The 57,671-nt window shown below is 69.5% G+C and carries 42 protein-coding genes and 2 tRNA genes (1 of these 44 running past the window's edge); 27 read left to right on the top strand and 17 right to left on the bottom strand.

The window, feature by feature from the left end; genetic code table 11:
• From WAE60_RS16870 to WAE60_RS16840, 7 genes are all read left to right on the top strand, one after another.
• Positions 1-1,415: the 3' portion of a chemotaxis protein CheW gene (locus WAE60_RS16870; RefSeq protein WP_337687612.1), read on the top strand. Its footprint begins 28 nt before the window's first position; 1,415 of the gene's 1,443 nt are visible here — the last part of the coding sequence; its start codon lies beyond the left edge, outside the window; it ends in the stop codon at positions 1,413-1,415.
• Positions 1,412-2,497: a chemotaxis response regulator protein-glutamate methylesterase gene (locus tag WAE60_RS16865; RefSeq protein WP_029913059.1), complete on the top strand. Its 1,086-nt coding sequence runs from the start codon at positions 1,412-1,414 to the stop codon at positions 2,495-2,497. The genes WAE60_RS16870 and WAE60_RS16865 overlap by 4 nt, the downstream gene beginning before the upstream one ends.
• Complete coding sequence (locus tag WAE60_RS16860; protein ID WP_029913062.1) at positions 2,494-3,351, top strand: protein-glutamate O-methyltransferase CheR; 858 nt, start codon at positions 2,494-2,496, stop codon at positions 3,349-3,351. The genes WAE60_RS16865 and WAE60_RS16860 overlap by 4 nt, the downstream gene beginning before the upstream one ends.
• Positions 3,348-5,267 (top strand): chemotaxis protein CheA, encoded by a 1,920-nt coding sequence (locus WAE60_RS16855; RefSeq protein WP_337687611.1) that lies wholly within the window; start codon positions 3,348-3,350, stop codon positions 5,265-5,267. The genes WAE60_RS16860 and WAE60_RS16855 overlap by 4 nt, the downstream gene beginning before the upstream one ends.
• 303 nt (positions 5,268-5,570) lie before the next feature.
• Positions 5,571-5,954, top strand: coding sequence for a response regulator (locus WAE60_RS16850; protein ID WP_029913068.1), 384 nt, complete (start codon positions 5,571-5,573; stop codon positions 5,952-5,954).
• Entirely contained in the window at positions 5,951-6,586 is a 636-nt protein-coding gene (locus WAE60_RS16845; protein ID WP_337687610.1) for a chemotaxis protein CheX, read from the top strand. The genes WAE60_RS16850 and WAE60_RS16845 overlap by 4 nt, the downstream gene beginning before the upstream one ends.
• 43 nt (positions 6,587-6,629) lie before the next feature.
• The gene (locus tag WAE60_RS16840) at positions 6,630-9,395 is read left to right on the top strand and encodes a PAS domain-containing protein (protein ID WP_337687609.1); all 2,766 of its coding nucleotides are present in this window, start codon (positions 6,630-6,632) and stop codon (positions 9,393-9,395) included.
• Positions 9,396-9,570: 175 nt separating this feature from the next.
• On the opposite strand, the gene WAE60_RS16835 is transcribed toward WAE60_RS16840, so the two are convergent.
• The 3 genes from WAE60_RS16835 to WAE60_RS16825 all read right to left on the bottom strand — a co-directional run bounded on the left by WAE60_RS16835 (position 9,571) and on the right by WAE60_RS16825 (position 13,200).
• Positions 9,571-9,645 (bottom strand) — tRNA-Asn (locus tag WAE60_RS16835).
• Positions 9,646-9,863: 218 nt separating this feature from the next.
• Entirely contained in the window at positions 9,864-12,119 is a 2,256-nt protein-coding gene (locus WAE60_RS16830; RefSeq protein WP_337687608.1) for a beta-glucosidase, read from the bottom strand.
• A gap of 58 nt (positions 12,120-12,177) precedes the next feature.
• A complete protein-coding gene (locus WAE60_RS16825; protein WP_029913087.1) occupies positions 12,178-13,200 on the bottom strand; it encodes a LacI family DNA-binding transcriptional regulator in 1,023 nt (340 codons plus the stop codon).
• Positions 13,201-13,882: 682 nt separating this feature from the next.
• Here WAE60_RS16825 and WAE60_RS16820 point away from each other — a divergent pair.
• The 3 genes from WAE60_RS16820 to WAE60_RS16810 all read left to right on the top strand — a co-directional run bounded on the left by WAE60_RS16820 (position 13,883) and on the right by WAE60_RS16810 (position 20,249).
• Positions 13,883-16,945: a TonB-dependent receptor gene (locus WAE60_RS16820; protein WP_337687654.1), complete on the top strand. Its 3,063-nt coding sequence runs from the start codon at positions 13,883-13,885 to the stop codon at positions 16,943-16,945.
• Positions 16,946-17,170: 225 nt separating this feature from the next.
• The gene (locus WAE60_RS16815; protein WP_337687607.1) at positions 17,171-18,724 is read left to right on the top strand and encodes a tryptophan halogenase family protein; all 1,554 of its coding nucleotides are present in this window, start codon (positions 17,171-17,173) and stop codon (positions 18,722-18,724) included.
• Positions 18,725-18,734: 10 nt separating this feature from the next.
• Positions 18,735-20,249, top strand: a complete 1,515-nt coding sequence (locus WAE60_RS16810) for a tryptophan halogenase family protein (protein WP_029913096.1) — start codon at positions 18,735-18,737, stop codon at positions 20,247-20,249.
• A 6-nt stretch (positions 20,250-20,255) separates the two neighbouring features.
• Here WAE60_RS16810 and WAE60_RS16805 read toward each other — a convergent pair whose 3' ends face one another.
• Entirely contained in the window at positions 20,256-20,612 is a 357-nt protein-coding gene (locus tag WAE60_RS16805; protein ID WP_337687606.1) for a hypothetical protein, read from the bottom strand.
• A 251-nt stretch (positions 20,613-20,863) separates the two neighbouring features.
• Here WAE60_RS16805 and WAE60_RS16800 point away from each other — a divergent pair, with 251 nt between their 5' ends.
• The 6 genes from WAE60_RS16800 to WAE60_RS16775 all read left to right on the top strand — a co-directional run bounded on the left by WAE60_RS16800 (position 20,864) and on the right by WAE60_RS16775 (position 28,673).
• Entirely contained in the window at positions 20,864-22,243 is a 1,380-nt protein-coding gene (locus WAE60_RS16800) for a DUF6880 family protein (RefSeq protein ID WP_337687605.1), read from the top strand.
• A 102-nt stretch (positions 22,244-22,345) separates the two neighbouring features.
• Positions 22,346-22,918, top strand: coding sequence for a protein-L-isoaspartate O-methyltransferase (locus WAE60_RS16795; RefSeq protein ID WP_029913103.1), 573 nt, complete (start codon positions 22,346-22,348; stop codon positions 22,916-22,918).
• Between the two features lie 170 nt (positions 22,919-23,088).
• Positions 23,089-24,594 carry a TolC family outer membrane protein gene (locus tag WAE60_RS16790; protein ID WP_337687604.1) on the top strand — a complete coding sequence of 502 codons (1,506 nt, stop codon included), beginning with the start codon at positions 23,089-23,091 and terminating at the stop codon, positions 24,592-24,594.
• Between the two features lie 117 nt (positions 24,595-24,711).
• Entirely contained in the window at positions 24,712-25,251 is a 540-nt protein-coding gene (locus WAE60_RS16785; RefSeq protein ID WP_029913109.1) for a DUF2497 domain-containing protein, read from the top strand.
• Between the two features lie 150 nt (positions 25,252-25,401).
• Positions 25,402-28,125 carry a valine--tRNA ligase gene (locus WAE60_RS16780; protein ID WP_337687603.1) on the top strand — a complete coding sequence of 908 codons (2,724 nt, stop codon included), beginning with the start codon at positions 25,402-25,404 and terminating at the stop codon, positions 28,123-28,125.
• A gap of 128 nt (positions 28,126-28,253) precedes the next feature.
• Positions 28,254-28,673 (top strand): hypothetical protein, encoded by a 420-nt coding sequence (locus WAE60_RS16775; protein WP_156035772.1) that lies wholly within the window; start codon positions 28,254-28,256, stop codon positions 28,671-28,673.
• Between the two features lie 45 nt (positions 28,674-28,718).
• Here WAE60_RS16775 and WAE60_RS16770 read toward each other — a convergent pair whose 3' ends face one another.
• The 3 genes from WAE60_RS16770 to WAE60_RS16760 all read right to left on the bottom strand — a co-directional run bounded on the left by WAE60_RS16770 (position 28,719) and on the right by WAE60_RS16760 (position 31,159).
• Positions 28,719-29,063 carry a hypothetical protein gene (locus WAE60_RS16770; protein ID WP_337687602.1) on the bottom strand — a complete coding sequence of 115 codons (345 nt, stop codon included), beginning with the start codon at positions 29,061-29,063 and terminating at the stop codon, positions 28,719-28,721.
• 88 nt (positions 29,064-29,151) lie between these two features.
• Positions 29,152-29,814 carry a hypothetical protein gene (locus WAE60_RS16765; RefSeq protein ID WP_337687601.1) on the bottom strand — a complete coding sequence of 221 codons (663 nt, stop codon included), beginning with the start codon at positions 29,812-29,814 and terminating at the stop codon, positions 29,152-29,154.
• Positions 29,815-29,926: 112 nt separating this feature from the next.
• Complete coding sequence (locus tag WAE60_RS16760) at positions 29,927-31,159, bottom strand: serine hydrolase domain-containing protein (RefSeq protein ID WP_337687600.1); 1,233 nt, start codon at positions 31,157-31,159, stop codon at positions 29,927-29,929.
• A 194-nt stretch (positions 31,160-31,353) separates the two neighbouring features.
• Here WAE60_RS16760 and WAE60_RS16755 point away from each other — a divergent pair, with 194 nt between their 5' ends.
• The gene (locus tag WAE60_RS16755) at positions 31,354-33,126 is read left to right on the top strand and encodes a class I adenylate-forming enzyme family protein (RefSeq protein ID WP_337687599.1); all 1,773 of its coding nucleotides are present in this window, start codon (positions 31,354-31,356) and stop codon (positions 33,124-33,126) included.
• Positions 33,127-33,152: 26 nt separating this feature from the next.
• Complete coding sequence (locus WAE60_RS16750; RefSeq protein ID WP_337687598.1) at positions 33,153-33,515, top strand: DUF1801 domain-containing protein; 363 nt, start codon at positions 33,153-33,155, stop codon at positions 33,513-33,515.
• A 7-nt stretch (positions 33,516-33,522) separates the two neighbouring features.
• Here WAE60_RS16750 and WAE60_RS16745 read toward each other — a convergent pair whose 3' ends face one another.
• Entirely contained in the window at positions 33,523-35,019 is a 1,497-nt protein-coding gene (locus WAE60_RS16745) for an amidase family protein (RefSeq protein ID WP_337687597.1), read from the bottom strand.
• 110 nt (positions 35,020-35,129) lie between these two features.
• Here WAE60_RS16745 and WAE60_RS16740 point away from each other — a divergent pair, with 110 nt between their 5' ends.
• Positions 35,130-35,861, top strand: coding sequence for a TlyA family RNA methyltransferase (locus WAE60_RS16740; RefSeq protein WP_029913139.1), 732 nt, complete (start codon positions 35,130-35,132; stop codon positions 35,859-35,861).
• A gap of 119 nt (positions 35,862-35,980) precedes the next feature.
• Here WAE60_RS16740 and WAE60_RS16735 read toward each other — a convergent pair whose 3' ends face one another.
• On the bottom strand, positions 35,981-36,613 hold the full coding sequence (locus WAE60_RS16735) for a hypothetical protein (RefSeq protein WP_029913144.1): 633 nt from the start codon (positions 36,611-36,613) through the stop codon (positions 35,981-35,983).
• Between the two features lie 258 nt (positions 36,614-36,871).
• Between WAE60_RS16735 and WAE60_RS16730 the strand changes: the two genes are divergently transcribed.
• The 3 genes from WAE60_RS16730 to WAE60_RS16720 all read left to right on the top strand — a co-directional run bounded on the left by WAE60_RS16730 (position 36,872) and on the right by WAE60_RS16720 (position 39,393).
• Positions 36,872-38,098 carry a class I SAM-dependent RNA methyltransferase gene (locus tag WAE60_RS16730; protein WP_337687596.1) on the top strand — a complete coding sequence of 409 codons (1,227 nt, stop codon included), beginning with the start codon at positions 36,872-36,874 and terminating at the stop codon, positions 38,096-38,098.
• 42 nt (positions 38,099-38,140) lie between these two features.
• On the top strand, positions 38,141-39,232 hold the full coding sequence (locus WAE60_RS16725; RefSeq protein ID WP_029913152.1) for a class I SAM-dependent methyltransferase: 1,092 nt from the start codon (positions 38,141-38,143) through the stop codon (positions 39,230-39,232).
• An 87-nt stretch (positions 39,233-39,319) separates the two neighbouring features.
• Positions 39,320-39,393 (top strand) — tRNA-Cys (locus WAE60_RS16720).
• 16 nt (positions 39,394-39,409) lie between these two features.
• On the opposite strand, the gene WAE60_RS16715 is transcribed toward WAE60_RS16720, so the two are convergent.
• The 5 genes from WAE60_RS16715 to WAE60_RS16695 form a co-directional block, all read right to left on the bottom strand.
• Positions 39,410-40,285 carry a hypothetical protein gene (locus tag WAE60_RS16715; RefSeq protein WP_337687595.1) on the bottom strand — a complete coding sequence of 292 codons (876 nt, stop codon included), beginning with the start codon at positions 40,283-40,285 and terminating at the stop codon, positions 39,410-39,412.
• Positions 40,286-40,669: 384 nt separating this feature from the next.
• Complete coding sequence (locus WAE60_RS16710; protein ID WP_337687594.1) at positions 40,670-42,223, bottom strand: tryptophan halogenase family protein; 1,554 nt, start codon at positions 42,221-42,223, stop codon at positions 40,670-40,672.
• Positions 42,224-42,307: 84 nt separating this feature from the next.
• On the bottom strand, positions 42,308-45,586 hold the full coding sequence (locus tag WAE60_RS16705) for a TonB-dependent receptor (protein ID WP_337687593.1): 3,279 nt from the start codon (positions 45,584-45,586) through the stop codon (positions 42,308-42,310).
• Positions 45,587-45,886: 300 nt separating this feature from the next.
• A complete protein-coding gene (locus WAE60_RS16700) occupies positions 45,887-46,864 on the bottom strand; it encodes a S1C family serine protease (protein WP_029913164.1) in 978 nt (325 codons plus the stop codon).
• 88 nt (positions 46,865-46,952) lie between these two features.
• On the bottom strand, positions 46,953-47,492 hold the full coding sequence (locus tag WAE60_RS16695; protein ID WP_337687592.1) for an AraC family transcriptional regulator: 540 nt from the start codon (positions 47,490-47,492) through the stop codon (positions 46,953-46,955).
• A gap of 337 nt (positions 47,493-47,829) precedes the next feature.
• On the opposite strand from WAE60_RS16695, the gene WAE60_RS16690 reads away from it, so the two are divergent.
• Entirely contained in the window at positions 47,830-48,936 is a 1,107-nt protein-coding gene (locus tag WAE60_RS16690; RefSeq protein WP_337687591.1) for a PA0069 family radical SAM protein, read from the top strand.
• Here WAE60_RS16690 and WAE60_RS16685 read toward each other — a convergent pair.
• Complete coding sequence (locus WAE60_RS16685) at positions 48,933-49,583, bottom strand: HAD-IA family hydrolase (protein ID WP_337687590.1); 651 nt, start codon at positions 49,581-49,583, stop codon at positions 48,933-48,935. The genes WAE60_RS16690 and WAE60_RS16685 overlap by 4 nt on opposite strands.
• A gap of 89 nt (positions 49,584-49,672) precedes the next feature.
• On the opposite strand from WAE60_RS16685, the gene WAE60_RS16680 reads away from it, so the two are divergent.
• Positions 49,673-50,149: a glycosyltransferase gene (locus WAE60_RS16680; protein ID WP_337687589.1), complete on the top strand. Its 477-nt coding sequence runs from the start codon at positions 49,673-49,675 to the stop codon at positions 50,147-50,149.
• A 250-nt stretch (positions 50,150-50,399) separates the two neighbouring features.
• On the opposite strand, the gene WAE60_RS16675 is transcribed toward WAE60_RS16680, so the two are convergent.
• Positions 50,400-51,911 carry a lytic transglycosylase domain-containing protein gene (locus tag WAE60_RS16675; protein WP_231499471.1) on the bottom strand — a complete coding sequence of 504 codons (1,512 nt, stop codon included), beginning with the start codon at positions 51,909-51,911 and terminating at the stop codon, positions 50,400-50,402.
• 120 nt (positions 51,912-52,031) lie between these two features.
• Positions 52,032-52,853: a uracil-DNA glycosylase gene (locus tag WAE60_RS16670; protein ID WP_337687588.1), complete on the bottom strand. Its 822-nt coding sequence runs from the start codon at positions 52,851-52,853 to the stop codon at positions 52,032-52,034.
• 172 nt (positions 52,854-53,025) lie between these two features.
• Between WAE60_RS16670 and WAE60_RS16665 the strand changes: the two genes are divergently transcribed.
• The 3 genes from WAE60_RS16665 (at position 53,026) to WAE60_RS16655 (ending at position 57,465) form a co-directional block, all read left to right on the top strand.
• Complete coding sequence (locus WAE60_RS16665; RefSeq protein ID WP_337687587.1) at positions 53,026-54,699, top strand: electron transfer flavoprotein-ubiquinone oxidoreductase; 1,674 nt, start codon at positions 53,026-53,028, stop codon at positions 54,697-54,699.
• Positions 54,700-54,803: 104 nt separating this feature from the next.
• Complete coding sequence (locus WAE60_RS16660) at positions 54,804-56,525, top strand: tetratricopeptide repeat protein (protein ID WP_029913187.1); 1,722 nt, start codon at positions 54,804-54,806, stop codon at positions 56,523-56,525.
• Between the two features lie 58 nt (positions 56,526-56,583).
• Entirely contained in the window at positions 56,584-57,465 is an 882-nt protein-coding gene (locus WAE60_RS16655) for a 4-(cytidine 5'-diphospho)-2-C-methyl-D-erythritol kinase (protein ID WP_337687586.1), read from the top strand.
• The last annotated feature ends 206 nt before the right edge of the window (positions 57,466-57,671 follow it).

The following is a 57,671-nucleotide window of genomic DNA, read 5'->3' as shown; positions in this document are numbered from 1 at the left end:
TGACGGTGCGCGCCGGCGGCGCGCGCGTGGCCATGGCCGCCGCCGGCGTCGCCGAAGTGATCCGCACGCCGCGCGTCACCCGCGTGCCGCACGGGCCTCCCGGGCTGCTGGGCGTCACCCACCTGCGCGGCCTGGTGCTGCCGGTGGTGTCGCTGGGCGCCTTGCTGGGCGATGACCACCCTGCGGACAGCACGCGGGTGGTGGTGCTGCGCCGCGATCCGCCGATCGGCCTGGCTGTGGACACCATCGAGACCTTGACCGCCTCGGAAGGCGACGGCCAGGTCGAACTCCAGCACGGCCGCCTGATGCTCGACGACGCGAGCGGCGCGCGCTGGTTCGATCTGGACGCGGCGCTGCAGGATCGGTTCGCGGCCTTCCGCGCCGCGCGCCGCGCGCCCGAGCGCGAGGTCGCCGCGCGGCCGGCGGTCGCGGCGGCGCCGGACCTGGCCTTTCTGGGATTTGTCCTGGCCGGGCAGGACTACGCCCTGCCGCTCGACGCCGTGGCTGAGGTGATGGCGGTTCCGAAGGCCGTGGTCGCTCTGCCGCGCACCGAGGCGGTGCTGATCGGCGTGTTCGAACTGCGCGACGAGGTCCTGCCGGTCGTTTCCCTCCGGGCCCTTCTGGGCTTGGCCGAGCGGGCGGTGCAGGCCGACGACCGCATCGTCGTCGTGCACATCGGCGACCATCGGCTGGCGCTGCTGGTCGACCGGATCAGCGTCATCCTGCGCGCATCGCGTGACGCCGTGGGACCCGCGCCGACCCTGTTCAATCGCGCCGGCGGCGAGGCGCGGATCGACTCCGTCCTGCGGCTGCCGGACGGCCGGGGGCTGGTCTCGATCCTGGTCCCCGAACGGGTGATCGCCGACGATCGGGTCTCGCGGCTGCTCGCGGAGACCGGCGACCAAAAGGATATGGCCATGGCCAGCACGACCTCGGCGGCGGCGCGCGAGCGCTTCCTGGTCATACGCCTGGGCGACGAGACCTACGGCCTGCCCATCGCCGCCGTCGACGAGGTGGTGCGCCTGCCCGAGACCCTGACCCGCCTGCCCAAGGCCCCGGCCTATATCCAGGGCGTGATGAACCTGCGAGGCAAGCTGATCCCCGTGATCGACCAGCGCCAGCGTTTCTCCGTCTCCGGCGAAGCGACCGGCGAGGCGCGCCGCGTCGTCGTGGTCACCCTGGACGGGCTGCAGGCCGGGTTCGCGGTCGACGCGGTGTCCAGGATCCTCGAGGTCGAGGCTGAAGACCTGATGCCCGCGCCGGAACTGTCGAACGATGGCGACCGTTTGTTCGACCGCGCCGCGAAGGTGGAGCGCGAGGGGGACGTCATCTTGCTCATCGATCCGCGAGCCCTGCTGGCGCGCGCCGAAGCCGACCTGCTGCGCGACCTGACGGCGAGGTCGCCCGCCTCGTGACCCGGTTGTTGATCGTCGACGATTCCGCCTTGATGCGCCGCGTATTGGGCGATGTCTTCCAGAACGAGCCGGGGTTCGAGGTCGCCTTCGCACGCGACGGGGTCGAGGCGCTGGCGCAGGTCCACGCCTTCAAGCCCGACGTGATCACCCTCGACGTCCAGATGCCGCGCATGGACGGGCTGTCCTGCCTGGACCGGGTGATGGTCGAGCGGCCTTGCCCGGTGGTGATGGTGTCGTCGCTGACGGCCGAGGGCGCGGACGCCACCCTGGAGGCCCTGGAACTGGGCGCGGTGGATTTCGTGGTCAAGCCGGACGGCGCGGTGTCGCTGGCGATCGACGAGTTCGCGCCGATCCTGGTCGAGAAGGTCGTGACGGCCGCGGCGTCGCGTCTGCGCCGCTCGCATCGCCTCGCCGAGCGCCTGAGGGCCCGCCATGGCGCGATCGTCCCGCCGCCGCCGCGGGGCAAGACGGCCACGGGCTGGAAACCCCAGCCCGCCGGCACGCCGCCGGGCCTGGTGATCCTCGGCGCGTCGACGGGCGGTCCGCCGGCCCTCGACGCCGTGCTCCGCGAGATCCCGGCCGACTTCCCGTGGCCGATCCTGGTGGCCCAGCACATGCCCGCCGCGTTCACCGCGTCCCTGGCCCATCGGTTGGACGGCCTGTGCGCCCTGCGGGTGATCGAGGTGGCGCGACCCACGCCGTTGGTTCCAGGCTGCGTCTACGTCGCGCGGGGCGACGCCGACATGATTGTCAGCCGCCGGGCCGCCGGGCCCGTGGCGCTGTCGACCCCGTCCAGCGCCGAGCATCGCTGGCATCCCAGCGTCGACCGTCTGGTCGACAGCGTGGCCGCGGTCATGCCGCCCGAAAGGCTGGTCGGGGTGCTGATGACCGGCATGGGCGACGACGGCGCGCGGGCCATGACCGCGCTGCGAGCGGCCGGCGGCCGCACGATCGCCGAGTCCGAGGACTCCGCCGTCGTCTGGGGCATGCCGGGCGAACTCGTGAAAGCGGGCGGGGCGGACGTCGTGGCGCCCGTCGACGCCATCGCGGGCAAGATCCGCGACATGGTCCGGGCCGGGTGAGCCGGGCCCCCACGCCCGAGCAGGCGCATCTGAGCGCCGACGACCTGAAGAAGGTCTGCGAGTTCCTGTATCGCCACACCGGCATGCAGTTCGGCGAGAGCAAGCGCTACTATATCGAGCGGCGGCTGGCCGACCGGGTCGCGGCCACCCACTGTCCTGATTTCGCCGCCTATTTCGGCCAGCTGCGGGCCGACCCCGTCGAACGCGAGACGCTGATCAACGCCTTCACAGTCAACGAGACCTATTTCTACCGCGAAGAGCATCAACTGGCCTGCCTGAGCCGGTCGCTCCTGCCGGACTTGATCACCTCGCGCCGTCCGGGCGACAAGATCAGGATCTGGTCGGCGCCCTGCTCGACCGGCGAGGAAGCCTATTCGATCGCGATCTGGCTGCTCGAGAACTGGCGCATGGTGGACGCGTACAATGTCGAGATCATCGGTTCCGACATCGACACGCGGGCCCTGCACGCGGCCCACGAAGGCCTGTACGGCGAGCGCGCGCTGTCGCGACTGCCGCCGGAGGTCGTCGAGGCCTATTTCGAACCGAGCCGCCGGCATCGCCGCAAGCTCATCAACGATCTGCGCGAGTCGGTGACCTTCACCCGGGCAAATCTGGTGGACGGGCCGGGCCTGGCGGAGCAGGGGATGTTCGATGTCATCTTCTGCCGAAACGTGCTGATCTACTTCGACGACGCCTCGCGCCTGGTGGCGGCGAGGAACCTCTATGATCGACTGAACCCGGGCGGGTATCTGTGCCTGGGGCACACGGAGTCCATGAGCCGCATCAGCGACCGCTTCCTGGTCCGCCGGTTCGAGGACGCGGTCGTTTTCCAGCGGCCGGGGGAGGCCGTATGACCGACGACCTCATGGTCCAGTTCCTGAGCGAAGGTCGCGAACTGGTCGCCAGCGCCGAGCACGACCTGGCCAGCCTGGCGCGTCGGCCCGACGACGCGGGCGCGCTGGACGGCTGCTTCCGGGCGATCCACACGCTGAAGGGCTCGGCGGGATTGTTCGACCTGCGGCCGATGAGCCTGATGCTGCACGCGGCGGAGGACCTGCTGACCCTGCTGCGCGCCGAACGCACCGGCGTGGCCGAGGATTTCGAGGCCCTGTTCAGCGTCGTGGACACCGTCGATCGCTGGCTGGACGCACTGGACCGCACCGGAGTCCTGCCGGCCGACGCCGACCTGGCCGGCGAGAGCGAGACCAGGCGGCTGCGCGCCCTGGTGGCCTCGGTGAGCGCCGCGACGGACACCGCGGCCCGGACGGCGCCGACCAGCTGGCGCCCGCCCCAAGCGTTCGACGGCCTGGGCGCGACGGCCGTCCGCTATACGCCGCGCGCCGACAGCTATTTTTCCGGCGACGATCCCATCGCCATCGTCGCGGCGATGCCGGGCCTGGCCGGCCTGCAGGTCTCGCCGCGCGAGGCCTGGGGCGGGCTTGAGGACTATGATCCCTACGCCTGCAACCTGGTGCTGGAAGCGGTGTCGACCGCCGGTCGGTCGGAGGTCGAGGCGGCCTTCCGCTTCGTGGCCGACCAGATCGAGGTGGTCGACCTGACGGCGGAAGAGACGGCGACGGCCCCGGCGCCGGAGCAAGGCGCGCGCAAGACGCTGCGCATCGACGCCGAGCGCGTGGATCGGCTCGCCGCGTTGGCCGGCGACCTGATCATCGCCAAGAACGGCCTGGCGGACCTGGCCGCTCAGGCCGAAGGCCTTCCCGGCGGTCAGGCCCTGGGTCAGGCCCTCCGCGCGCGACAGGTCCAGCTGGACCGGCTGGTCGGGGATCTGCACGCGACAGTGGGCAAGGTGCGCCTGGTGGCGCTGGGTCCGCTGTTCGCGCGGTTCCATCGGCTGGCGCGGGAAATCGCCCGCTCGCTGGACAAGACCGTATCCCTCGAGGTGGAGGGCGGCGACGTCGAGGTCGACAAGACCATCGTCGACGGGCTGTTCGAGCCCTTGCTGCACGTGCTGCGCAACGCCATCGACCACGGTGTCGAGCCGGCAGACGTGCGCGCGCGGGCCGGCAAGCCGGCCGCCGCCTCGATCCGGTTCACGGCCAGGGCCGTGGCGGACCAGGTGGTGATCGAGGTGCGCGACGACGGCGCGGGGATCGATCCGGCCGGGATCCGCGCCCTGGCGGTTCAGCGCGGCGTGCTGACTCGGGACACGGCCGACCGCCTGGACGACCAGGCGTCGATCGATCTGATCTTCACGCCGGGCTTCTCCTCGGCCAGCGAGGTCAGCGCGGTGTCCGGCCGCGGCGTGGGCATGGACGTGGTGCGCGACGCGGCCCAGAAGCTGGGCGGCAAGGTCATCGTCGACAGCCGGGTGGGCAAGGGCGCGACGGTGCGGTTCATCCTGCCTGTCACCATGGTGCTGACCAAGGTCATGGTCGTGACCTGCGGCGAAGAACGCTACGGCCTGGCGCTGGATACCGTGGTCGAGACCGTCCGGGTGCCGACCGAACGCATCGTTCCCGTTCGGGCGGGCAGGGCGTTCCAACTGCGCGACGCCGTGGTCCCGCTGGTGTCGCTCGGCGACCTGGTGGGCGCCGTCGCTTCCGGACACCGGCCGAGCGAGCGGGTGGTCGTTGCTCGGGCTCGCGGCGAACTCGTCGGCTTCTCGGTGGACGCCATCGTCGACCGGATGGACGCGACGGTGCGCCCCATGACCGGCCTGCTGGCCGGCGCGCCGGGCGTCATGGGCGCCACCCTGCTGGCGGACGGCGCGGTGCTGATGGTCCTGGATCCGGCGGAGCTGGTCCTATGACGGTTCTGAACGACGGTCCGATCATCCGCCTGCGGGGAGTCTGTCGGGTAGAGGACGCAGAGCCGCTAACGGCTCTGCTACAAGGCGTTTCGGACTCCACGTTGGACCTGTCGATGTGCGAAGGTCTGCATGCGGCGGTTGTTCAGGCGATCCTGGCCTTTCGTCCTACAATCGTCGGCCTTCCCGACGATCCCTTCCTGAGAGATCGATTGTTGCCCGCCTTGACCGGCGGACGACCGTCGGATGTGTCCAGACCATAGTTTTTGACGCCGCGCCGTTGCGCGGCGGTGCGAGGAGAAGTTCATGGGGACGACCGTTCTCATCGTCGACGACAGCAAGCTGGCGCGGATCGTCCTGGGCAAGACCATTGCGGCCTTGCAGCCGGACTGGACACGGGTCGAGGCCGGCAACGCCGACGAGGCGATCGCCGCGTTCGACGCCCAGGCGATCGACGTGGCCGTCCTCGACTACAACATGCCCGGCCGAGACGGCCTGGCCCTGGCCGAGGAACTGCGCGAGCGCTTCCCGACCATGCCGATCGCCGTGGCCACCGCCAATGTCCAGGACGAGATCATCAGCCGCGCGCGCGCGGCCAACGCCACATTCATCGCCAAGCCGGTGACGGAGGAAGGCATGCGCGGCTTCCTGTCGGGCGCGGCGCTTCGGCTGCGATCGGCGGCGCAATGACCACGCAATCCATCCTGCTCGACGATCTGGAGCGGGACGCCCTGACCGAACTGGTCAATATCGGAGTCAGTCGCGCGGCCGCCAATCTTCGCAAGATGGTCGGCGAACAGGTTCTGCTGTCGGTCCCGGCGGTCGAGGTGGTCACCCGCGAGGGCGCCACGACCCTGATCCGGGAACGCGAGAGCGGCGAGCTGGTCGCCGTCCGCCAGGACTTCGCCGGCGTGTTTTCGGGCCGGGCCCTGCTGATCTTCCCGCAGTCAAACAGCATGGCGCTGGTGCACGCGGTGACCGGCGGCGCCCTGTCGGTCGCGGACGCCGCCGACATGGAGGACGAGGCGCTGGCCGAGACCGGCAACGTGGTGCTCAACAGCTGCCTGGCGACCATGGCGAACATGCTGCAGCGGCCGCTGACGATGTCGTTGCCCGAAGTGATCCGCGGCGACGGCTCCAAGCTGTTCCACCTGTCGCCCGAGACCTCCGACGGCGGCGTGGTGCTGTTCCTGTACATCAACTTCGCCATCAACGACCGGGACATCCGCGGCTACATCGCCATGCTGATGGACCTGCCGTCCCTGCACGCCCTGAAGGGCCTGATCGCCGATTTCATCGAGCGCGTGGTCGGCGATGCTTGACCATGGTTGAACCTATTGCCAAGCTTGGCGTTAGGTTCGGGTCATGACCGAGGCCGACGCCGCGATACGTCACCAGGATCCCGAGGCGGACCGGGCGCTGGACGCTTTGCACGCGCTCGCCGGCCCGTTGTTCGACGCCCTGGTGAAATCCGGCGTCGCGGTGACGGTGACGGACCCCCGGCGGGATGACGATCCCATCGTCTATGTGAACGCGGCTTTCGAGTCCCTGACAGGCTATTCAGCGCGCGAGGCGGTCGGGCGCAACTGCCGTTTCCTGCAGGACGCCGCCACCGATCGCGAGATGGTGGCGTTCATCGCCGAGGGGCTTCGGCGCGACGGGGCCGTCACCGCCGACATCCTGAACCGGCGACGCGATGGCGCGCCGTTCTGGAACCGGCTGAACATCACCACCCTGCGCGATGCGGACGGCGCGCCGGCCTATCGTTTCGCCACCCAGGCTGACGTCACCGGCGAATACACCGACGAGGTCGTGGTCGAGCAGCTGCGCGTCAGCCGCCAGCGGCTCGCCGAGGCGCAGGAGCAGCTGCGGGTCGCCCAGGCGATCGCCGGCGCGGCCGGGGCCTGGGAATGGGATATCGCCGCGGGCACGTTGGTCGCGGACGTGCGCTTCGCCAATCTGTACGGCCTCGACCCCGTGGAGGCCGCCCAGGGCCTGCCGACCTCGGCGTTCTTCGCGCCGGTCCACGCCGACGACCGGTTGCGGCTGAAGATCGCCGTGGCGGGGGCCCTGAACGGCGCCGAGGTCTTCACGCGCGACTACCGGGTGGTGCGCAACGGCGTCGTCCACTGGGTGTCGGCGCGTGGGCGGACCTATCTCGACGACAACGACAACCCCGTCCGCTTCTCCGGCGTCCTGGCCGACATCACCGATCAGAAGCGGGTCGAGGAACAGCTCCTGGTGGCGCAGACCGCCGGCGGCGTCGGCTCGTTCGAATATCTCAGCGGCTACGGGACCGCCGACGTCTCCGAGCAGTTCTGCCAGCTTCTCGGCCTGCGGCCGGCGACCAGCCTTCCCGTCCGCACCATCAACGCCGTCGTGCATCCCGACGACCCGCCGATCATCCAGGGGCGCGACGGACAGCACGTCTTCGGTCCCGCCTTCCACGAATTCCGCATCCGCAGGGCCGACACCGGCGAGGAGCGCTGGCTCGCGTCGCGGGGCGAATACCGGCCGCACGGAACGGGCGGGGTCAGCTTCATCGGCGTGATCTACGACATCACCTCGACCAAGCGCTCGGAAGAGCAGCTTCGCGTGTTGACCGAGACGCTGGAGGTCCGCGTCGCGGCGCGCACGCAGGAACGCGATCGGGTCTGGAACCTGTCGCGCGACCTGCTGCACGTGATCGGGCCGGACGGCCTCTATCGCGCGGCCAATCCCGCCTGGCGGACCCTGTTGGGCTATGACGAAGCCGATCTTGTCGGCAAGCCTGCGGGCAGCCTGGTCCATCCGGACGACCACCAAGCCGCCATGGAGCGCTTCACCGTCCTGTCGCGCGGCGAGGCCATCGGTGATTTCGATTGCCGCATGCTGGCCAAGGACGGGACCTATCTGTGGGTCAACTGGACGGCCATGCCGGAAGGCGACGCCATCTACGGGATCGGGCGCGACGTCACCCAGCGCAAGGCGCTGGAGGACCAGCTGCGTCAGAGCCAGAAGATGGAGGCCGTGGGCCAGCTGACCGGCGGCCTGGCCCACGACTTCAACAACATGCTCACGGGCATCCTCGGCGGCATCGACATGGTGCGCCGGCGCATCGCCGAAGGGCGGATGGGCGACGTCGACCGTTTCCTTGACGCGGCGATGCAGTCCGGACAGCGCGCCGCGGCGCTGACGCACCGCCTGCTGGCCTTCTCGCGTCGCCAGACCCTGGACAGCCGTGCACTGGACGTGGGGGCCCTGACGGCCTCCATGGAAGATCTGCTGCGCCGAACCCTGGGCGAGCAGGTGTCGCTGCGCATCGATATCGCGCCCGACCTCTGGCCGGCTGTCGCCGATGACAATCAGCTGGAAAGCGCCATCCTCAATCTGGGCATCAACGCCCGCGACGCCATGCCTGACGGCGGCGAACTGATCATCGCCGCGCGCAACGTCCATCTGACCGACCGCGAACTGGCCGACAGCGACCACGCCGAGGCGGGCGACTATGTCGCCATCAGCGTGACCGATACGGGCACGGGCATGCCGCCCGAAGTGCTTCAGAAGGTCTTCGATCCCTTCTACACCACCAAGCCGCTGGGGCAGGGGACGGGCCTGGGCCTGTCGATGATCTACGGCTTCATCCAGCAGTCGAGGGGTCACGTCGTCATCGACAGCGCGGAAGGTGAAGGCACGACCATCCAGCTCTTCCTGCCCCGTCACCAGGGCGCGGTGGAGGCGGCGGCCTCGATCGACGACGAATTCGCGCCCGTCGGCGCCGGCGAGACCGTGCTTGTCATCGAGGACGACGCCGCCGTGCGGCTGTTGGTGATGCAGGTGCTGGAGGAACTCGGCTACCAGGGCATCGAGACCGCCGACGGTCGCCAGGCCGTGCCGATCCTCGAATCGTCGCGGCACATCGATCTGCTCATCAGCGACGTGGGGCTGCCGGGCCTCAACGGCCGCCAACTGGCCGAGATCGCCCGCGAGCGGCGGCCGGGCCTCCCGATCCTGTTCATGACCGGTTACGCCAAACAAGCCGCCGACCAGGCCGCGTTCCTCGAAGGAGGAATGGAGATCATCGGCAAGCCCTTCGCCATCGAACAGCTCGGGCGTCGCATCGGCGAGATCCTGAGGCGCGAAACGAGCTGACCAGGCGCCACGCCAATGCGCGCCGATAAATCGATGCGCTCTGGAAAAGGTCGAGTTGCTGGAGTTCACCCAACGTCCGACAACGCGGGCGGCCGTGCGCTCGCCCTAGTCGGGCAGGTGGCGCCCGAAATCGTAGCTTGTTGAAAATTCCCAACAATCCCCGAAAGGGGAGAGGTGGCTCCGCGGGTAGGATTCGAACCTACGACCAGCCGGTTAACAGCCGGCTGCTCTACCACTGAGCTACCGCGGAACAGGTCGCCTCAGGAAGAGGCCGGGTGATAGCCGCCGATTTGACTCGGTGCAAGCGCATTCGGACAAAAAAACAGCCCGGTCGATGACCGGGCTGTGGAAAGTCAGTGATGGTGGGGTGTCTTCAAGAAAGACCAGTCGAATTTGGGTCTTTATGGTTAATCAGACCTTAATTCCGCCTGCGACCGAATGGCGCCCCTATACCGCATCAGGGCCGCATCAGGGCTTCATCAGGCCGACGGGCAGGGATCGCGCCGCCACCGCGACATCGGCCTTGGCGGCCGTGTCGCGCGACGAGTCGCCCAGGCTGAGCGTGTAGTCGCCGGCCGCGACCGACCAGCCGTGGGCCTTCTCGTTCCAGGTGGCCAGCAGGCGCGGATCGACGGTCAGGGTGACCTTGGTGCTGGCGCCGGGCGCCAGTTCGACCTTCTTGAAGGCGGCCAAGCGTTGGGGCGCTTCCCAGCCGCCCGCCTTGGGCGAGACATAGACCTGCGGCACGGCCTTGCCGGTCCGCTTGCCGGTGTTCTTCACGTCGAAGCTGACGGTCAGGGCGTCGCCCTTGGCCTCGGCCTTGAGGTTCTCGTAGGCGAAGGTCGTGTAGGACAGGCCGTGGCCGAAGGCGAACAGCGGCTGGTGGCCCTTCTTGTCGAACCACTTGTAGCCGACCGCCGCGCCTTCGATCGTGTAATCCACGGCGAACAGGTCGTCGGGCTTCTTGGGATCGCCGTCCAGCGTCGGGCGGGGCAGCTGGTCCAGCGACGCCGGGAAGGTGACGGGCAGGCGGCCCGAGGCGTCGACCTCGCCGGTCAGGACGCGGGCGATGGCCTCGCCGCCCTCGGAGCCCGGATACCAGGCCTCGACCACGCCGCCCACCTTGGACAGCCACGGCATCAGCACCGGGCCGCCGGTCTCCAGCACGACCACCGTCTTGCCGTTGGCCGAGGCGACCGCGTCGATCAGGGCGTCCTGGTCGTTCTCCAGCGTCAGCGGGCTGTCGAACGACTCGCCGTTCCACTGGGTGGCGAAGACCAGCACCACGTCGGCGCCGGCGGCCAGCTTGGCGGCGGCGGCCTTGTCCTTGCCGTCGGCGAACTGGATGTCCGCGCCGGGCAGGCGGGCCTTCAGCGCCTTCAGGGGCGAGGAGGGGAAGTAGATCATCGGGCCGGGCCAGGAGGCGGGGCCTTCGCCGGTCACCGCGCGGCCGCCGATCGGATAGACCTGCGACGAGCCGCCGCCCGACAGCACGCCGACGTCGGCATGGCCGCCGATCACGGCGATCTTCTTGGCGCTGGCGACCAGCGGCAGCAGGCCCTTGTCGTTCTTCAGCAGGACCACGCCTTCCTCGGCGTCGGCGCGGGTGACCTTGGCGTGGGCGGCGTAGTCGATCGTGGCGATCTTCACCGGCTTCTCGACCACGCCGCTGGCGAACAGGCCGCGCAGGATGCGGCGGGCCATATCGTCCAGGCGCGCTTGCGTCACCTCGCCCTTGGCCAGGGCATCCTTCAGCGGGGCCCGGAAGAAGGTCTGCTTGTCGAAGGCCTCGGCGCCGGACTCCTGGTCCAGGCCGGCGTTGACGGCCTTGGCGCCGGAGTGGGTCGCGCCCCAGTCCGACATCACATAGCCCTTGTAGGCCCAGTCCTGCTTCAGGACCTTGTTCAGCAGGAAGTCGTTCTCGCAGGCGTAGTCGCCATTGACCCGGTTGTACGAGCACATCACCGAGTGCGGATCGGAGTCCTCGATCGCGAACTGGAAGGCCAGCAGGTCGGAGGTGCGCGCGTCGGCCTCGCCGATCTTGGCGTCCAGCACGAAGCGGCCGGTCTCCTGGCCGTTCAGGGCGTAGTGCTTGATGGTCGAGACGATGGCGTTGGACTGGATGCCCTTGATCTGGGCCCCGACCATCCTGCCGGCCAGCCAGGGATCCTCGCCGCCGTATTCGAAGTTGCGGCCGTTGCGCGGCTCGCGGGTCAGGTTGATGCCGCCGGCCAGCATGACGTTGAAGCCGGAGTCACGGGCTTCCGAGCCGATCATCGCCCCGCCGGCCTGGGCCAGTTCGGGGTTCCAGGTGGCGGTGGTGGCGATGCCGGCGGGCAGGGAGGTGCGCTCGCGCTTCTTGGGCTCGCCGCCCTGGGTGGCCACGCCGACGCCGGCGTCGGTCTGGAACTGGGCCGGGATGCCCAGGCGCTCGATCCCGGGGATGTAGCCGGCCGAGCCGGGCAGGGCCTCGGCGATGCGCTTGTACTTGGTCCCCATGTCGGCGCCGAAATAGCCGAAGATGACCGTCAGCTTCTCGTCCTGGGTCATGGCCTTGACCGCCAGGTCGGCGCGCACGTCGGCGTCCAGCTTGGGGTCCAGCCAGGGACGGGAGGCCGGGGCCGCGGCGGGCGCCTGGGCGCAGGCGGCGGTGGAGGCCAGGGCGCCGGCGGACGCGCCGAGCATGAGGGCCAGGGTCAGGCCCCGCCAGGACTGTCGGTTCATAGTACCTCCCATTATTGTTGGCGTGGGCGAGGCTCGCCGACGCGGATAGGACTTCGGTCTAGCCGGCTCGAACGGGGCCGGTGGATTCGCGGATCACCAGGCTGTGCTGGGTCAGGATGGTCGCCGCGCCCTTGCCGAGCGCCTCGTTGGCGCTCCAGCCGTTCAGGGCGGTGATGGCCCGCTGGGTCATCTGGTCGAAGGGCTGACGGATGGTGGTCAGGGACGGCCAGATCGCGGCGGCGATCGGCGCGTCGTCGAAGCCGACCACCGACAGGTCGTCGGGCAGCTTCAGGCCGCGCCGCTGGGCTTCCATGCAGGTGGCGGCGGCCATGTCGTCATTGGCCGCGAAGATGGCGGTGGGCGGGTCGTCCATGTCCAGCAGGGCCTGGGCGCCGGCCAGGCCGCCTTTGAAGCTGAAGTCGCCGGGGACGATCAGGGCGGGGTCCGGACGCGGCTTGCCGGCGGCGGCGTAGGCCTCGTTGAAGCCGTTGCGGCGCAGGGTGCTGGCGGCGTGGTCGGGGTGGCCGGCGATGTGGCCGATCCGCTCGTGGCCCAGGCTGAACAGGTGCTCGACCACCTCGCGGGCGGCGGCGCGGTCGTCCATGACGATGCTGGGCGACAGCGAATCGGGGCTGGTGGGCGAGATCAGCACGCAGCGCACGCCGTGCTCGCGCAGCAGGGCCTTGAGCGGGGCGAAGTCGCACTCGGGCGGCAGCAGCACCATCTCGCGGACCCCGCCCTCGGTGACGAAGGCGCGGATGCGGTCCTGCCAGCCGGCCATGTCGCCCTCGACCAGCTCGGCCGACAGGTGGCGGCCGTTCTGCAGGCAGGCGACCATCAGGGCGTGGTGGATGCGGGTCTGGTAGCCGCCGCTGGGGTCGCCCATCAGGATGCCGACCGCCGGGGCCGATTGCGAGCGCAGGACGCGCGCCACGGTGCTGGGCTGGTAGTCCAGCGCCCGCATCGCTTCGCGCACCCGTTCGCGGGTCTTGGCGGTGACGCTCTCGTGGTCGTTCATGACGCGCGACACGGTCTTGGGCGAGACGCCCGCTCGCAGCGCCACATCGTGGATCGTCGCCATGACCTTGTCGCACCCAACACAAAATGATCGCGCCGCGCGCTCGATCACCTGAATCGCCGCCGCCCCGTTTGAGCAAGCCATAGCTCAGCCCGACAACGATGTCATGCGTCAGGACATGAAATTGTCCAAACAGGACATTTAGCGGGTCATTTCGGGTCAAATCGGGACATCGGAATCTCGGAATTCCATATGCCGCAAGGGAAATTACGGCTGAAAGGTGGCTGGTTCTTTTCACAACATGTCCATTGTGAGCGGTCACATTTTGTCCGGCGCCCCGGAGGTTCTTCGGATTTTTCTTCGACAAAAATCGTTATTATTCAAAGAGATAATCTTGGAGTTTGGGCGGGCCGCAGGAAGCGGTGTTTTCCTTGCGTAGCGTTTTTGTGCGCCCTGGCCACAAAATGACAACGTTGACATTTTGATTGACACGACCGGGACATTTATCAATCTTGAGACACGGCTGGGGAGGGCGTGAGCCAGCGTATGCGTCGAGGGACGCAGGGGTCGCCAACAGGCTTTCACTCGAAACGGGGCGCGCCGGGCAGGCCGGCGTCCTTGGCGAAGGGCTGAAGGCGGATGCCGCCTACGTCGGAATCGGCGGGGGCGGGAACGGCCATAAAAATACTTTTGGGGAGCGAAGAACTTGTCCAATCCACGAAATCAGTCCGCGCTGGCCCGGGGCATGACCCTGGCGCTGCTGGCGGGCGCCTCGTCCATGGCGCTGGCCACCGGCGCCCACGCCCAGGCGGCGGACGCGTCCTCGCAGGTCGAGGAGATCGTCGTCACCGGCATCCGCGGCTCGCAGATGAAGTCGGTCGACATCAAGCGCAAAGAGGCCTCGATCGTCGACGCGATTTCGGCGGAAGACATCGGCAAGCTGCCCGACACCACCATCGCCGACTCGCTGCAGCGCATCCCGGGCGTGCAGATCAAGCGTGACGCCGGCGAAGGCGCCACGATCAACATCCGCGGCCTGGCCCAGGTCATCACCCTGCTGAACGGCGAACAGTACCTGAGCGCCGGCAACATGGGCACGGCCCAGCCGAACCTGCTGGACGTGCCGGCCCAGCTGATGAACCAGGTGGTGGTCTACAAGACGACCGATCCCACCAACGCGCTGTCGGGCATCACCGGCACCGTCGACCTGCGCACCCGCCGTCCGTTCGACATGGAAGAGGGCTTCCACTTCGCCGCCGGCGTCGAAGGCCAGCGCGGCGAGCGCACCAAGGACAACGACTACCTGGTCAACGGCCTGGTCAACTGGCGCAACGAGCGCGTCGGCCTGATGGTCGCGGCCACCGCCAGCGAAGTGAACCTCGGCAACAACTCGTCGGGCGTCGTGGGCCTGTCGGGCAGCAACGACTGGGGCGGTTCGTTCGCCAACAACTACATCTCGCCGCACGGCTTCGAGAGCTTCCACCGCGAGGTCGAGCGCAAGCGCCTGGGCGTCAACGTCTCGTTCCAGGCGGACCTGGGCGAGGGCTTCACCCTGATCGCCGAGGGCTTCTACGCCAAGCTCGACGAATACAACCGCGCCGCCGGCATCAACATCTCCAACCGCTGGGACGGCGGCGCCTATGGCGCGTGGACGACCCCGACCGTGTTCGAGCAGACCGGCCAGAACAGCACCGGCAACAGCCGTCCCTGGATCGCGGTCGACGAGTACGACATCGACGCCTGGTGGGTGAACAGCTTCGCGGTCAACCGCACCACCAAGTCGGAGACCAAGAACTACAACCTCGAACTGAAGTACGACAACGGCGGCAACTTCACGAGCGAGGTGCGGGCCATCCGCGCCAACGGCAACCGCCTCAGCATGAACGGCCAGGCCCAGGGCGACCTGAGCAACTGGCAGTACGCGCCGGGCCGGTTCAACCTGTTCCGCAACGCCGACGACCGCACCCGCGGCCCGTTCTACCCGGCCTCGATCTGCGCCCAGTACCCGGCTTCGCAGCGTTCCAACGCCGTCGTCGGCAGCGCCGGCGGCTGCTATCTGAACCCGAACCCGCTGGGCTACGGCGCCAATCCGCAGCTGCACTACAATATCGGTGGGAACAAGGCGGTCTGGAGCGGCTTCGACCGTCCGCTGGCCGGCGGCCTGGGTGCGGGCAAGACGCTGAAGGACTACATGGCCAACAAGGACAGCTACGCCATCGCGGCGTTCTCGTCCGAGGGCAACAACGAGGTCGACTCCGACTTCAACGCGTTCCGCGCCGAAGGCCACTACAAGTTCGACGACAAGCTGCTGGGCTTCGTCACCAAGATCGACGCCGGCGTTCGCCAGAGCGACCGCTCGGTCCAGGTCGAGGCGTTCCACCTGTTCTCGCCGTTCTACGGCGGCACGCCGGGCGCGATCCAGGCCAACGGCCAGCCGGTGCCGGCCGCGGGCTGCTACGCCCAGTGGAAGGCCATCGACGTGGTCATGAACCAGGACCAGTGCCAGGCCGGCGAAATGGTCTCGAACCCGGCCGGCGGCGCCCCGATCTTCCAGGGCTACACGGTCAACAAGCCGACCAAGATCGACGCCTACAACAACGTCATCTGGATGGACGACCTGGGCAGCATCACCCAGGGCATCCCGGGCTTCTGGGTCGTCGATCCGCACGACTTCGACAACGTGGCCGAATTCCAGAAGCGCGTGTTCGGCGCGGCGGTCCGCTACCAGATCCCGGGCGTGACCTATGACGTCACCCTGAAGGAGCAAAGCGCCTACGGCGCCGCCGACTTCGAGATCGGCAAGCTGACCGGCAACGTCGGCCTGCACGTCATCCAGACGCACCTGCTGGTGAAGCAGAACCTGACGGGCGCGACCCAGAACTACGGCGACACCAACCTGGACGTCGGCGACACGGTCACCACCCGCAAGTACACCGACTGGCTGCCGTCGTTGAACGCCACCTACGACGCCACCGACAACCTGAAGTTCCGCTTCGGCTACTCCAAGACCATGCAGCCGCTGGACCTGCAGAACTACGGCGGGGGTCTCAGCATCTCCACCGCCGACTGCGGCACCAAGCCGGGCCGCTGCGTGACGGGCGCTAGCTCGTCGGGCAACCCGGCGCTGAACCCGTGGCGCTCGACCAACCTCGACGCGGCGGTCGAATACTACTTCGGCGCCGCTTCTATGGTGAACCTGTCGGTGTTCAAGCTGAAGATCGACAGCTTCGTCACCGGCGGCACCACCACCGGCACGTTCAAGGACGAGGACGGCACTCCGCGCACCGTCAATGTCAGCCAGCCCATCCAGGGCGACGGCGGTTCGGTGAAGGGCCTGGAAGTCGGCACCAAGCTGGCGTTCAGCGACCTGCTGATGGACGGCGGCTTCTTCTCGAACTTCGGTGTCGACGCCAACGCCACCTACTCGCCGAGCTCGGAATCGCGCGTCGGCCTGGACGGCAAGAAGTTGCCGTTCACCGACAACTCCAAGTACCAGTACAACCTGATCGGCTGGTACCAGGACAACAAGTGGCAGGCCCGTGTCGCCTACAACTACCGGACCGACCGCCTCAGCAGCGTCACCGGCAGCTCGGGCGACAACCTGCCGGTCTTCCAGAAGTCCACCGGCTACGTCGACGTGAACCTCAGCTACGATGTTCGCGACAACGTCATCGTCTACCTCAACGGCTCGAACGTGACCGGCGAGATCGAGAACTACTACGTGAAGTTCGCGGACGGTAAGTCTCAGTACGCCAACCAGAACCAGTTCGAACCGCGCTGGACCCTCGGCGTTCGCGCCAAGTGGTGATCTAGACCTGGGCGCGGCCGCCTTTGTCCTGGTGGTCGCGCTCCGGACCTTCCTCTTGACGTTCCTCATCCCGAGGGACGCCTCCAACCCTTCCCTGCGGGCCGCCGTGACCCCTGTCACGGCGGCTTCTTTTTCCGTCCAGGGCGGTTAGCATCGCAAATCAGACGGGCGCGTCGACGTCCGCGGCGAGGAGCCGGAGAGCTTCGAAAGGGCAGGGAGCCACTCATGCAGGACAGCGCGCGCGATCGGCGCATCCGCGACATCGTCATCGTCGGCGGGGGAACCGCGGGCTGGATGGCGGCCGCCAGCCTGAAGCAGCACTTCGGCGCGGCGCCGGTGAGCATCACCCTGATCGAGTCTTCCGAGATCGGCACGATCGGCGTGGGCGAGGCGACGATCCCGACCATCCGCCGCTTCTACCAGGCCCTGGGCCTGTCCGACATCGATGTGCTGCGGGCCACCGGCGGCACCTGCAAGCTGGGCATCCGCTTCAACGACTGGCTGGAACCGGGCTCGTCGTTCATCCACCCCTTCGGCGTCTACGGCCAGGACCTGAACGGGGTGTCGTTCCATCACTACTGGATGCGGCTGCGCGCCCTGGGCGACGCCGCGCCGATCGGCGACTATTCGCTGGGCGCCAGCCTGGCGGCGGCCGGCAAGTTCACCACGCCCTCGCGCAATCCGCCCTCCACCCTGTCGGTGTTCGACTGGGCCCTGCATTTCGACGCCAGCCTGTTCGCCCGGCTGATGCGCCAGGTGGCCGAGCAGAACGGCGTGCGGCGCATCGACGCCAGGATCGTCAAGACCAACCTGCGGGCCGAGGACGGCTTCATCGAGTCCGTGTCGCTGGACACCGGCGCGACCGTCCAGGGCGACCTGTTCATCGACTGCTCCGGCTTCCGCGGCCTGCTGATCGAGGAGGCTCTCCAGACCGGCTACGAGGACTGGAGCCAGTGGCTGCTGTGCGACGCGGCCATGGCCGTGCAGAGCGAAGGGCAGGGCGCGCCGCCGCCCTATACCGACGTCACCGCCCATGAGGCCGGCTGGCGCTGGCGGATCCCGCTGCAGCACCGCTGGGGCAACGGCTACGTCTATTCCAGCCGTCACACGACCGACGAGCAGGCGAGGGCGGTCCTCACCGGCGCCCTTGCTTCGAAAGGAGGGGACGAGCGCCTGCTGCACGAGCCGCGCAAGATCGCCTTCCACCCCGGCCGCCGCCTGAAGGCCTGGAACAAGAACTGCATCGCCCTGGGCCTGGCCTCGGGCTTCCTGGAGCCGCTGGAGAGCACCAGCATCGCCCTGATCGAGACGGGCATCGAGAAGATCAAGCAGCTGTTCCCCAACCGCGACTTCGACCCGGCGGTGGTGGACGAGTTCAACGAGATGTCGCGGCTGGAGATGGAGCGTGTCCGCGACTTCATCATCCTGCACTACAAGCTCAACAAGCGGATGGACGACCCGACGGGCTTCTGGACCCACTGCCGCGAGATGTCGGTCCCCGACACCCTGCGGAAGAAAACCGACCTCTGGCGCGCCCAGGGGCATTTCGTCCGCTACCGCTGGGAGATGTTCTCCCCGCCCAGCTGGCTGGCGATCTACGCCGGCTTCGACGTGCTGCCCCAGACCTACGACCTCAGCGTGGACGGCTTCGACGCCGGACAGCTGTCGGAGGCCCTGGGCGGGATGCGCAAGGCCGTGGCCGAGACCGTGGCGGCCACTCGCACCCATGGCGAATTCATCGAACAGTACGCCCGCCCCCAGTCGGTGGCGGCCGAGTAGGAGCGCCCGGATGGCCCACCTGAACAAGATCGTCATCGTCGGCGGCGGCTCGGCCGGCTGGATCTGCGCGTCCATGCTCAGCCACTATTTCCAGAACGGCCCGACGGAGGTCGAGCTGGTCGAGTCCGAGGAGATCGGCACGATCGGCGTGGGGGAATCCACCATCCCGCCGTTCCTCCAGCTGATCCGCACCTTGGGGATCAACGAGCAGGAATTCATTCAGGAAACCCAGGCCGCCTTCAAGCTGGGCATCCGGTTCGAGAACTGGCTCGAGAAGGGCGACACCTACTACCACCCGTTCGGCCAGATCGGCGGTCCGTTGGAGGTCAACGAGTTCTACCAGTGCTGGCTGCGGGCCAAGCAGAACGGCCATCCGTCGAACCTGCAGGACTTCGCCCCGGCCACGGCGATGGCCAAGGCCGGCAAGTTCATGCTGCCGGCGGCGGCGCAGAAGACCATGATCGCCAACGCCAACTACGCCCTGCACGTCGATGCGCGGCTGGTGGGCCTGTACCTGCGCAAGTTCGCCGAGGCGCGGGGCGTGAAGCGCACCGAGGGCATCGTCACCGACGTGGCCACCCGGCCCGACGGCGGCGTCGCCAAGGTGATCCTGAAGGACGGCCGCGAGGTGGCCGGCGACTTCTTCATCGACTGTTCCGGCTTCCGCGCCCTGCTGATCGGCAAGACCCTGGGCGAGCCCTTCCGCGACTGGGGCGACGTGCTGCTGTGCGACCGCGCGGTGGTCGCCCAGACCGAGAACCTCGGCCCGCCCCATCCCTACACCCTGGTCCAGGCCCAGGACTTCGGCTGGCGCTGGCGCATCCCGCTGCAGCACCGGGCGGGCAACGGCTACGTCTTCGCCAGCAAGTATCTCAGCGACGACGAGGCCACCGCCACCCTGATGAGCCAGATCCAGGGCGAGGTCGTGCTGGGCCCCAACATCATCCCGTTCAAGACCGGCGTGCGCGAGCGGCCCTGGGTCAAGAACGTGGTCTCCATCGGCCTGTCGTGCGGCTTCATCGAGCCGCTGGAGTCCACGGCCCTGCACCTGATCTACAAGGGCATGGACTACTTCCTGCGGTTCCTGCCCGACATGGACGCCGACCAGACCCTGGCGGCCGAGTACAACCGCCGCATGGTCGCCGACTACGAGGAGATCCGCGACTTCATCGTCCTGCACTACGTGACCACCCGGCGCGAGGACACGCCGTTCTGGCGCGACTACCAGAAGGTCGATCCGCCGCAGAGCCTCAAGGAGCGCATCGCCCTGTTCAAGGCGGCCGGGGTGCTGCGCGACGGGGTCGACGACATGTTCCGGGCGGCCAGCTGGCAGTCGGTGATGGAGGGCATGGGCGTGCGGCCCCAGCGCTACCAGCAGCTGGTCGATCGCATCCCGCTCAGCGTGATCATGAACCTGATGGACAAGTCCGCCCCCTTGCTGGCCGACTTCGTGGCGACCCTGCCCAGCCATGAGGAGTTCCTGCGAACCCATTGTCCGGCCGCGCCTTTCAAGCGTTCGGCTTAAGGAGCGTCAGCGCCAGCTCTTGGCCTGGGTGATCGTGGCCGGCTCGGTCAGCAGGGCCTCCAGCGAGCGCCCGGCGAGCGTGCAGCTGGCGATCTTCACGGGACCTTGGCCGCCCGTGATCCGGCAGGTCAGGGACTGGGAGAAGGTCGCGGCCATCAGGCGTTCGCGGTCGACCGGCAGGACGGGCGCGTTGGGGCTGATCCGCAGCGGGATCCAGTGGTCGGGCGTGGGGCCCTGGGCGATGCAGAGCGTGCGGCCGTCGATGACGTGCAGGACGGGCCCGGTGACGGTCCGGCCCACCGCCGGGGCGGGCGCGCGGCAGGTCTGGGCCAGGGCCGGCGCGCCGAGGCACAGGGCGGCCAAGGCGACGGCCGCCGCTCCCGATCTCGCCCAACCCCTGGCCATCACCACACGTCCTCTGAACGCCGATTCAACTCGGTCGACGACTTCGCGTTCCCGGCAGAGCCCGTTGAAACCACTGACGTTTGTAGAGTGTTGCTCGGGCGCCGCAGGCCGCGCGGACCCAGCCGGATCGGCGTGCTAAAGGAAGGTCGGCCAAACCGGCGACTCGCCGCCGGTGGACGGACACGGACGGGAGAACTCCGCTGGCGACGGTGAAGCGTACGGGATCGCGCAAGACCCTGACGGCGGCCAATCTGGCGGCCCTGGGCGCGGAGCGGCTGGCCGAACTGCTGATCGACGTCGCCGAGGGCCACGCCCAGATCAAGCGCCGGCTGCGCCTGGAGCTGGCCGGCGAGATCGGTCCCGAGGACCTGGCCGCCGAACTGGCCAAGCGCATCGACACCGTCGCCGACGCCCGCTCGCGCATCCACTGGCGCAAGCACAAGGAGTTCGTGCGCGAACTGGACATGCAACGCGCCCTGATCGCGGGCCGGCTGACCGAACTGGACGCGGCCCTGGCCCTGCCGATGATGCTGCGGTTCCTGGCCCTGGCCGAGGGGGTGTCGCACCGCACCGCCGACGCCAAGGGCGAGGTCGAGGCGGTGTTCGACACCGCCGTCGACGACGTGGCGGCGATCGCGCCCCTGGCCCTGGCCGATCCGAGGGCGCTGGGGGATCAGTTGCTGGACCTGCTGCTGCACGGCCGCGCCGGTCTTGGGCCGCGGGCCCTGAAGAACGCCCTGCCGGCCCTGGGCGCCGAGGGTGTCGCGGGGCTGCGGGCGCGGGTCGAGACGACCATGGCCTCGCAGAAGCGGGTCAGCGGCGCGCTGAAGGCCGCGGTCCAGGTTCTGGCCGACGCCCAGGGCGACGTCGACGGCTATGTCGCCCAGTTCACCGAGTCCCAGGCCGTGCTGCCGCCGATCGGGGCCCAGATCGCCCGTCGGCTGACGGCGGCGGGGCGCCATGACGAGGCGGTGGCCGCCCTCGACCGCTCGACGCCCGGCTCGTTCGCTCAGCTGGTCGGGACCGTGCTGGGGCGTCCGACGATGCCCGGCCCGGGCGCGCTGGACTGGGAGGACGCCTATATCGAGGTGCTGGAGGCGAGGGGGCAGGGCGACCTGGCCCAGGACATGCGCTGGACCAGCTTCGAGCGCGGCCTGTCGGTGGAGCGCCTGCGCGACTACCTCAAGCGCCTGCCGGATTTCGACGACGTCGAGGCCGAGGACAAGGCCCTGGCCCACGCCGAGGACTTCCACGACCTCCACGCCGCCCTGGACTTCCTGGTCCGCTGGCCGGCCTGGGACCGCGCCGCGCGGCTGGTGCTGCGCCGCTGGGGCGACCTGGACGGCGACCGTCCCGAACTGCTGGAGCCGGCCGCCCGCGCCATCGAGGGCCGCCATCCGCTGGCCGCGACCCTGCTGCTGCGGGCCATGATCCTGGACACCGCCCGCTACGCCCGCGCCGCCCGCTACAAGGACGCCCAGCGCCAGCTGCTGGAAGCCGCCTCCCTGGCCCCGGCCATCGGCGACTGGGGCGGCCACGAGGACGCCGAGGCCTTCGCGGCCAAGGTGGCGGGATACCGGCGCTGGTAGGCACCGTTCTGGAATGGGCGCGGCGACGTAAAGCCTCGATTGCCTAGACCCGAGCGCCGGACCTATAAGCGCCCTGAAGTATCCAGCCCCCCGAGGGATTCCATGAGCTCCGATTTCGCCGCCGCGCGCCTGAACATGGTCGAAAGCCAGATCCGCACGGCCGATGTCACCGATCTGCCCCTGCAGGACGCCCTGCGCGTCGTGCCGCGCGAGACCCTGGTCCCGGCCGGCAAGGGCTATCTGGCCTATGCCGACGCCGACGTCGAATACGCGCCCGGCCGCTGGCTGCTGCGCCCGCGCGAGGTGGGCAAGCTGCTGCAGCACCTGCGTCCGCGCGAGGGCGACAAGGCCCTGGCCATCGCCGCGCCCTACGCGGCCGCCGTGCTGGAGCAGATGGGCGTGCAGGTCACCCGACTGGACGCCGACGACCTGACCGCCGTGCCCGGCGGGAACTACGACGTGATCATCTGCGAAGGCGCCGTGCCGCGGGCTCCGGCCAGCTGGACCAAGGCCCTGGCCCAGGGCGGCCGCCTGGCGGTGATCGAGCGCGACGGTCCGGTCGGTCGCGCCGTGATCTACGTCCAGGCCGAGGACGGCGTCGGCCGTCGCGCCGTGTTCGACGCCACCCCGCCGCTGCTGGCCGGTTTCGCCGTCGAACGGGGCTTTGCGTTCTGACGACTTCCGGTCCAGAAACTAGAACGCAACGTCTGCGTGAAAAAAGCTTAACTAGCGGCCTATGGTCTCTCGCCTTACAGCCGATCATATAGGGTGCGGGCGTCGCGCCTGATCTGAGCAAGTCTCTGGCCCGGGTCTCGGGCCGGGGGGTTTCGTGGGGAATGAACTTGATGTCGAACAGCCGTCGGGCCGCTTTGCTGGCCGCCGCTTGCAGCCTGGGTCTGGTCGCGGGCCTGGCTTCGGCCGTCCAGGCCGAGACCCTGGCGGACGCCCTGGCCCTGGCCTATCAGACCAACCCCACCCTGCAGGGACAGCGCGCCAGCCAGCGGGTCACCGACGAGGGCGTGGTCCAGGCCAAGACCGCCTTCCGCCCGACGCTGAACGCCACGGCCGACGCCACGGTGTCGCGCACCGACCTGGCCAACGACCAGACCTACATCAACGGCGCCGGCCAGGTCGCCACCCGTGACCACACCACCGGCAGCGGCAGCGGGGCCAGCCTGGCCCTGACGCAGCCGCTCTATACGGGCGGCCGGGCCAACGCCAACCTGACCGCCGCCGAGGCCGACGTGCTGGCCGGCCGCGAGGACCTGCGCAGCGTCGAGCAGTCGGTGCTGGGCAACGTCATCCAGAGCTATGTCGACGTGCGCCGCGACCAGGAACGCCTGCGCATCGCCCAGGAGAACGTCAACGTCCTGAACCGCCAGCTGGAAGAGTCCAAGGCGCGCTTCGAGGTCGGCGAGATCACCCGCACCGACGTGGCCCAGTCGGAGGCCCGCCTGGCCTCGGCCCAGGCCAGCCTGTCGTCGGCCCAGGCCATCCTGGCCGCCAGCCGCGCGGCCTACGCCGCCGTGGTCGGCCAGAACCCCACCGACCTGGCGCCCGAGCCGTCCCTGGCCGCCCTGCTGCCCAGCAGCGTCGAGCAGGCCTTCGACCTGGTCGACCAGAACAACCCGTCGATCCAGGCCGCCCGCTACACCGAGCAGGCCGCCGCGGCCCGCGTCGCCGCGGCCAAGGCCGCCTTCCTGCCGACGGTCGGCGCCCGCGCGGGCTTCGACACCGACGCGACCCGCACCAACGGCACCGGCCGCGACTTCGGCGACTACAACCGCGGCTACACCGCCTCGCTGACCGCCTCGATGCCGCTGTTCACCGGCGGCCTCAACAGCTCGCAGGTGCGCGCCGCCAAGGAACGCGAGAACGCCGCCCGCATCGCGGTGGAGGGCGCGCAGCGCCAGGCCCTGCAGCAGATCTCGACCGCCTGGAACAACCTGCTGGCCTCGCGCGCCAACCTGGTGTCGAACGAGGAACAGGTCCGGGCCACCCGCATCGCCTTCGAAGGCGTGCGCCAGGAGCAGCAGGTCGGCCTGCGCACCACCCTGGACGTCCTGAACGCCCAGCTGGAACTGGCCAACGCCGAGGTCGCCCTGGTCGTGGCCCGTCGCGACGAATACGTGGCCAGCGCCAGCGTCCTGCAGGCCATGGGCGTGCTGAACGTCGCCAACCTGGCCCCCGAGGTCCCGCGCTACGACCCGGTCAAGTCGTACGACAAGGTCAACCATTCGTTCGGCTGGGTGCCGTGGGAGCCCGTCGTGCGGGGGATCGACAAGGTCGGCGCCCCGTCGCCGGTGTTGAAGAAGGCTCCCGAGGCCTCGACGCCGGCGGCCGGCAAATAGGGCGAATTGAAGCGTCGGTGATGCTTGAGCTTGCTTAACCGGCGCAAGTCTGCACCATCGCGCTAAGCGCCCCGCTTGGGCGCTCCAGGATTCGTACCCTTTCGAGACGGCCCCCACATGTCCGACCAGAGCCCCCAAGAACCGACGATGGAGGAGATCCTCGCCTCCATTCGACGCATCATCTCGGAAGATGACGCGCCGGCGGAGGCCGCTGCGGCGCCCGAACCGGAAGCGGAAGCCGCTCCCGCCGTCGAGGAAGCGCCGGCCGAGGACGACGTCCTGGAGCTGACCGACCCGATCGAACCGGCCGCGCCGGTCGAGACCATGGGCGACATCGACGTCTACAAGCCCGAGCCCGAGCCGGAACCCGCCCCGCCGCCGCCTCCGGCGCCCGAGCCGGAACCGATCCAGGGCTTCTCGCGCGACGAAGTGGCCGACAACCTGGTGGGCGACCACGCCGCCAGTCTGGCCGCCACCGCCTTCGGCAGCCTGAGCTCGGCCCTGCTGATGCCCAAGGACGGCCGCACCCTGGAAGACGTCGTGCGCGAACTGCTGCGCCCGCTGCTCAAGGAGTGGCTGGACCAGAACCTGCCGCGCATCGTCGAGACCAAGGTCGAGGAAGAAGTCCACCGCATCGCCCGCGGCCGCAGCGTATAACCGACGTCATCGCCCGTCCGCGGACGGGGCGATGACGAAGACATGGATAAGGCGGTCGCTCCGGCGGCCGCCTTTTTCCGTCTAAAAATCCCAGATGAACCAAGGCCCAAGGTTTCGCCCGGCGGCCGCAGATGGCATATCCCCAGCGCCATGCTTGAAAAGACCTTCGATCCCAAATCCGTCGAGCTCCGTCTGTACGCCGCCTGGGAGGCCTCCGGGGCCTTCAAGCCGAGCGAGGACCCGAACGCCGAGACGTTCACGATCGTCATCCCGCCGCCGAACGTGACGGGCTCGCTGCACATCGGCCACGCCCTGAACAACACGCTGCAGGACGTGCTGACGCGCTTCCACCGCATGCGCGGCAAGTCGGCCCTGTGGCTGCCGGGCACCGACCACGCGGGCATCGCCACCCAGATGGTCGTCGAGCGCCAGCTGGCCGCCGCCGGCAACATCGGCCGTCGCGAGATGGGCCGCGAGGCCTTCGTCGAGAAGGTCTGGGAATGGAAGGCCGAGAGCGGCGGCGCCATCACCAACCAGCTGCGCCGCCTGGGCGCCAGCTGCGACTGGTCGCGCGAGCGCTTCACCTTGGACGAGGGCCTGTCGGCCGCCGTCCGCAAGGTGTTCGTCCAGCTCTACAAGCAGAAGCTGCTGTATCGCGACAAGCGCCTGGTCAACTGGGACCCGCAGTTCCAGACCGCCATCTCCGACCTCGAGGTCGAGCAGAAGGAGGTCGACGGCGCCTACTGGCACTTCGCCTATCCGCTGGCCGACGGCGTGACCTTCCAGTACCCGGTCGCCTTCGACGACGAGGGCAAGCCGACCGAATTCGAGACCCGCGACTTCATCGTCGTGGCCACCACGCGTCCCGAGACGATGCTGGGCGACACCGCCGTGGCCGTCCATCCGTCGGACGAGCGCTACAAGGACCTGGTCGGCAAGGACGTGATCCTGCCGATCGTCGGCCGCCGCATCCCGATCGTCGCCGACGACTACGCCGACCCGACCAAGGGCTCGGGCGCGGTCAAGATCACCCCGGCCCACGACTTCAACGACTTCGGCGTGGGCAAGCGCCACGGCCTGCCGGCCATCAACATCCTGACGCCCGACGCGCGCCTGAACGACGAGGTCCCGGAAGCCTATCGCGGCCTGGACCGCTTCGTCGCCCGCAAGCAGATCGTCGCCCGCGCCGAGGAAGACGGCTGGCTGCGCGAGATCGAGAAGACCAAGCACATGGTCCCGCACGGCGACCGCTCGGGCGTGGTCATCGAGCCTTACCTGACCGACCAGTGGTACGTCGACGCCAAGACCCTGGCCCAGCCGGCCCTGAAGGCGGTGGAGGAGGGCGCGACGGTCTTCGAGCCCCGGCACTGGGAAAAGACCTACTTCGAGTGGCTGCGCAACATCGAGCCCTGGTGCGTCTCGCGCCAGCTGTGGTGGGGCCACCGCATCCCGGCCTGGTTCGGTCCGGACGGCCACATCTTCGTCGAGGAGACCGAGGAAGAGGCCCTGGCCGCCGCCATCCTGCACTACGGCGACGAGGCGCCGGTCCTGAAGCGCGACGAGGACGTGCTGGACACTTGGTTCAGCTCGGCCCTGTGGCCGTTCTCGACCCTGGGCTGGCCCGAGAAGACCGACGACCTGCAACGCTTCTACCCGACCAGCACCCTGGTCACCGGCTTCGACATCATCTTCTTCTGGGTCGCCCGGATGATGATGATGGGCATCCACTTCATGGGCGAAGTCCCGTTCAAGCAGGTGTTCATCAACGCCCTCGTCCGTGACGAGAAGGGCGCCAAGATGAGCAAGTCCAAGGGCAACGTGATGGATCCCCTGATCCTGATCGACGAACTGGGCTGCGACGCGGTGCGCTTCACCATGACGGCGATGTCGGGCCAGGCGCGCGACATCAAGCTCTCCAAGCAGCGCATCGAGGGTTATCGCAACTTCGGCACCAAGCTGTGGAACGCCTCGCGCTTCGCCCAGATGAACGAGTGCGTCCGCGTCGAGGGCTTCGACCCGTCGACCGTCCAGCAGCCGATCAACCGCTGGATCCGCGGCGAGACGGTCAAGACCGTCGCCAAGGTGACGGCGGCCCTGGAAGCCCCGTCCTTCGACGCCGCCGCCGACGCGCTCTACAAGTTCATCTGGAACGTGTTCTGCGACTGGTACCTGGAGCTGGCCAAGCCGATCCTGAACGGCGACGACGCCGAGGCCAAGGCCGAGACCCGCGCCACGGCCGCCTGGGCCCTGGACGTGATCCTCAAGCTCCTGCACCCGGTCATGCCGTTCATCACCGAGGAGCTGTGGGACAAGACCGCCGAGTTCGGCGCGCCCCGCACGGGCATGCTGATCGTCGAGCAGTGGCCGCAGCTGCCGGAGAGCTGGATCGACGCGGAAGCCGAGGCCGAGATCGGCTGGCTGGTCGACACGGTCGGCGAGATCCGCTCGATCCGCGCCGAGATGAACGTGCCGCCGTCGGCCAAGCCGCCGCTGTCGGTGATCGGCGCCAACGCCGAGACCAAGGCCCGCCTGGCCCGCCACCGCGACCTGCTGCTGACCCTGGCGCGCCTGGACAGCGCCCGCGAGGCCGACGCGGCGCCGGCTGGTTCGGTCCCGATCGTGCTGGGCGAGGCGACCGGCGCCCTGGCCATCGCCGAGTTCATCGACCTTTCGGCCGAGAAGGCGCGCCTGGCCAAGGAGATCGCCGGCCACGTCGGCGAGATCGAGAAGACCGGCAAGAAGCTGAACAACCCCGACTTCCTGGCCCGCGCCAAGGAGGAGGTGGTCGAGGAGAACCGCGAGCGCCTCGCCGAGGCCGAAGCGGCCAAGGCCAAGCTGGAAGCCGCGCTCGCGCGGCTCGAGGCGGTGGGGTGATCGGAGGGCCGTCCGCGCGTTGGTCACGACCGACCGCGACGGCTGTTCGCAGGACTCTGCTCGTCGCTGGCCTGCTCGTCCCGGGGCTCGCAACGTCGCCCGCCCTGGCGTCGGAAGCCCGGCGGGTGGTGGTCGACTATCTCGTCGCGACCTACGGAAGCGACAACCTGCCGCCGGCCTCCGACAAGGACTATCGCGTCATCGAGGTGGACCTGAACGGTGACGGCGAGCGAGAGATCGTCGCGTACGTGGAAACACGAGACTTCTGTGGAAGCGGCGGCTGCAAGCTTCTGGTCCTGCAGCGCCGGCCGACCGGTCCGAAGGCGATCATGGACACGACGATCACCCGGGCGCCGATCCGGATGCTTTCAAGCTCGAGCCACGGCTGGCGCGACATCGGTGTATGGGTGGGCGGCGGCGGTCTGAAACCGCATGAGGTCGCCCTGAAGTTCGACGGGACGCGCTATCCCCGCAATTCCAGCATGTCGCCCGTGCGGCCCGTGAAGATCGGCGCGCGTGGGCGTGTGCTGATCTCGGCGAAGCGTTGAATCCGATCGGGGATGCGCGGGTGCGCATCCCCGACGAAAGGCCGGCTACTTCTTCACGCCCAGCATGCCTTCGATCTCGGCCTTGCTGGCGTTGATCACGGTGGCGCCGTCCTGGACGGCCAGGTTCTTGACGTCCACGGCGAAGGTCTTGTCGTCCATCTTGATGGTGGCCATCGACTTGCCGGTGGCGTCCGGCTTGACCTCGGTGACCGAGCCGATGACCGCGCCGGTGTTGTCCTTGACGGGCTGGCCGGCGGCGACGGCGGCGGCCGTGGTCGCCGGAGCGGCCGCGGCGGCGGGGTCCTGAGCCGGAGCGGCGGTCTGGGCCAGGGCGGGGGCGGCGACGGCGAGCGCCAGGGCGGCGGCGCCGAGAGTCAGAATTGAACGCATGGGCTTCCCATCTTGAAAAATAGCGTCTCTCCCCCGACGCCTCGTTACGCTGGCGTGACTTTGGGGCGTCGGCGGGACGCTGATGCGGTCAAAATGGGTCGGGGTTTGAACGCGGTTCGCTGGGCGGCCTCCAGCCGCCTTTGGACGGGGCGCTGCTCGGCGGCTGGGCGGGAGCGCTCCGGGCGCTCGGAGCGCCGGGGGCCGGCGCGCCGTTGCAGGGAACCCAGTCGTACTGGTCGTTGGCGGCGTTCCAGGACCATGCGCCGCAGGCCGGCGAGGGCGCCTCGTCCCGCGCGCCCGGCTCGTCGCTGTAGGTCGGCGGCCCGTCGTAGCGGTCGTGATAGACCGTCTCGGACCGCTCGATGACGACCGGCGGGGCGCTGTAGTAGCTGGGATAGGCGTAGTAATAGCCCGGATAGCCGCCGTACCAGTAGGGGTAGGAATAGGCCGCGCCCAGGGTCAGGCCCAGCCCAACGCCGCCCCAATAGCCGGCGCCCCAATAGCCGCCGTACCCGCGGCCGTAGCCGCCACGATAGTCGCCGTATCCGCCGCCCCGGTAGCCGCCTCCGCCGTGGTAGCCGCCACCGCGATAGCCGCCGCCACCGCCATGGTAGCCGCCGCCATGGCCGCCGCCGCCTCCGTGATATCCGCCGCCGCCACGGCCGCCGCGCGACTGGGCGTCGGCCTGCGCCGGGGCGAGGGCGATCGCCAGCAGGCTGACGGACGCGAGCGCTGTCAGAACGATCTTCATCTGGACCTCTCCACGAGGCCGAGGGTCCCTGAGCCAACGGCCGCGCCGTGCGTGACGGCGACCTTCGCACGATACGCCCGGGAAGCCTCCAGCGGAAGCGCGGCGCGAGGCCTCAGCGTCCGTAGACAGCGTCGCGGACTTCCTTGGTGAAGGGGCCGTTCATGCCCTCGAACGCGGTGTTGGTCATGATCACCACGGTCAGGCGGTTCTGCGGGTCCACGAACCAGTTGTGGCCGTAGACCCCGCCCCAGGCCATCGTGCCGGCGGCTTGCGGGGTCTTGCCGGCGGCGGGATCGTCCAGCACCGCCCAGCCATAGCCGAAGCCCCAGCCGGGACCTTGGGTCTTGGCCTGTTGGCCGACCTGGTCCTTGGTCATCTGCGCCACGGTCGAGGTCTTCAGGATCGGGGCGCCGCCCTGGCGGACGGTCTCCAGCAGGGTCAGGACGTCGCCGGCCGTGCCGACCATGCCCGCGCCGCCGGACGGGAAGGCGGTCTTGTCCAGGGCGCGGCTGGGCGAGAAGCGGATGGCGGTCGGGCCGATCGGGACGTCCTGGTTGCCGTCGGTCATCCGCTTGGGCGCGGGCTGGGCGTTGACATAGGCGGCCGTCAGCCGGGCCGGGTCGCGGGCGACGAAGCCGGCGTCGGCCAGGCCCAGCGGCCCCGTCACGGTCTCGGCCACCACCTGGGGCAGGGGCTTGCCGGTCGCCTTCTCCAGCACCGCGCCCAGGACGTCGATGGCCAGGGAATAGCGCCAGGCCGAGCCGGGCGGGAAGGCCAGGGGCGCCTGGGAGAGGCGGCGCAGGTCCTCGTCCAGGGTGATGCCGGACAGGTCGATGCCGTCCGAGACGCCCAGCGTGTGGTACGGGTGCGACGGCGGCTCGGCCAGGCCGTAGGTCAGGCCGCTGGTGTGGGTCAGGAGCTGGCGGATCGTGATGACCGGGGTCGTCCCGTCGGCCAGCTTCGGCCTGAAGTCCGGCAGCCACTTGGTCACCGGATCGTCCAGGTTCAGCACGCCGTCCTCGACCTGCTTCATCACCGCCATGCTGACGAAGGGTTTGGTGACCGACGAATAGCGGAAGACCGCGTCCTCCTTCATGGGGCGTCCGGCCTCGCGGTCGGCCAGGCCGGCGGCGCGGTGGTAGACGACCTTGCCGTCGCGGGCGACCAGCACCACCGTCCCGACCAGCCGCTGCTCGGCGAGGGCGGTGTCGACCACCTTGTCCAGCCGCGCCGCCAGGGCCGCGTCGGGCGCGGTGGCCACGGCGACGGGCGGCGGCGCGGCCAGGCTCGGCGCGGTCGCCAGCAGGGCGGCGGCGAGGGCGAGGCTGGAGATCCACGGACGCATTCGACGACTCCCGGTTTGCGGACCTGAGGTAGGGCGATACCGGGGAGGGGGCAAGCGAGGGCCTGGACACCCCTCTAAGTAATCATTGTTCCCTTATGTTCGAACAGACGTTTGCATCCCGCTTCGGGCTGTGCTTTGTCGCTGGGGAAACGTGCTCGTCCAGCGAAGCGCGACCACACACCGGGAGAGTAACGATGACCCAGGCCGCATCCGCTTCAACTGGCGCGCCCACCCCCTCGATCCCCTGGCCCGCGATGTCGGTGAAGCAGGCCTACGCCATGATCACCGCTCCCGGGTCGCCCGGCGAGATGGAGGAGATCGACATCCGGGGCGTGAAGACCCGGGTCTGGAAGAACTGCCCGCCCACGCTTCGCGACACCCTGATGATGGGCCGCGCGCACGGCGAGAAGATCTATCTGGTCCACGAGGATGAGCGGGTCAGCTTCGAGGCCTTCTACCGCGCCGTGACCGTGTTCGCCGCCGAACTGGAAGCGGCCGGCGTCAAGAAGGGCGACCGGGTCGCCCTGATCATGCGCAACCTGCCCGAATGGCCGGTGGCCTTCTATGCGGGCCTGTCGATCGGCGCGATCCTGACCCCGCTGAACGCGTGGTGGACCGGCCAGGAACTGGAATACGGCCTGACCGACAGCGGCGCGACCGTGGCGATCATGGACGTCGAGCGCTTCGAGCGCCTGGCCGAGCACTTCGACAACTGCCCCGACCTGAAGCGCGTCTATGTCAGCCGCTCCAGGGAGGAGATCGCCCATCCCTACGTCAAGCGGATGGAGACCGTGATCGGCTGTCCCAACGACTGGATCAAGCTGGACGAGAAGCCGCTGTCGACCATCGCCCTGGGTCCCGAGGACGACGCGACGATCTTCTACACCTCCGGCACCACGGGTAAGCCGAAGGGCGCCCTGGCCACCCACCGCGCCGTCAACAGCAACATCTTCGCCGCCGCCGCCGCTAGCGCCCGCAGCTTCCTGCGCCGCGGCGAGGCGCCGCCCCAGCCCGATCCCAGCCTGCCGCAGAAGGGCTCGCTGATCTCGGTGCCGTTCTTCCACGCCACCGGCTGCTTCGCGGTGATGAACCCGTCGCTGTTCGGCGGCGCCAAGCTGGCCATGATCCGCAAGTGGGATCCGGAAAAGGCCATGCAGCTGATCCAGGACGAGAAGCTGACCCAGATGGGCGGGGTGCCGACCATCGCCTGGCAGATCATCGAGCATCCCAGCCGGGGCAACTACGACCTGTCGTCGCTGGAGACCGTGGCCTACGGCGGCGCGCCCTCGGCGCCCGAGCTGGTGCGCAAGATCAAGGAGATCTGGCCCAAGTCGCTGCCGGGCAACGGCTGGGGCATGACCGAGACCTCGGCCACCGCCACCAGCAACTCGGCCGAGGACTACGAGAACCGTCCCGACAGCTGCGGCCCGGCCGTGCCGGTCACCGACCTGAAGATCATGACGGTCGAGGCGCCGTATCGCGAGCTGCCGATCGGCGAGGTCGGCGAGCTGTGGTGCAAGGGGCCGCAGGTGGTGAAGGGCTACTGGAACAAGCCCGAGGCCACCGCCCAGACCTTCATCGACGGCTGGGTGCGCACCGGCGACCTGGCGCGGCTGGACGACGAGGGCTTCTGCTACATCATCGACCGGGCCAAGGACATGCTGATCCGGGGCGGCGAGAACATCTACTGCATCGAGGTCGAGAACGTCCTGTACGACCACCCGGCGGTGATGGACGCGGCCCTGGTCGGCATTCCGCACAAGACCCTGGGCGAGGAGCCGGCGGCCGTGGTGACCCTCAAGCCCGGCGCCCACGCCGACGAGGCCGAGCTGCGCGCCTTCGTCGCCGACCGTCTGGCGGCCTTCAAGGTGCCGGTGAAGGTGGTGTTCTGGCCCGAGACCTTGCCGCGCAACGCCAACGGCAAGATCATGAAGAATGAGCTCAAGAAGGTGTTCGTCGAGGGATAGGCGAACGCCCCTATCTGGAGGCGGCGATGGTCCAGTCGAAAGCGGCGAGCGTCGACGCCTTCATGGCCGAGGTCGGCGACGAGCGCCGGCCGGCCCTGGAGCGGCTACGCGCCCTGTGCCGCGAGGAGCTGGCCGGCTGGCCCGAAGGCATGAGCTACGGCATGCCCGGCTACGGTCCGCCGGGCGCGCCGGTCGTCGCCTTCAACGACCAGAAGCAGTACATCGCCTTCTATGCCGGCCAGACCGCCGTGGCGCGGTTCGCCGACCGCCTGGCCGGCGTCGACTGCGGCAAGAGCTGCATCCGCTACCGCAAGCCGGACGCGATCGACTTCGACCTGGTGCGCGACATCCTGCGGGACGTGCGCGCCAGGCGCGAAGCCGGGGCCTGACCGCGGGTCAGGCGCTGACGGGCGGCTTGCGCCCCGCCCAGGGCTGGGCCGCCTCCAGCTCGTAGGCCAGCTGCAGCAGCGTCTTCTCCGCCCCCACCCGGCCCGCGAACTGGACGCCCACGGGCAGCCCGTCGGCCGTCCAGTGCAGCGGCACGCTCATCGACGCCGCGCCCGCCACGTTGTGCAGGGTGGTGTAGCCCACATAGGCGTTCAGGCGCTCGGTCAGGTGGGGGATGTCGACCGTCCCGGACACCCAGCCCAGGGGCACGGGCGGCGAACCCAGGACCGGCGAGACGATCACGTCGTAGCGGTCGAGCCAGCGGTCGTAGGCCTGGCCGGCCGCCTGGAGATCGGCCACGGCCTTGCGCAGGCCGTCGGGCGGCATCTGGCCGACCAGCTCGGCCATGGCCAGGGTGAAGGGCTCCAGCAGGCTGTCGTCCGGCTTGCGGCCTATGGCCTGGGCGACGGCGTCGACCAGCTCGGCCGCGCCGCTGGCCCACAGCGCCAGGAAGTTCTGGGCGAAGGCGGGCCCGTCCACCGGCCAGGTCGTCGGCTCGACCTTGTGGCCCAGCGATTCCATCAGCTTGCCGGCGTTCTCGGCGGCGGCGCGGACCTCGGCGTTCGGCTGGGCGCCAAGCATGGTGTTGACCACCAGGCCGACCCGCAGCCGGCGCGTGTCGGGGCCGGTCACCAGGCCGACGGGCGGGAACACCTGGTCGGCGCCGTGGCGCTCGGTGGCGGCCAGCAGGGTGGCGCTGTCGCGGACGCTGCGGCTGACGCAGTGGGCCACCGACAGGTCGACGCCGCGCATGGGCTCACGGCCGGGGACCTGGCGGCCGCGCGAGACCTTCAGCCCGAACAGGCCGCAGTTGGACGAAGGGATGCGGATCGAGCCGCCGCCGTCGCTGGCGTGGGCGAAGGGCGCCACCCCGGCCGCCGTCGCCACGGCCGCGCCGCCGGACGATCCGCCGCTGGACCGTTCCGGGTTCCAGGGGTTGCGGGTCGGCGGGAAGCCTTCCGGCTCGGTGGTGGGCAGGAAGCCGTATTCCGGCGTCGACGACTTGCCGATGACGATCAGCCCGGCCTTGTCGAAGCAGTCGATATAGGCCGGCTGGGTCTTGGCCGGCGGGTTGCGCAGCATGGCGCGCGAGCCGCTGAAGGTGGGCAGGCCCACATAGTCGTCCAGGTCCTTGACCAGGAACGGCACGCCCGCGAAGGGGCCGGCCGGCGGGGCCGTTGCCGCGTCCAGCCGCTTGGCCTTGTCGATGGCGCGGTCGAAGTCGGGGGTGACCAGGAAGCCCAGCTTGGGGTTCAGCGCCTCGGCGTCGCGCACGGCCTTTTCGGTCACCTCCAGGGCGCTGACCTCCTTGCGGCGGATACGGCCGGCGATCTCGACGGCGTCGGGCGCCCAGGGCGCGGAGGCGGCGGGTTTGGCTGCGGCGTCGGATGCGGCGGCGGCGATCGTGGCGGCGCCGGCCACCAGGCCTTCGCGTCTGGACATCATGCGTTTCCCCCTTTTTGGGTTCCCTGTCCCGACGTCTAGGGTGCGTCGGTGATCAGTGATCACTGTGAACCCAAGGGCGTCCGCTCCGCAAGTCGTGCTACAGCCCCCGGATGACACGCAAACGCGCCGACATCCTGCTGGTCGAGACCGGCCTGTTCGATAGCCGGGCCAAGGCCCGCGCCGCCATCGAGGCCGGGGCCGTCAAGGCCGACGGCAAGGTCGTGACCAAGCCCTCGCAGGAGATCGAGGAGACCGCCGTGCTGGAAGGGGTCGCCGCCCACCCCTGGGTGGGGCGCGGCGCCCTGAAGCTGGCGCATGCGCTGGACCTTTGGCCGATCGCGGTCGAAGGCCGGATCGCCCTGGACGTCGGGGCCTCGACCGGCGGCTTCACCGAGGTGCTGCTGTCGAAGGGCGCGGCTAAGGTCTACGCCGTCGACGTCGGCCGCGAGCAACTGCATCCGCGCCTCGCCGCCGACCCGCGCGTGGTCGACCTGTCGGGCGTCGACGCCCGGACGCTGGACGAGGGCCATCTGGACGAGACGCCGGGCCTGGTGGTCAGCGACGTCAGCTTCATCTCGGTGGAGAAATGCCTGCCGGTGGCCCTGGACCTGGCGGCGGCGGGCGCGGACCTGGTGACCCTGATCAAGCCGCAGTTCGAGGCCGGCCGCGACCGGGTGGGCAAGGGCGGCCTGGTGAAGGACCCCGAGGTCATCGCCGACTGCATCGCCCAGGTCCGGGCCTTCGTCGAGGCGGCGGGGTGGACGGTCAAGGCCGTGGCCCCCAGCCCGATCACCGGCGGCGACGGACAGGTCGAGCACCTGCTGTGGGCGGTGAAGGGCTAGGTTTTCAACCGCTCATCCTGGCATTCGCCGGGATGAGCGGTTTTTTTGAAGGCGCAAAGAAAAGGCCGTCCACCTCTAGGTGAACGGCCCCAAGATGATCGAATGAGAAATCGGGTGTCTTAGTCGACGACCTGGTAGCGGCCCGAGGCGTCCGGGCAGACGCGGACGAAGCGCTTCTGGGTGCGGCCGTCGGGCAGGTAGATCGGGCTTTCGGCCAGAGTGCAGCCGTTGGCGTCCGACTTGCTGTCGGCCACGCCATAGGCGCGCTCGGACTCCGAGGTGTAGCCGTCGCGACGGTCGCCGTAGCGGCTGTCCTCGTAGCGGCCGCCGCCGTAGCGCTCGTCATAGCCCTGGTCGTAGCTGTTGTAGGCGCCCTGGCCGTAGGTCGGGGGAGGGGGCGGAGGCGGGTTGGCGCCCGGGCTGCAGGCGGCCGAGTTGCGGCCGATGGCCGAGCCGGCGATGGCGCCCAGCAGGCCGCCCAGCACGGCGCCTTCGGTGCGGGCGCCCTTGGCGGCCACGCCGCTGCCGATCGCCGCGCCGATGCCGGCGCCGGCCAGGCCGCCGCCCGTGCCGCGCTGCGTGGTGCTGCGGCGGCAGGGGTCGTAGTAATAGCCGTTGCTGTCGTAGTTGCCGCCGCCGGCATAGGCGCCGCCGGAGCCATAGGCGCCGTAGGCCTGGGCCGAGGCCATCGTCGGGGCCAGCGCGCCGACCAGGGTGGCCGCGGCGGCGACGCCGAGAACGGTCTTGAACATCTTGAAAACTCCTCCGACCGTGTCCGCGCCGATGCTGGGACCCGCCTTTCCGACGTAAAGTGCCAAGTCCTTGATGAACGGCTGTTGAGCGACCCGTTCATCTTCGTTCACGCGCATTCGCTTCGAATGCGCTATTGAGCGTCCGAAAGCTTGTCGGCGTCGATCGTGGCGCGGGCATGGCGGGCGTCCGCGTCCCCGAAATCACCACCTGAAATGGCCGGACCCGGTGAAGGTTCCGCCCCGCGAATTGGACTTTCTATGCGTGAACTGAGGATCCAGGCGGTCGGCGCCCAGGGCGATGGCATCGCCGAGGGCTCTTTCGTCCCCCTGACCCTGCCCGGCGAGCTGATCACCGCCGAAATGGCCGGCGCCCGCGGTGAACTGGTCGAGGTGCTGGAGCCCAGCCCCGAGCGCGTGGCCCCGCCGTGCCCGCATTTCGGGATCTGCGGCGGCTGCGCCTTCCAGCATTGGGACGCCGCGCCGTATCTGGACTGGAAGCGCGACCAGGTGCGGTTCCAGCTGGCCCGCGAGGGACTGGAGACCGAGATCCTGCCGACCTTCGCCTCGCCGCCGGCCTCGCGCCGCCGCGTCGCCCTGCACGCCCGGGGCGGGAAGGGCGGGGCGCGGCTGGGCTTCAAGGAGCGCCGCTCCTGGAACCTGGTGCGCATCGAGCAGTGCCCGGTGACCCATCCCAAGCTGGTCGCGGCCTTCCCGAGCCTGGCCCGCCTGGCCGCGCCGTTCCTGGAGCATCCCAAGTCGGCCCCGACCCTGCACGTGACCCTGACCGCCACGGGCCTGGACATCGACATCACCGGCGTCGAGGCCAAGAGCGGCGGCCTATCGGCCGACGCCCGGGTGCGCGCGGCGATGATCGCCGGCGAGAACGACTTCGCCCGGGTCACCATGGCCGGCGAGATGATCTACATGGCCCGCCAGCCGATGGTGAAGCTGGGGCCGGCCATCGTCTCCCTGCCGGCCGGCAGCTTCCTGCAGGCCGTGCCCCAGGCCGAGAAGGCCATGGTCGACTTCGCGGTCGAGGCGGCCCAGGGCGCGTCGAAGGTGGTCGACCTGTTCAGCGGCGTGGGCACCTTCACCTTCCGCCTGGCCGAGATTGCCGGCGTCCACGCCGCCGACAGTTCCGCCCCGGCCATCGCGGCCCTGAAGGGCGCGCTGGGCACGGCGACGGGGCTGAAGGCGATCACCGCCGAGGCCCGCGACCTGACCCGCCGGCCGATGCTGTCGACCGAGCTGAACAAGGTCGACGTGGCCGTGCTGGACCCGCCCCGCGCCGGGGCCTTCGAGCAGCACGTCGAGATCGCCAAGTCCAAGGTGGCCCGCGTGGTCGGCGTGTCGTGCAACCCCGCCACCTTCGCCCGCGACGCCAAGATCCTGGTCGACGCCGGATTCCGCCTGGAGCGGGTCTTGCCGGTGGACCAGTTCCTGTGGTCGCCGCATATTGAGCTGGTGGGGGTGTTCTCGCGCTAGGACGGTTGCGGCCGTCCGGAGCGACCATCTGGGAGAGGCCCATTGGACGAGCGATCCGGCAAGGCGGGCGAACCCCGGGAAGACGTTCCCAAGAGCCGGAGCGCCTTCGCCCTGGACGGCGCCAGCCAGCGCGCCAAGGCGGCGGTCAAGGCCGCCTGGTGGACCGCCGCCGGGAGCGTCACGCGCGCCCTGGCCCAGCCGACCCGGGGCGAAGCCAAGGTCAAGTTCCAGCCGCAGGGGCCGCCGGTCTCGACCGCCCGGCTGCGCAAGGCGTATCTGGCCGCGTTCGAGAAGGACGCCGCCGACGTGGCCGCCGGCCTCTATCCGCCGTTCGACGGCGGTTCGGGCAATCCGGCCGAGGCCTTCCGCGAGGCGCTCGACGTGATCGCCGACGCCCGCGCCGTCGACCAGCGCCGCCGCCGGGGCGACGGAGTCGAGGTGCGCGAAACGCCCGAGAGCGAGGGCTATCCCAACTACTACCGGCAGAATTTCCACTTCCAGTCCGGCGGCTGGTTCACCGACGCCAGCGCCCGACGCTACGAGGCCCAGGTCGAGGCGCTGTTCTCCGGCGCGGCCGGGGCGATGCGCCGCCGGGCCCTGTCGCTGCTGGCGCGCCACTGGCGCGGCAAGGACCAGCGGGGGCTGAAGCTGGTCGACCTGGCCTGCGGGTCGGGCGCGTTCCTCGGCGATCTCGGCGCGGCCTTCCCGCGGGCCGCCATCGCGGGCCTGGACCTGTCGCGCGCCTATCTGGCCGCCGCCCGCAGCCGCTCGGGCCGGGGCGGGGTCCAGGCCAACGCCGAGGCCTTGCCGTTCGCCGACGCCAGCCTGGACGCGGTGACCTGCGTCTACCTGTTCCACGAACTGCCGCCCCGGGTGCGCCCTGTCGTGGCCGCCGAGATCGCCCGGGTGCTCAAGCCCGGCGGGGTGCTGGCCTTCGCCGATTCGGTGCAGCCGGCCGACGAGCCGGACCTGTCGCGCCTGCTGGAGGCCTTTCCGGCCTATTTCCACGAGCCCTACTACTCGACCTACGCCGAGACCGACCTGCCGGCCCTGTTCGGCGCGGCGGGGCTGAGCGTGGCCGCGAGCGACCAGGCGTTCCTGACCAAGGCGCTGCTGCTGGAAAAGACCTGTTGAACCCAGCCATCATGGCCATTGCCTAGGCCGACGGGCTCCTGTATTCGAACCGACCTCTTCGCCGACGCTCCTTGCGTTGACCCGGATGGCCCGGTGGCGGAGTGGTGACGCAGCGGATTGCAAATCCGTGCACCCCGGTTCGATTCCGGGCCGGGCCTCCACCTCCCTTCATCGCCTTCAGGCTTCCACGGCTCGCAAGTCCGAGGCGGCGACCGGCGCGACGGCCGACAGGTCCACGACCTCTTCGAAATATCCCGGCCTCATCGGGTAGGGGGAGCTGTCGGCCCGCCAATCCCGTTCGGCGAAGAGTTGCGCCATCGAGAACGGGTTGATGGCGTGGTCGATCGACTGGTTCATCGACAGGAAGACGCGGCAGCGGCCGGAGATCTGGTCGAGATAGTCGCGGGCGGTTCCTATGGACATTTCGGTCATGGAATCCGCGTTCAGGACGACGTCGAAATGGTCGGTGCTGGCGGCCAGCCAGGACGGCGGCGCGATCCGGACGCCGCCGCGCCGTTCGAACCCCGGCTCGCCGTGCAGCCTCACGACGTCCTCGCCCAGGGTCACGGCCAGGAAGTAGGCCTGGGCGACGTTGGTGAGGGGCAGGTCGACGATGGTGTAGTCGGTGATCCCGAGCTGGTGGGCGTAGTAGGCGGTGCGGCCGAGGCCCGCGCCGATCTCCAGCGCCGACGCGGCGCCGTGGTGCTGCAGCCGCTTGGCCTGGTAGATGGCCTGGAGGGGGCGGTAGGAGATGATCCCCCGCGGGGTCTCCACGCCGATCTCGTTCGGATAGGGGTTGGGGAAGGCAAGGGGGGCGCCGAAGGCCCCGGCGACGGCCTCGACCGCCGCCGGCACGTCAGAAGCCGGGGCACCGAGCGCGGAGGCCAGGGTCAGGAGGTGGTCGCTCGTCTGCTGGATGTCGGCGGCGCGGTATTTCGGGTCGCTCCGGAGCCTCTGGTTCTGCTCCGCGTACAGACTTTCGAAGCCGTAGAAGAGGGAATTGCCGGCCGGATTGGCCAGCAGGGCGGCGACCTCGGCGGTCGTTCCGCTCAACAGCACACGGTGCGCATCGCCGCGCGGACCATCGTCGATCTGAGCCCAGAAGGAGTCCGTGCTGCTACCGTCGTGGCAGGTGCGCTGATAGTAGGCCTGGATGCGTTGGGCGAGGCGCTTACGATCAGCATGCCGTGCTGATCTCAGGTTGTGGACGAAGGATCGGAAGGACCAGTTCTTCGCCGTTTCCGGTCGTCGCATCGTCACCCACCATTTCAGGATCGCTGGCGCCCGCAGCGACGTCGGAGCGAAGTGATCCCGTAACACCTTGAAAGCGGGGACGTCCACCGCATGGTGAACGCGTATGGCTCCGCTTAGGTTCCGGGACCAGCCTCAACCCTTCGAGGGGCGAAACGACCTGGGTCGCGCCGTGCGACGCGACGCCTAGGCGGCCGGGGCGTCGGCCTTGGCCTTACGGCTATCGACGGCGAAGCGTTCGAGCGCGCGGGCGTGGCTGGGCATGCGGGCGGCGGCCTGATGGCAGGCGACGCGCAGATGGTGCAGACGCTCGGCCAGCAGGCGCTCGTCCATCAGGTCGGCTAGCGGGTCGTAGGCTTCCGGCTCCCCGGAATGCCCGATCATGATCGCCAGCCAGTTCGGCTCCTGGAAGATCGTCTGGTTGGGGAAGATCGTCGCGCCGCGGGTGCGGAACAGCTCCATCTTCTCGCGCAGCGAGTCCGGCACGGGCATGTGGCGCAGCCGGTCCCACAGCGGTTCGCCGACCCGGCCGTTGGCGTGGTAGTGGTAGATCAGGAAGTCCCGGATCTGCTCCATCTCCTCGCCCATGATCCGGTTGTAGATCCCCGCGGCGGCCGGATCCTCCTTGGCCAGGGGGAAGCTGCCGGCCAGCTTGATCAGGCCGTGCTGGATCAGGTGGATCGAGGTCGACTCCAGGGGTTCCAGGAAGCCGCTGGACAGGCCGATGGCGGCGCAGTTCTTGAAGCGCGACGCCTTGCGCCGGCCGGTGGCGAACCGCAGGAAGCGCGGGTCGGCCAGGACCTTGTTGTCGGGATGCTCGCGCGCCAGGCTGGCCAGCAGGACGTCGGCCGCCTCGTCGTCGCCGATGTGGTCGCTGACATAGACGTAGCCGTTGCCGGTCCGGTGTCGCAGCGGGATGCGCCAGCGCCAGCCGGCCCTGTCGGCGATGGCGCGGGTGTAGGGGATGGGGTCCTCATACCGCGCGGACGGGACGGCGACGGCGCGGTCGGCCGGCAGGTAGTTCGACCAGTCGTCGTAGCCCACGCCCAGCGCGCCGCCGATCAGCAGGGCCCGGAAGCCCGAGCAGTCGATGAAGAAGTCGCCGGCCAGGGTCTCGCCGTCGTCGAGGGCGAGGGCGGCGATCGTGCCGTCCAGCGGGTCCAGGGTCACGCCCCGGATGGTCCGCTCCAGCCGCCGCACGCCCCGCTCCTCGGCGACTTCGCGCAGCAGCTTGGCGTAGAGCGAGGCGTCGAAGTGATAGGCGTGGGCCATGGCCGAGCGGGGATCGCGGGGATCTTCCGAGCGCCAGTCGAACTTGCCGGCCTTGGCCGCCAGGTCGCTGAGCGAGAACTCGTGGAGCTCGGCCTTGTAGCCGTGCTTGCGCGCGCGCAGCCAGTAGGCGTGGAACGACACGCCGTCCATCGGCGTGCCGTAGTTGCCGAAGGGGTGCATGTAGCGCCCGGCGGGGTCGCCCCAGCCGACGAACTCGATGCCCAGCTTGAACGAGCCTTCGGTGGCCGCCAGCATCCGGCCTTCGTCGACGCCCACCACCTCGTTGAAGAAGGTGATCGGCGGGATGGTCGCCTCGCCGACGCCCACCGTGCCGATCTCGGCCGACTCCACCAGGGTGATCTTCATCTGCTGGGGCGTGAAGACCTTGGAGAAGAAGGCGGCCGACATCCATCCGGCCGTGCCGCCGCCGACGATCACGAGGTGCGAGATTTTCCCGGGGTTTCCCATGGGCGCCTGCTTGGTCTCGTTTGAGTCGAACCCCGCCGGCGTGGCGCCGGCGGGGCCGCTTTGGAGCAGAAGATCAGCTGGGGACTAGAAAGTCCCGCGGACGATGAACGACAGACGTCGATCGCTCACCGACCAGCTGTGCTTGGCGACCAGGGACTTGGAGAAGTTCCCCTGCGTGCCCAGGTACCAGGAATCCCGCTGGTCCATCTCCAGCACGGTCTTGGCGTTGAGCAGGTTCACGCCCTGGACGCCCACCTTGATCCGCGGGGTCACCGAGTACAGCAGCGAGCCGTCCAGCTGGCCGTAGTCGTCGGCATAGACCGGGACCATCAGGTTCGAGGCCGAGGCGCTCATCAGGTAGCGCGAGCGCCAGTTGTAGGCCAGGCGCGCGTCGATGCCGTACTTACTGTAGAGCAGGGTCGCGTTGTAGGTGTAGCGCGACAGCTGCTCCAGCGGCAGGTCCAGCTTCGAGGCGATGATCTGCGACGAGTCGGTCACGCTGCTGGACGCGTTCTGCGTGCCCTTGCTGTCCAGGATCGTCGCGTTCAGCTCCGTGCCCAGCCCGGCCAGCGGACCCGGCAGGAAGTCGAAGAACTGCTGATACTGCATCTCCACGCCGGAGATTTTGCCGTGGCCCATGTTCTGGGGCACGGTGCCGACGGCCTGGACCGACTCCCCGTTGTCCTTGGTGACGGTCATCAAGGTCTGGGCGGACTGGATGTAGTCGTAGACGTCCTTCCGGAAGACGCCCACCGACACCATGCCGCCGCCCTGGAAGTACCATTCGCCCGAGAGGTCGTACGAATTGGCGCGCATCGGCTTCAGGTTCGGATTGCCCGAATAGAAGCCGAAGGCGACGTCCGTGTGGTACTGCACAGCCGAGCCGCCGGCCGCCGCGGTGTCCAGCTGGGCCTGGGTGTAGGGCGCCCCCGTGACCGGGTTGATGATGTTGTCCGCCACCGTCGCGTTGCGCGACTGCAGCGTGGCCGACATGTTGACCGACGGGTCCAGCTGGTAGAAGTCGGGCCGCACGATGTTCTTCGACGCGGCGAACCGCAGGAAGACGTTGGGCTTGGCCTTCAGGCGCAGGTTCAGGCTGGGCAGGACGTCGGTGTATTCGCTGCCGCCGACCGAGGTGAAGGGCTGGCCGTCGGCGAAGTCGATCTTGGCGGCTGCCGTGGACGAGGCGAACCGCTTCTGGCCCGGGTCGATATAGCCGACCGTGCCGTAGCCGTGGCCCTCGACCTTGGACTTGACGACGCGCAGGCCGAAGTTGCCGTCCCAGCTCATCTGCTCGCCGCCCCAGCTGGCGTCCAGGTCGCTGCCGAAGCGGACCTTGCCGTAGAGCGCGAGGGTGTCTTCCCACTGGCGGTTGACGCCGCGGCCGCCGGAGTTGCCGAAGGCGGCGTTCACGTCGCCCAGCGGACGCCAGTAGCTGATGTCGCCGCTCGGACGGGCCCAGATGGGCGTGTAGCTCATCATGGTGCCCTGCTTGAACGGGCTGTAGGTTCCGCCCGCCGGCGACCACGACGGGATCGTGCCGTTGGGGCCGCCCGGCGGATAGTAGCCGTATTCGCCGTCGTTATAGGCCGGGCCGCCGCCGGGGATCGGCCCGTTCCAGACCACCTCGTTCAGGTACTTGTAGAGCTCGGTCGGGCTCTTCGCGAGATCGAAGGCCGGCAGGATCAGGCCGGGAACCGACAGGTCGCCCTTGAAGAAGTTGTCGAAAGCCACCGTGTCCTGGTGCTGGGTGTACTTGTCGGCCGTCGCGGTGACCCGCGTGGCCCACGGCGCCGAGATCAGGTTCCAGTTGTAGCCGGCGTCGCGCGAGGTGGCGTCGCGCGAGGTGGCGCGGACGCCCACCTTGACGTCCTTGATGAAGGAGTCGTCGTCGAAGCTGTAGGTGACGTCGAACTTGCCCGCGTATTCCCGGGCGTCGTTGTCGTCGATGTGGTCCATCGCGGCGTAGAGGTTGAACAGCGACGGCGTGCTGGTGGCGTTGGCCATCGTGATCTTCGGCATGTCGCCGGTCAGGTCCAGGCCGAAGCCGCCCGGCAGGGTGACGGTGTTGTACACCGTCAGGTCCGTGCCCTCGCGGTGCGAGTAGATGTACTGCAGGTCGCCGGTCACCAGGAACCGGTCGTTGGTCCAGCTGAAGCCGGTCGAGATGTCGTTGGTGTTGTCCTCGACCACGCCGTAGCGGGTGCCCAGGTTCAGCAGGAACGAGTTGGACACGCCGTTGCCGCCGCCGCCGCCGTCGACCAGCTGGCCCTTCAGGAAGTTGCCGTCGGCGTCGTAGGTGAACGCCGTGCCGGCGGCCGGGCCCACGACGAACGACTGGTTGTTGGTCGCCGAGCAGCAGGCCGAGGTCTGGGCGAAACGGTCCTGGAAGGTCTGCTTGGCCTCGGTGCGGAACAGGGTCAGGTAGAGTTCGAGGTTGTCGTTGGGGCGGTACTGGAAGGCCAGATTGTAGCCCTCGCGCTCGCGGTCCTGCAGGTTGTTGCGGTACTGCACGCCGACCGGCACGAACACGCGCGACAGCGGCTGGCCGGCGATCGAGTTGTCGCCGTTGAAGTTGAACGTGTCGCCGCCGTCGTAGGACGATTGGACCCCGACGCCGTGGGCGTCGTACGGGTCGACGGCGATGGTGTTCACCGCGGTCTTCAGCTTGGACCTGGACACGCTCAGCAGCACGCCGAACTCGCCGCCGTCGGGCGTGTCGAAGCGGTCGCTGTAGAGGAAGCTGCCCGACGGCGTGCCTTCCTTGCGCAGGTCGCCGCGCGTGTAGTCGGCCGAGAAGGCCAGCTGGCGCTTGCTGCTGTCGAACGGCATGCGGGTGCGCAGGTTCACCGTGCCGCCCAGGCCGCCCTCGACGATGTCGGCCGACGGGTTCTTGTAGACGTCCACGCCCGAGAACAGTTCGGGGGTCACGTCCTCCCACGAGATGGCCCGGCCGCCGCGCGCCGAGAAGGCGTCCCGGCCGTTCAACTCGGAGCGGACCCAGGTCAGGCCGCGGATCTGGATGCCCGAGCCTTCGGCGTTCAGGCGGTCGACGTCGCGGGGCTGGTTGGTCCGGCCGATGGTCACGCCCGGGATGCGCTGCAGCGCCTCGGTGACCGAGCGGTCGGGCAGGCCGCCGATGTCCACGGCGGTGATCGAATCGACGATCTGCTCGGAGTTCTTCTTCAGGTCCTGCGCCGTCTGGAGGGCCTTGCGCTGGCCGACGACGATGACCTCGGAAATCTCTTCGGGCGGATCCTTGGTCGCGCCCCCGCTGGTCTGGGCCTGCGCCGACGCCACGAGCAGGCCGGTCGCCCAGACCATCGTCGCGGTCGAGACCAGCAACATCTTCTTCTTGTTCACGTTCCCTCTCCCAAATCAGCACGCCCTTTTGGGCTGTGCTCGCCGGTGTTTTCGTCTCGACGCGGGGTTGGGCGGTCAGTCGCCGTCCCTGCGTCGGGAAACACACTTTAATTAACTTGTTTTATTAAACCGGCGCGATTTGTCGTACAAGCCATAACATTCAACAATCGCGAGCGTGGTTTCGTGCGGTTGCACGGACGTGCGCCGGCGGACGTCGTCGAGGGGGCGACGCCGGGTGGGGCGAGAACGGAATCCAGAAGGATCGGCGGCCGCGCGAGCTTGGCCGGTCCGGCGGCCCGGTTAGTTGAGGCGGGGCTTCTTCAGCAGGGCGTTGCGGTCGACCGAACGGATCTCGACCTCGAACACGTCCTGCTCGCGCTGGATGCGCAGCGCGATGGTGACGCCGGCGGGGCCCTGGTCCCAGAGGGCGGTGTAGAACTCGGTTAGGTCCGAGACCTCGTCGCCGTCGACGGCCAGGATCAGGTCGCCGGCCCGCAGTTCGGCGCGGGACGCGGGGCTGCCCGGCGACACGCCGACCAGGATGACCTGGGATTCGGTTTCCTGGGCGAAGACGCCCAGCCAGGGGCGGGGCGGATGGGCCGGCTTGCCGCGCGCCAGGTCGTCCAGGATCGGCGGCAGCAGTTCGGCGGGGACGAACATGTTCATGGGCTTGGCCACGCCGTCCTGCGACTGTCCCGACAGGCTGAGCGAGCCGACGCCGACCAGTTCGCCCTTGGGACCGATCAGGGCCGCGCCGCTCCAGTGGGGATGAGCCGGCTCGGTGATGATCGCCTCGTCCAGCAGGTATTCCCAATAGCCGGCGAAGGGCATGCGGGTCAGGGCGCGGCCGGCGGCGGCGTGGGCGCGTCCGCCGGCGCCGGCGATGATCACCGGGCTGCCCGGCTCCAGGACCTTTGAGGTGCCCAGGCGCAGCGCCGGCAGGCCCAGGGGCTCCAGCGCCTGGACCAGGCCCAGTCCCGTCTGGCCGTCGAAGCCCAGCACGTGGGCGTGGACGCGCCGGCCGTCGTTGAGGGTCAGCACCACCTCGCTGGCCTCGGTGATCAGATAGGCCATGGTCAGCACCAGGCCGCCTTCGCTGATCACCACGCCGTTCCCCAGCCGCTCGGTTCCCAGGATGCGCGCGGTGAAGGCGTCGGCCGGGACCTTGGACTCCAGGGCGACGACGCTGGACAGGGCGTGATCGAGGTCGAAGGCGTAGGCGCTGGCGGCGGGCCGCAGCCGCGCTTCGACCTCATGCCCCTGGAACGGTGAAGACAAGTCGATCTCCTCTAGGAGACTCAAATCTGGGGCGTGGCGCGGCGCGAACAAGAGGCGAGGGCGAAGAGGCGCGGCCGACGGCGGGTCTTCAGGCGGCCAGGGCGGACAGGTCCGTGGGGCGCTCCTGGCGACTGCGGCGCCAGCGACTGGGCGGCAGGCCCACCAGCCCGCCGAAGGACCGGCAGAAGTGGGCCTGGTCCGAGAAGCCGCAGGCCAGGGCGATCTGGGCCAGGCTGTCGTGCGTGGTCAGCATCAGCTGCTTGGCCCGGGTGATGCGCCGCTCGATGATGTAGCTCTTGGCGGACTGGCCGAAGCTCTCCTTGAAGGCGTGGGAGAAGTAGCTGGGGCTCAGGCGGACCGCCGCGGCCACGTCGCGGACCTGCAGGTTGCGGTCGCTGTTGCTGTCGATGAAGTCGGTCGCCGTCCGCACCTGCCAGGGCGCCAGCTTGCCGGTCTGCTGGTCGCGGGTCAGGCGCTGGACCTCGGCTTCCAGCAGCTGGCTGGCGCGGTGCATCAGCTCCCGCGCCGCGTCGGGATCGCGGTCGAAGGCGCGAGAGGCGTCGGTGACCAGGCGGGCCAGCATCAGGGTCTGGTCGCGGGGCAGGGTGGAGGTTTGGTTCGCGTTCATGGAAGTCATGTCCAGCTCGCCACCTCTTCTTCAGAACCATTCCCGGGTGTTCACCCCAGGTCCAGTTCCGGTTTTGCTAGCATTGGATATGAGAAGCCGCAATGGTGCAGGTTAAAGCTTAGCTGTTAGCAAGTTTCGAAAACCGTCGTGATTTGTCACCTACTGTCCCGCCGGGCGGCGTCCGGGCGGGTTCCGGTTTCTCGGACTTCGATTTCGAACTGCGATGTTTTTGAACAATTGATGACGCTTTGGGCAAGGAGCCCCGGCGCGCGGACGCCCGTCAGTCGCTGTTGTCTATGTTCTTGAATTGTTCTCCTTGGCAGTTCATGATCGGGCCATGGTCGCTCCCGCCAATCTCCCCAGTCACCCGCCGTCCGCCGGTCTCAGGGAAGGGGCGCGGGGGCGCGGGGCCAAGTCCAATCGCTCGGGCCGCTTCGAGTCCCAGGTCAGCGAGGCCTTCGACGACGGCTGGGGCGAGGAGGAGGAACCGGCCCAGATCGCCACCACGCTCCAGCCGATGAAGTCGCGGACGATCATCGCCCGCAACGACAGCCCCGACGTGGGCTTCGAAAGCTCGATCAATCCCTATCGCGGCTGCAGCCACGGCTGCATCTACTGCTACGCCCGGCCGGCCCACACCTATCTGGGCCATTCGGCCGGCCTGGATTTCGAGACCAAGATCTATTTCAAGCCCGAGGCGGGCAAGCTGCTGGAGCGCGAGCTCTCCAAGCCGAAATACGTCCCCAAGGTGATCCATATCGGCGGCGACACCGATCCCTACCAACCCGACGAGCGCCAGCTGCGGGTGACGCGGGCGGTGATCGAGACGCTGGCCCGCTTCCGCCACCCGTTCACGATCATCACCAAGTCGAACCTGATCACCCGCGATCTCGACATCCTGGGGCCGATGGGCCAGGCGGGGCTGGCGCGGGCGGCGGTGTCGATCACCAGCCTGGACCACCGTCTGTCGCGCAGCATGGAGCCCAGGGCCTCGACGCCCGGGCGGCGGATCGACGCCGTGCGCCAGCTGGCGGCGGCGGGCGTGCCGACCACGGTGATGTTCGCCCCCTCGATCCCGTCGCTGAACGACCACGAGATGGAAGGCGTGCTGGAGGCCGCCGCCGCGGCCGGGGCGACCACGGCCGGCTATGTCGCCGTGCGCCTGCCGCTGGAGATCAAGGACCTGTTCGAGGAATGGCTGGCGGCCGAGCATCCCGACCGGGCCCGGCGGGTGATGTCCCTGGTCCGCCAGATGCGCGGCGGGGCGGCCTACAGCTCCGAATGGGGCAAGCGGATGACGGGCGAGGGGCCCGTCGCCCAGGTGATGAGCCAGAGGTTCCACCTGGCGCGGGCGAAGTTCGGCCTGGACCGCAAGTTGCCTCCGCTGGACTTGACCCAGTTCGCCGTGCCGCCCAAGGCCGGGGATCAGCTGTCGCTGTTCTAGGCCTGGGCCAGGCGCAGGCCGTCCGCCGCCGCCGAGACCCGGACGCCCGAATAGTCGGCGATGGCCGGATGGTCCAGGTCGAGCGGGTGGCGGTGGGTGGCGGTGATCATGATCACGTCGGCGCCGGCCGCCTCGCCCGCCAGCAGGCCGGCGGGGGCGTCCTCGAACACCAGGCAGGCTTCGGCCGCCACACCCAGCCGCCGGGCGGCCAGGGCGTAGCCGTCCGGGGCGGGCTTGCCGCGCGTCACGTCCTCGGCGGTGATCAGCTCGGCGGGAACCGGCAGGCCGGCGGCCTCCAGACGCCGCAGGGCCAGTTCGCGCTGGGCCGAGGTGACGACGGCCCAGCGGTCGGCGGGCAGGGCGCGCAGGAAGGCTTCCGCCCCCGGGATCGGGATCACGCCTTCGACGTCGGCGACCTCGGCCCGCAGGATCGCCAGGGTCTCGAGGGCGATGTCGACGCCGGCGAGGTTCTGGCGGCGGATGGTCTCCTCGGCCCGCACGCCGTGGATGGTGGGCAGGAAGGCCTCGACGTCGAGGCCGTGGCGGCGCGCCCAGTCGCCCCACACCCGTTCGGCCACGGCGATGGAGTCGAGCACGGTCCCGTCCATGTCGAACAGGAAGGCGGCATAGGTCTTGGCGGGGATCATGGACGGGCTATGCCATGCTTCGCCGTCCAAAGTCTTGTCCGGGCAAGTCTCGGCTTGACCGGCGTCGCGCCGGATCGGAAGCAGGGCGCATGATCACCGTCGTCCTGCCGACCCGCAACAGCGCCGCGCGCCTGGTGCACGTCCTGCCCCTGCTGGTGCCCGCCGCCGTCGACGGCCTGGTCAAGGCGGTGGTGTTCGCCGACGCCGGCTCGACCGACGCCACCCTCGACATCGCCGAGGACAGCGGGGCGAAGGCGGTGCGCGCCGACGGCGACGCCGGGGCGCGGCTGGCGGCCGGCTGCGCGGCGGCCAGGAGCGCCTGGATCCTGGCGCTGGGCGAGGACCTGGTCCTGCCCGAGGGCTGGCGCACGCCGGTCGAGGCGCATCTGGCGGGCGGCGGCGGCAAGCCGGCCTGGATCGCGGCTCCGGGTCTGTTCGGTCGTCCGCTGGCGGTCCTGGCGTCGCGCGAGGCCGTCGAGGCGGCCGGCGGCTTCAAGCCCGGCGGCGAGCCGCTGAAGGCGCTGCTGGGACGGCTGAAGCCCAGGGCCGTGAGACTGAAGGTCTAGCGAACTCGCCCTCTCTCTTTGAGAGAGGGAGGGGCCCGCCGCGAAGCGGTGGGAGGGTGAGAGGTTATAATCTCTCAGAGCAAAGCGCTGACGACGATGACATGTGGATCGCTGTATCCGCGGCAGAAATCAGGAGCGCTTTGAAGCGCCTCGGCCGCTCTGGATTTGCTGGTGGGCGGTGAAACCTCTCACCCTCCCACCGCCTGCGGCGGCGGGCCCCTCCCTCTCTCTATGAGAGAGGGCTTTAGCCCTACTGATCCAGCCGGAAGTCGATCACCCGCGCGCCGCTGGCCACGGCGTCCAGGGTCTTGGTCTCGGCGCCCATCAGCTTGCGATAGGTCCAGTACGAGGCCATGACCTTCTCGACGTAGTTGCGGGTCTCCTGGGCCGGCAGGCTCTCGATCAGCAGCAGCGGGTCGCAGTCGGCGCCGCCGAGCTGTTCCTGGGTCTTGATCAGGGTGCCCGGGCCGCCGTTGTAGGCCGCCACGGCGCGGAACAGGTCGGGACTCTGCAGGCCCCGGTCCATCAGCCAGGTGAAGTAGTCCTGGCCGACGCGCAGGTTGAAGCTGGGATCGAACAGCGGCGTGGTGTCGGCCAGCAGCTTGTCGTCGCCGGCCGCGCGGGCGGCGGCCACCGGCATCAGCTGCATCAGGCCCACCGCGCCGGCGCCCGACATGGCGTAGGGGTCGAAGCGGCTTTCCTGGCGCACCAGGGCGTAGACCATGGCCTTGTCGATCGTGAAGCCGCCCTTGGGCTCCAGCGGGGGCAGGGGGTAGTCCTCGCCGCCCACGCGCTTGACCGCGCGGCCGGCGTTCAGCGGGGCCTTCTCGTTGAGGGCCAGGGCCAGGTCGGTCCAGTCGCCGCGGGCCTTGGGGTTGTCGCTGGCCAGGGACAGGCCGGCGCGCAGCTCCTGGCCGGCCTCGGCCCAGCGGCCGATCTGGGCCAGGGCGGCGGCGCGGCGGGCGCGGGGATCGGCGGCCAGCAGGCGGGCCAGCGAGTCCACGTCCGGCCCCTCGTACGAGACCTTGGTCAGGAGGGCGGCGATCGGGTCGTCCTGGGCCAGGGCCAGGCCGGACAGGGCCAGCTGGCGGGCGGCGATCATGCCGTAGAAGGTGTTGGGCGCGCGGGCGGCGGTGCTGAGCAGGTCCTCGACATCGCGGGCCTGGCCGCCCGAGGCGGCCGAGCGCGCGGCCCAGAACGCGGCGGCCGAGCGCAGCCATTCGTCCTGGTTCTCGTCGTCGGCGACCCGTTCGAAATAGGTCCGGGCCTGGGCGTAGGCCTGCAGGCGGAAGGCGGAGAGCCCGGCGATCCAGGGCTCGCTGGCGGCCTGGGCCAGGGTCAGGGCCTTCTTCACGTCGCCGGAATAATAGGCCTCGCGGGCGGCGCGGGCCTTGTCGGCCGGGGCGGGGCCCTTGGCGCCGGCCACGAACAGGGCCGGGATTTTCGGGGCGGCGGCGCGGGCCGGCTTGCGCTTGACCGCCAGGGTGTAGACCCGGTCGGCCCCGGCCTGGTCGCCATAGGCGGCCAGCCAGTCGGTCAGCTCGTCATAGCTGGCCGAATAGGCGTTGGGGTGCATGATCTTGGTGAATTCCAGCCGGCCCCGCAGGCTGCGGTCGCGGGCGTTGGCGGCCGCGGCCTCGGCGGCGTCGAAGTCACCGTGGTCGGCGGCGGCGAAGGCGGCGCGATAGAAGCGGGCGTCGGCGTCCGACAGCGGCTCGAGCGCCGAGGCATGGGCGCTCACGGCGACGCTGAAAGCGGCCATGAGGCAAAACACGAAGGCCGAGAAAACGGCCAGAGGGCGAGCTAGAAGCTGCAATGCGTTTCCGCGCCCTTGCCCCGAAAGGCTCCCCGACGCGTCCCGTTCAACTGGTCGTCCGAATCTCTAGTTGGGACGCTCGGGGCGATCAAGTCTTTCGCTGAGCGTCAGCATGTCGACCCAGGCCTTCTTCTTGGCGTCGGGCTTCCGCAGCAGGAACGCCGGATGCAAGGTGGGCAAGGCGGGAAGCTCGGTTTGGCCGTCGGCGGAGGTCCACTCGAACCACCGGCCGCGCAGCGACAATATGCCTTCCTCGCGCTTCAATAGGCTCTTGGCCGAGGCGCCGCCCACCAGCAGCAGGATCTTGGGCTGGACCAGTTGGATCGCCCGCTCCAGGAACGGCGCGCAGGTCGCCTGCTCTTGCGGGGTCGGCGTGCGGTTGCCGGGCGGGCGCCAGAACACGGTGTTGGTGACGAAGGCGCGGTCCAGCAGGCCGGCGGCCTTCAGCATGCGGTCCAGCAACTGGCCGGCGCGGCCGACGAACGGCGCGCCCTGCTGGTCCTCGTCGGCCCCGGGGGCCTCGCCGATGATCATCAGCGGCGCGTCGGCCGGGCCGCGCGACACCACGGCCTGGCGCGCGCCCTGGGTCTTCAGCGGGCAGCCGTCGAAGGCGGCGATGGCGGCGGCCAGGGCGGGCAGGTCGGCGCAGGCGGCGGCCAGGGCCGTGGCCTCGGCGACGGCGGCGCCCAGGTCCGGGCCGCGTCCGAAGGCGGGAGCCACGACGGCGGCGACGGGCGGCGGAGGCGGGGGCTCGCGGCGGGCGCGCAGCATCGCCGCGCCGTCGGCCAGGCGGTCGATCGGCTCGTCCGCGTACGAGGCCTCGACGCCCGCGTCGGCCCAGAAGGCGAGCAGGCTTTCCACGGCGCGCGGATCGACGGCGAGGTCCATGCCGTCTCTTAGCGCGATCCTCCGATCACCGCCACGTCAGCCGCTTGAAGATTGACGCTGCATCGCAGCAAAAAACATTCGTTTATTCTTGACCACCTCCGCGTCACCTCACGATAAGCTTCGACTCAAACAGCAAGAACGCGGGCAGAGTGCGCCCGGGCGGGAGACCTCAATGAGCGAAGAGCTCGAACGCGAGTCGATGGAATACGACGTCGTCATCGTCGGCGGCGGACCGGCGGGCCTTTCGGCCGCCATCCGACTCAAGCAACTGGCGGCGCAGGCCGGGACCGAGGTTTCGGTGGCGGTGCTGGAAAAGGGTTCCGAGGTCGGCGCCCACATCCTGTCGGGCGCGGTGATCGACCCCAAGGGCCTGGCCGAGCTGTTCCCCGACTGGAAGGAACGCGGCGCGCCGCTGGAGACCCCGGTCAAGACCGACCGCTTCCGGCTGCTGGGCCCGCAGGGCGATATGGCCCTGCCGATGTTCGCCATGCCGCCGTTCATGCACAACCACGGCTGCTACATCGGCTCGCTGGGCAACCTCTCGCGCTGGCTGGCGGCCCAGGCCGAGGAACTGGGCGTCGAGATCTATCCGGGCTTCGCGGCTTCGGACATGGTCTGGAACGACGACGGCTCGCTGAAGGGCGTCGTGGTCGGCGTGGTCGGGATCGCCAAGGACGGCCACCACAAGCCCGACTACCAGCCGGGCATGGAGCTGCACGGCAAGTACGTGTTCATCGCCGAGGGCGTGCGCGGCTCGCTGGCCAAGCAACTGATCGCCAAGTTCGACCTGTCGGCCGGCAAGTCGCCGCAGAAGTTCGGCATCGGCATCAAGGAACTGTGGCAGGTGCCCCCCGAGAAGCACCAGCTGGGCCTGGTCGAGCATACGACCGGCTGGCCGCTGGACGACAAGACCGGCGGCGGCAGCTTCATGTACCACTTCGGGGACAACTACGTGTCCATCGGCTACGTGGTGCACCTCAACTACAAGAACCCCTGGATGTCGCCGTTCGACGAGTTCCAGCGGTTCAAGCACCATCCGGCGGTCAAGCCGCACCTGGAAGGCGGCAAGCGCATCGCCTACGGCGCGCGGGCCATCACCGAGGGCGGCTATCAGTCGGTCCCGAAGCTGACCTTCCCGGGCGGCGTGCTGATCGGCTGCTCGGCCGGCTTCGTCAACGTGCCGCGCATCAAGGGCAGCCATAACGCCGTCAAGACCGGCATGCTGGCCGCCGAGGCGGCCTTCGCCGCGATCGGCGCCGGGCGGGCCAGCGACGAGCTGGTCGAATACCAGACCGCCTATGAAGGCTCGTGGGTGGCCAAGGAGCTTAAGGTCGTCCGCAACGCCAAGCCGCTGCTGGGCAAGCTGGGCACGTTCCTGGGCGGCGCGGCCGGCATGTTCGACATGTGGTGCACGCACCTGCTGGGCGGCTTCTCGTTCTTCGGCACGCTGAAGCACGACAAGACCGACGCGGAGTCGATCGGCCTGGCCAAGGACTACAAGCCCCTGGTCTATCCCAAGCCGGACGGCGTGATCAGCTTCGACAAGCTGAGCTCGGTGTTCCTGTCGGCCACCAACCACGAGGAAGACCAGCCGGCCCACCTGAAGCTGAAGGACCCGACGATCCCGATCGCGGTCAACCTGCCCAAGTACGGCGAACCGGCGCGACTGTACTGCCCGGCGGGCGTCTACGAGGTGCTCTACAACGAGCAGGGCCAGGACCCGCGCTTCCAGATCAACGCCCAGAACTGCGTCCACTGCAAAACCTGCGACATCAAGGACCCGTCGCAGAACATCGTCTGGACCACGCCCGAGGGCGGCGGCGGCCCGACCTACCCGAACATGTAGAAGAGGGGCCTTTGAAAGGCCCCGATGGACGTCTAAGGCGCGGTTCGAACTTCGGACCGCGCCTTTTTCTTGCGGCCCGCCCGGAAACCGATGAGGGTGCGGATATGACGCGTACCAAGCTTCTCCTCGCCCTTCTCGCCGCCTCGACCCTGGGCGCCTGCGCCGCCGCGCCGCCCGGGCCGGACCTGCGCGGCCAGCTCGCCATGGGCTCGGCCTGGGGCTCCAGCCGGTCGGCCTACGGTCAGTTCCTGGCCGGCCAGGCGGCCCTGCTGAACGGCTCGAACGCCCAGGCGGCGAGCTATTTCGACGAGGCGCGGCAGCTGGGCGAAGACCCGGGCGTGCTGGCCGACCGCGCGTTCACCGCCGCCCTGCTGGCCGGCGACGTGTCGCGCGCCGCGGCCCTGGCGCCGCAGGGAACCGACGCCAACGAGCAGGTGCGCCGGCTGGGCGTGCTGACCCGGGTGGTCGACCTGATGGCCGTGGGCAAGGCCCGCGACGCCCAGACCCTGCTGAAGACCGAGACCCTGGGCTTCCCCCATCGTCCCGCCGCCGTCCTGCTGGCTCCCTGGCTGGCCGCCGCCGCGGGCGACGCCAACGGCGCGGTGGTGCGTCCCGAGCTGCAGGGCGACCGGTTCGTGCAGTATTTCGGCCAGCTGAGCCAGGCGCGGCTTTACGAGCGCGCCAAGCGCTATGACGAGGCCGAGACCGACTACAAGGCGCTGATGGCGATCGAGAACGCCCGCGCCTTGTTCGTCGAGGACTACGGCGCGTTCCTGGAACGCCGCAAGCGCCAGGCCGAGGCCCTGGCCCTGTACGACGCGGCCCTGGCGCGCGATCCGGACGACCAGGGCCTGCGGACGGCCCGGGCCCGCGCCGCGGCGCGCGGCCCCGCGCCGGCCATGCCGACCGACAAGCAGGGCGCGGCCCACATGCTGGTCGCCTGCGCCGCAACCTTCGCCAGCGAGCGCCAGAGCCAGTTCGGCCTGGCCTATCTGCGCCTGGCCCTGCGGCTGGACCCCAAGCGCGACGACGCCTGGCTGCTGGTCGGCGATCTGCTGGGCCAGGACGACGACGACGCCGGCGCCCGCGAGGCCTACGCCAAGGTGCCATCGACCTCGCCGCGCTATGTCGCCGCCCAGTCGAAGCTGGCCTGGAGCCTCCAGGGCAGCGGCGAGAAGGACAAGGCCGTCGCCCTGGCGCACCAGTCCGCCGTGGCCGCGCCGAAGGACCGCGACGCCCAGATCACCTATGCCGACCTGCTGCGGGCCAACGAGCGCTGGTCGGAGTCGGCCGCCGCCCTGGACCCGCTGATCGCCGGCGAGGGCGACAAGCCCGATTGGCGGCTGCTCTACATGCGCGGCATCTCGCTGGAACGGGCCGGGCGCTGGCCGGACGCCGAGCGCGACCTGCTGACGGCGGTCAAGCTGAACCCGGACGAGCCCGACCTGCTGAACTATCTGGGCTATTCGTGGATCGATCGCGGCGTGCACCTGCCCGAGGCCATCGCCATGGTCCAGAAGGCCGTCGACGCCCGCCCGCAGTCGGGCGCGATGCTCGACTCCCTGGGCTGGGGCTACTACCGGCAGGGCGACTACAAGACCGCCGTGGCCAAGCTGGAGCAGGCCGTCGAGCTGGAGCCGGGCGACCCGGACGTCAACGGCCACCTGGGCGACGCCTACTGGCGCATCGGCCGCCAGGTCGAGGCGCGCTACCAGTGGCAGCGGGTGCTCAGCCTGGAGCCGGACGAGAAGCAGAAGGCCGAGGCCGAAGCCAAGCTCAAGGACGGCCTGGACGGTCCGCCGGCCAAGGTGGCCTCCAGCCAGTAGCCCGACGATTTCCTAGACGCTTCCCCCCGACGCTTCCCAGACGCTTCAAGGGCACGCCATGCGCCTCGACGCCTTCGCCCCGGCCAAGGTCAACCTGTTCCTGCACGTCGGTGGTCCCGACGCCGAGGGCTATCACCCGATCTCCAGCCTGATGCTGTTCGCCGACGTCGGCGACCGGGTCCGGCTGCAGGCGGCCGATGCGCCCAGCTTCGAGGCGACGGGGCGGTTCGGCGGCGAGATCCCGCTGGACGACGGCAATCTGGTGGTGCGGGCCGCGAACGCCCTGCGCGCCCGGCTGGGCGGGCCGGTCCCGCCGTTCCGCCTGATCCTCGACAAGGCCCTGCCGATCGCGGCCGGCCTGGGCGGGGGCTCCAGCGACGCGGGGGCGGCGTTGCGGCTGCTGCGCGGGGCCCTGGCCCCGGAGCTGTCCGACGTCGAACTGGAAGCCGTGGCCGGAAGCCTGGGCGCCGACGGCGCGGCCTGCCTGTGGGGCGCGCCGGTGATGGCGGAGGGCAGGGGCGAGCGCCTGTCGCCCGCGCCCGCCCTGCCGGAACTGCACGCCGTCCTGGTCAATCCGCTGGTCCCGTCGCCGACCGGGGCGGTCTACCGCGCCTACGACGCGGCGGTTCATCCCGAGGGCGAGGCGCCGCCGCCGATGCTGGACGGGCTGGAGAGCGCCGAGGAGGTCTGCGCCTGGCTGGCCGGCTTCACCCGCAACGACCTGCAGCCCCCGGCCGTGGCCCTGGAGCCGCGCATCGGCCAGGTGCTGGACCTGCTGGCCGACGAACCCGAGACCCTGCTGGCCCGGATGTCCGGCTCGGGCGCCACCTGCTTCGCCCTCTGCGCCGGCGACATCGAGGCCGAGGGCCTGGCCGAGCGGATCGAGCAGATGCGGCCGGACTGGTGGGTCAAGCGCTGCCGCCTGGGCGGGCCGTTCTAGGCGCCGACGGATGCTGCCGGGGACATGCCCTCGGGCGTGTCCCCCAAGTCGTCCGCTGAGTTGGGTGTCTAATCCTGTGACGCCGCGGCCGAAGGAGGGGACACGCACTCACACCACGGTCGTTGATTGACTGGCAGAGGCCTTGCCGTGAGTGCGTGTCCCCGTCACTGCGGCGGCCAAGTCGCTGAAATCACGGCGCTAAATCT

The organism is Caulobacter sp. CCG-8 (genome assembly GCF_037402475.1).
Lineage (GTDB): Bacteria > Pseudomonadota > Alphaproteobacteria > Caulobacterales > Caulobacteraceae > Caulobacter.
The sequence above is the reverse complement of the archived record's forward strand: the minus strand, read 5'-3'. Positions and strand labels throughout refer to the sequence as shown.

Bases quoted from the DNA above. Each gene is read 5' to 3' on its own strand.
- WAE60_RS16855 (WP_337687611.1), top strand. From the start codon at position 3,348: ATGACCGACGACCTCATGGTCCAGTTCCTGAGCGAAGGTCGCGAACTG.
- WAE60_RS16850 (WP_029913068.1), top strand. From the start codon at position 5,571: ATGGGGACGACCGTTCTCATCGTCGACGACAGCAAGCTGGCGCGGATC.
- WAE60_RS16845 (WP_337687610.1), top strand. From the start codon at position 5,951: ATGACCACGCAATCCATCCTGCTCGACGATCTGGAGCGGGACGCCCTG.
- WAE60_RS16840 (WP_337687609.1), top strand. From the start codon at position 6,630: ATGACCGAGGCCGACGCCGCGATACGTCACCAGGATCCCGAGGCGGAC.
- WAE60_RS16830 (WP_337687608.1), bottom strand. From the start codon at position 12,119: ATGAACCGACAGTCCTGGCGGGGCCTGACCCTGGCCCTCATGCTCGGC.
- WAE60_RS16825 (WP_029913087.1), bottom strand. From the start codon at position 13,200: ATGGCGACGATCCACGATGTGGCGCTGCGAGCGGGCGTCTCGCCCAAG.
- WAE60_RS16820 (WP_337687654.1), top strand. From the start codon at position 13,883: ATGACCCTGGCGCTGCTGGCGGGCGCCTCGTCCATGGCGCTGGCCACC.
- WAE60_RS16815 (WP_337687607.1), top strand. From the start codon at position 17,171: ATGCAGGACAGCGCGCGCGATCGGCGCATCCGCGACATCGTCATCGTC.
- WAE60_RS16810 (WP_029913096.1), top strand. From the start codon at position 18,735: ATGGCCCACCTGAACAAGATCGTCATCGTCGGCGGCGGCTCGGCCGGC.
- WAE60_RS16795 (WP_029913103.1), top strand. From the start codon at position 22,346: ATGAGCTCCGATTTCGCCGCCGCGCGCCTGAACATGGTCGAAAGCCAG.
- WAE60_RS16790 (WP_337687604.1), top strand. From the start codon at position 23,089: ATGTCGAACAGCCGTCGGGCCGCTTTGCTGGCCGCCGCTTGCAGCCTG.
- WAE60_RS16785 (WP_029913109.1), top strand. From the start codon at position 24,712: ATGTCCGACCAGAGCCCCCAAGAACCGACGATGGAGGAGATCCTCGCC.
- WAE60_RS16780 (WP_337687603.1), top strand. From the start codon at position 25,402: ATGCTTGAAAAGACCTTCGATCCCAAATCCGTCGAGCTCCGTCTGTAC.
- WAE60_RS16770 (WP_337687602.1), bottom strand. From the start codon at position 29,063: ATGCGTTCAATTCTGACTCTCGGCGCCGCCGCCCTGGCGCTCGCCGTC.
- WAE60_RS16765 (WP_337687601.1), bottom strand. From the start codon at position 29,814: ATGAAGATCGTTCTGACAGCGCTCGCGTCCGTCAGCCTGCTGGCGATC.
- WAE60_RS16760 (WP_337687600.1), bottom strand. From the start codon at position 31,159: ATGCGTCCGTGGATCTCCAGCCTCGCCCTCGCCGCCGCCCTGCTGGCG.
- WAE60_RS16755 (WP_337687599.1), top strand. From the start codon at position 31,354: ATGACCCAGGCCGCATCCGCTTCAACTGGCGCGCCCACCCCCTCGATC.
- WAE60_RS16750 (WP_337687598.1), top strand. From the start codon at position 33,153: ATGGTCCAGTCGAAAGCGGCGAGCGTCGACGCCTTCATGGCCGAGGTC.
- WAE60_RS16745 (WP_337687597.1), bottom strand. From the start codon at position 35,019: ATGATGTCCAGACGCGAAGGCCTGGTGGCCGGCGCCGCCACGATCGCC.
- WAE60_RS16740 (WP_029913139.1), top strand. From the start codon at position 35,130: ATGACACGCAAACGCGCCGACATCCTGCTGGTCGAGACCGGCCTGTTC.
- WAE60_RS16735 (WP_029913144.1), bottom strand. From the start codon at position 36,613: ATGTTCAAGACCGTTCTCGGCGTCGCCGCCGCGGCCACCCTGGTCGGC.
- WAE60_RS16730 (WP_337687596.1), top strand. From the start codon at position 36,872: ATGCGTGAACTGAGGATCCAGGCGGTCGGCGCCCAGGGCGATGGCATC.
- WAE60_RS16710 (WP_337687594.1), bottom strand. From the start codon at position 42,223: ATGGGAAACCCCGGGAAAATCTCGCACCTCGTGATCGTCGGCGGCGGC.
- WAE60_RS16695 (WP_337687592.1), bottom strand. From the start codon at position 47,492: ATGAACGCGAACCAAACCTCCACCCTGCCCCGCGACCAGACCCTGATG.
- WAE60_RS16690 (WP_337687591.1), top strand. From the start codon at position 47,830: ATGGTCGCTCCCGCCAATCTCCCCAGTCACCCGCCGTCCGCCGGTCTC.
- WAE60_RS16685 (WP_337687590.1), bottom strand. From the start codon at position 49,583: ATGATCCCCGCCAAGACCTATGCCGCCTTCCTGTTCGACATGGACGGG.
- WAE60_RS16680 (WP_337687589.1), top strand. From the start codon at position 49,673: ATGATCACCGTCGTCCTGCCGACCCGCAACAGCGCCGCGCGCCTGGTG.
- WAE60_RS16675 (WP_231499471.1), bottom strand. From the start codon at position 51,911: ATGGCCGCTTTCAGCGTCGCCGTGAGCGCCCATGCCTCGGCGCTCGAG.
- WAE60_RS16670 (WP_337687588.1), bottom strand. From the start codon at position 52,853: ATGGACCTCGCCGTCGATCCGCGCGCCGTGGAAAGCCTGCTCGCCTTC.
- WAE60_RS16665 (WP_337687587.1), top strand. From the start codon at position 53,026: ATGAGCGAAGAGCTCGAACGCGAGTCGATGGAATACGACGTCGTCATC.
- WAE60_RS16660 (WP_029913187.1), top strand. From the start codon at position 54,804: ATGACGCGTACCAAGCTTCTCCTCGCCCTTCTCGCCGCCTCGACCCTG.
- WAE60_RS16655 (WP_337687586.1), top strand. From the start codon at position 56,584: ATGCGCCTCGACGCCTTCGCCCCGGCCAAGGTCAACCTGTTCCTGCAC.